The organism is Mesorhizobium sp. B2-3-14 (genome assembly GCF_006442175.1).
Taxonomy (GTDB): domain Bacteria; phylum Pseudomonadota; class Alphaproteobacteria; order Rhizobiales; family Rhizobiaceae; genus Mesorhizobium; species Mesorhizobium australicum.
On record NZ_VFVP01000006.1, the window covers coordinates 111,964 to 166,326 of the forward strand.

59 protein-coding genes and 1 pseudogene (2 of these 60 cut by a window edge) are annotated in these 54,363 nt (G+C 63.3%); 18 read left to right on the forward strand and 42 right to left on the reverse strand.

The window, feature by feature from the left end; translation table 11 throughout:
• On the reverse strand, positions 1-1,167 hold the 5' portion of the coding sequence (locus FJ950_RS17370) for a solute carrier family 23 protein (protein ID WP_140617691.1). It extends 168 nt beyond the left edge of the window; 1,167 of the gene's 1,335 nt are visible here — the first part of the coding sequence; its start codon is at positions 1,165-1,167; its stop codon lies off the left edge, out of view.
• A 136-nt stretch (positions 1,168-1,303) separates the two neighbouring features.
• Here FJ950_RS17370 and guaD point away from each other — a divergent pair, with 136 nt between their 5' ends.
• Entirely contained in the window at positions 1,304-2,671 is a 1,368-nt protein-coding gene (gene guaD / locus FJ950_RS17375) for a guanine deaminase (protein ID WP_140617692.1), read from the forward strand.
• 115 nt (positions 2,672-2,786) lie between these two features.
• Here guaD and FJ950_RS17380 read toward each other — a convergent pair whose 3' ends face one another.
• The 6 genes from FJ950_RS17380 to FJ950_RS17405 form a co-directional block, all read right to left on the reverse strand.
• Complete coding sequence (locus FJ950_RS17380) at positions 2,787-3,161, reverse strand: helix-turn-helix transcriptional regulator (protein WP_140617693.1); 375 nt, start codon at positions 3,159-3,161, stop codon at positions 2,787-2,789.
• 4 nt (positions 3,162-3,165) lie between these two features.
• Complete coding sequence (locus tag FJ950_RS17385) at positions 3,166-3,423, reverse strand: type II toxin-antitoxin system RelE/ParE family toxin (RefSeq protein WP_224529458.1); 258 nt, start codon at positions 3,421-3,423, stop codon at positions 3,166-3,168.
• Between the two features lie 198 nt (positions 3,424-3,621).
• Positions 3,622-4,725 (reverse strand): redox-regulated ATPase YchF, encoded by a 1,104-nt coding sequence (gene ychF, locus FJ950_RS17390; RefSeq protein WP_015316083.1) that lies wholly within the window; start codon positions 4,723-4,725, stop codon positions 3,622-3,624.
• Positions 4,726-4,821: 96 nt separating this feature from the next.
• Positions 4,822-5,562: an aminoacyl-tRNA hydrolase gene (gene pth, locus FJ950_RS17395; protein ID WP_140617694.1), complete on the reverse strand. Its 741-nt coding sequence runs from the start codon at positions 5,560-5,562 to the stop codon at positions 4,822-4,824.
• Between the two features lie 24 nt (positions 5,563-5,586).
• Complete coding sequence (locus FJ950_RS17400) at positions 5,587-6,228, reverse strand: 50S ribosomal protein L25/general stress protein Ctc (RefSeq protein WP_015316085.1); 642 nt, start codon at positions 6,226-6,228, stop codon at positions 5,587-5,589.
• A gap of 237 nt (positions 6,229-6,465) precedes the next feature.
• Positions 6,466-6,894 carry a MarR family transcriptional regulator gene (locus FJ950_RS17405; RefSeq protein WP_140617695.1) on the reverse strand — a complete coding sequence of 143 codons (429 nt, stop codon included), beginning with the start codon at positions 6,892-6,894 and terminating at the stop codon, positions 6,466-6,468.
• A 151-nt stretch (positions 6,895-7,045) separates the two neighbouring features.
• Here FJ950_RS17405 and FJ950_RS17410 point away from each other — a divergent pair, with 151 nt between their 5' ends.
• The gene (locus tag FJ950_RS17410) at positions 7,046-7,903 is read left to right on the forward strand and encodes an alpha/beta hydrolase (protein ID WP_140617696.1); all 858 of its coding nucleotides are present in this window, start codon (positions 7,046-7,048) and stop codon (positions 7,901-7,903) included.
• 67 nt (positions 7,904-7,970) lie between these two features.
• Here the strand turns inward: FJ950_RS17410 and FJ950_RS17415 are convergent, their stop codons facing one another.
• Positions 7,971-9,212, reverse strand: a complete 1,242-nt coding sequence (locus FJ950_RS17415) for an MFS transporter (protein WP_015316088.1) — start codon at positions 9,210-9,212, stop codon at positions 7,971-7,973.
• Positions 9,213-9,352: 140 nt separating this feature from the next.
• Between FJ950_RS17415 and FJ950_RS17420 the strand changes: the two genes are divergently transcribed.
• Positions 9,353-10,249, forward strand: a complete 897-nt coding sequence (locus FJ950_RS17420) for a helix-turn-helix transcriptional regulator (protein ID WP_140617697.1) — start codon at positions 9,353-9,355, stop codon at positions 10,247-10,249.
• 61 nt (positions 10,250-10,310) lie between these two features.
• On the opposite strand, the gene FJ950_RS17425 is transcribed toward FJ950_RS17420, so the two are convergent.
• The 7 genes from FJ950_RS17425 to FJ950_RS17455 all read right to left on the reverse strand — a co-directional run bounded on the left by FJ950_RS17425 (position 10,311) and on the right by FJ950_RS17455 (position 16,463).
• Positions 10,311-11,246, reverse strand: a complete 936-nt coding sequence (locus tag FJ950_RS17425; RefSeq protein ID WP_015316090.1) for a ribose-phosphate pyrophosphokinase — start codon at positions 11,244-11,246, stop codon at positions 10,311-10,313.
• 155 nt (positions 11,247-11,401) lie between these two features.
• Positions 11,402-12,037 carry a hypothetical protein gene (locus tag FJ950_RS17430; RefSeq protein WP_140617698.1) on the reverse strand — a complete coding sequence of 212 codons (636 nt, stop codon included), beginning with the start codon at positions 12,035-12,037 and terminating at the stop codon, positions 11,402-11,404.
• Positions 12,038-12,080: 43 nt separating this feature from the next.
• Positions 12,081-13,232 carry a Xaa-Pro peptidase family protein gene (locus FJ950_RS17435; protein ID WP_015316092.1) on the reverse strand — a complete coding sequence of 384 codons (1,152 nt, stop codon included), beginning with the start codon at positions 13,230-13,232 and terminating at the stop codon, positions 12,081-12,083.
• A complete protein-coding gene (pgeF, locus tag FJ950_RS17440; RefSeq protein ID WP_140617699.1) occupies positions 13,232-14,026 on the reverse strand; it encodes a peptidoglycan editing factor PgeF in 795 nt (264 codons plus the stop codon). Before pgeF ends, FJ950_RS17435 begins: the two co-directional genes overlap by 1 nt.
• A gap of 103 nt (positions 14,027-14,129) precedes the next feature.
• The gene (locus FJ950_RS17445) at positions 14,130-15,218 is read right to left on the reverse strand and encodes a class I SAM-dependent methyltransferase (RefSeq protein ID WP_140617700.1); all 1,089 of its coding nucleotides are present in this window, start codon (positions 15,216-15,218) and stop codon (positions 14,130-14,132) included.
• Positions 15,215-16,075, reverse strand: a complete 861-nt coding sequence (gene lgt, locus FJ950_RS17450) for a prolipoprotein diacylglyceryl transferase (RefSeq protein ID WP_140617701.1) — start codon at positions 16,073-16,075, stop codon at positions 15,215-15,217. Before lgt ends, FJ950_RS17445 begins: the two co-directional genes overlap by 4 nt.
• A gap of 145 nt (positions 16,076-16,220) precedes the next feature.
• On the reverse strand, positions 16,221-16,463 hold the full coding sequence (locus FJ950_RS17455) for a BrnA antitoxin family protein (protein WP_140617702.1): 243 nt from the start codon (positions 16,461-16,463) through the stop codon (positions 16,221-16,223).
• Between the two features lie 220 nt (positions 16,464-16,683).
• On the opposite strand from FJ950_RS17455, the gene FJ950_RS17460 reads away from it, so the two are divergent.
• The 3 genes from FJ950_RS17460 to FJ950_RS17470 all read left to right on the forward strand — a co-directional run bounded on the left by FJ950_RS17460 (position 16,684) and on the right by FJ950_RS17470 (position 18,181).
• Entirely contained in the window at positions 16,684-16,986 is a 303-nt protein-coding gene (locus FJ950_RS17460; RefSeq protein WP_015316097.1) for an accessory factor UbiK family protein, read from the forward strand.
• Positions 16,987-17,305: 319 nt separating this feature from the next.
• Positions 17,306-17,806 carry a YbjN domain-containing protein gene (locus tag FJ950_RS17465; protein ID WP_015316098.1) on the forward strand — a complete coding sequence of 167 codons (501 nt, stop codon included), beginning with the start codon at positions 17,306-17,308 and terminating at the stop codon, positions 17,804-17,806.
• 15 nt (positions 17,807-17,821) lie between these two features.
• The gene (locus FJ950_RS17470; protein ID WP_015316099.1) at positions 17,822-18,181 is read left to right on the forward strand and encodes a tRNA-binding protein; all 360 of its coding nucleotides are present in this window, start codon (positions 17,822-17,824) and stop codon (positions 18,179-18,181) included.
• A 60-nt stretch (positions 18,182-18,241) separates the two neighbouring features.
• Here FJ950_RS17470 and FJ950_RS17475 read toward each other — a convergent pair whose 3' ends face one another.
• The 4 genes from FJ950_RS17475 to FJ950_RS17490 all read right to left on the reverse strand — a co-directional run bounded on the left by FJ950_RS17475 (position 18,242) and on the right by FJ950_RS17490 (position 22,316).
• A complete protein-coding gene (locus tag FJ950_RS17475) occupies positions 18,242-19,264 on the reverse strand; it encodes a glycosyltransferase family 1 protein (protein ID WP_015316100.1) in 1,023 nt (340 codons plus the stop codon).
• A 250-nt stretch (positions 19,265-19,514) separates the two neighbouring features.
• Positions 19,515-20,930 carry an ATP-binding protein gene (locus tag FJ950_RS17480; RefSeq protein WP_140617703.1) on the reverse strand — a complete coding sequence of 472 codons (1,416 nt, stop codon included), beginning with the start codon at positions 20,928-20,930 and terminating at the stop codon, positions 19,515-19,517.
• A gap of 146 nt (positions 20,931-21,076) precedes the next feature.
• Complete coding sequence (locus FJ950_RS17485) at positions 21,077-21,796, reverse strand: response regulator transcription factor (RefSeq protein ID WP_023770265.1); 720 nt, start codon at positions 21,794-21,796, stop codon at positions 21,077-21,079.
• Positions 21,783-22,316 carry a MarR family transcriptional regulator gene (locus tag FJ950_RS17490; protein WP_015316103.1) on the reverse strand — a complete coding sequence of 178 codons (534 nt, stop codon included), beginning with the start codon at positions 22,314-22,316 and terminating at the stop codon, positions 21,783-21,785. The genes FJ950_RS17485 and FJ950_RS17490 overlap by 14 nt, the downstream gene beginning before the upstream one ends.
• A gap of 259 nt (positions 22,317-22,575) precedes the next feature.
• Between FJ950_RS17490 and FJ950_RS17495 the strand changes: the two genes are divergently transcribed.
• From FJ950_RS17495 to FJ950_RS17505, 3 genes are all read left to right on the forward strand, one after another.
• On the forward strand, positions 22,576-23,469 hold the full coding sequence (locus FJ950_RS17495; protein WP_140617704.1) for a branched-chain amino acid aminotransferase: 894 nt from the start codon (positions 22,576-22,578) through the stop codon (positions 23,467-23,469).
• Positions 23,470-23,614: 145 nt separating this feature from the next.
• Complete coding sequence (locus FJ950_RS17500) at positions 23,615-23,932, forward strand: hypothetical protein (RefSeq protein WP_015316105.1); 318 nt, start codon at positions 23,615-23,617, stop codon at positions 23,930-23,932.
• Between the two features lie 136 nt (positions 23,933-24,068).
• A complete protein-coding gene (locus FJ950_RS17505; RefSeq protein ID WP_015316106.1) occupies positions 24,069-24,707 on the forward strand; it encodes an MBL fold metallo-hydrolase in 639 nt (212 codons plus the stop codon).
• Between the two features lie 88 nt (positions 24,708-24,795).
• Here the strand turns inward: FJ950_RS17505 and FJ950_RS17510 are convergent, their stop codons facing one another.
• From FJ950_RS17510 to FJ950_RS17520, 3 genes are all read right to left on the reverse strand, one after another.
• On the reverse strand, positions 24,796-25,230 hold the full coding sequence (locus FJ950_RS17510; RefSeq protein WP_015316107.1) for a BA14K family protein: 435 nt from the start codon (positions 25,228-25,230) through the stop codon (positions 24,796-24,798).
• A gap of 186 nt (positions 25,231-25,416) precedes the next feature.
• Positions 25,417-25,629, reverse strand: a complete 213-nt coding sequence (locus tag FJ950_RS17515) for a cold-shock protein (RefSeq protein WP_008877668.1) — start codon at positions 25,627-25,629, stop codon at positions 25,417-25,419.
• Positions 25,630-25,947: 318 nt separating this feature from the next.
• A complete protein-coding gene (locus tag FJ950_RS17520) occupies positions 25,948-26,160 on the reverse strand; it encodes a cold-shock protein (RefSeq protein ID WP_006202520.1) in 213 nt (70 codons plus the stop codon).
• 581 nt (positions 26,161-26,741) lie between these two features.
• On the opposite strand from FJ950_RS17520, the gene FJ950_RS17525 reads away from it, so the two are divergent.
• Positions 26,742-27,143 carry a Kazal-type serine protease inhibitor domain-containing protein gene (locus FJ950_RS17525; RefSeq protein WP_140617705.1) on the forward strand — a complete coding sequence of 134 codons (402 nt, stop codon included), beginning with the start codon at positions 26,742-26,744 and terminating at the stop codon, positions 27,141-27,143.
• Between the two features lie 33 nt (positions 27,144-27,176).
• Here the strand turns inward: FJ950_RS17525 and FJ950_RS17530 are convergent, their stop codons facing one another.
• From FJ950_RS17530 to FJ950_RS17540, 3 genes are all read right to left on the reverse strand, one after another.
• Positions 27,177-27,794 (reverse strand): NAD(P)H-dependent oxidoreductase, encoded by a 618-nt coding sequence (locus FJ950_RS17530; RefSeq protein ID WP_140617706.1) that lies wholly within the window; start codon positions 27,792-27,794, stop codon positions 27,177-27,179.
• Between the two features lie 80 nt (positions 27,795-27,874).
• Positions 27,875-28,123 carry a hypothetical protein gene (locus FJ950_RS17535; protein ID WP_015316110.1) on the reverse strand — a complete coding sequence of 83 codons (249 nt, stop codon included), beginning with the start codon at positions 28,121-28,123 and terminating at the stop codon, positions 27,875-27,877.
• A complete protein-coding gene (locus FJ950_RS17540; RefSeq protein WP_140617707.1) occupies positions 28,120-28,389 on the reverse strand; it encodes a hypothetical protein in 270 nt (89 codons plus the stop codon). The genes FJ950_RS17535 and FJ950_RS17540 overlap by 4 nt, the downstream gene beginning before the upstream one ends.
• A gap of 179 nt (positions 28,390-28,568) precedes the next feature.
• Between FJ950_RS17540 and FJ950_RS17545 the strand changes: the two genes are divergently transcribed.
• Positions 28,569-28,877, forward strand: a complete 309-nt coding sequence (locus FJ950_RS17545) for a hypothetical protein (RefSeq protein WP_246681332.1) — start codon at positions 28,569-28,571, stop codon at positions 28,875-28,877.
• A 200-nt stretch (positions 28,878-29,077) separates the two neighbouring features.
• Positions 29,078-30,712 carry a sulfotransferase gene (locus tag FJ950_RS17550; protein WP_140617708.1) on the forward strand — a complete coding sequence of 545 codons (1,635 nt, stop codon included), beginning with the start codon at positions 29,078-29,080 and terminating at the stop codon, positions 30,710-30,712.
• Between the two features lie 46 nt (positions 30,713-30,758).
• Here the strand turns inward: FJ950_RS17550 and FJ950_RS17555 are convergent, their stop codons facing one another.
• Together FJ950_RS17555 and FJ950_RS17560 are read right to left on the reverse strand one after the other, a co-directional pair.
• The gene (locus FJ950_RS17555; protein WP_140617709.1) at positions 30,759-31,112 is read right to left on the reverse strand and encodes a DUF1428 domain-containing protein; all 354 of its coding nucleotides are present in this window, start codon (positions 31,110-31,112) and stop codon (positions 30,759-30,761) included.
• A 98-nt stretch (positions 31,113-31,210) separates the two neighbouring features.
• Positions 31,211-31,627 (reverse strand): glyoxalase/bleomycin resistance/extradiol dioxygenase family protein, encoded by a 417-nt coding sequence (locus FJ950_RS17560; protein ID WP_140617710.1) that lies wholly within the window; start codon positions 31,625-31,627, stop codon positions 31,211-31,213.
• 221 nt (positions 31,628-31,848) lie between these two features.
• Here FJ950_RS17560 and FJ950_RS17565 point away from each other — a divergent pair, with 221 nt between their 5' ends.
• Positions 31,849-32,463 carry a glutathione S-transferase gene (locus tag FJ950_RS17565; RefSeq protein WP_015316116.1) on the forward strand — a complete coding sequence of 205 codons (615 nt, stop codon included), beginning with the start codon at positions 31,849-31,851 and terminating at the stop codon, positions 32,461-32,463.
• Positions 32,464-32,491: 28 nt separating this feature from the next.
• On the opposite strand, the gene FJ950_RS29540 is transcribed toward FJ950_RS17565, so the two are convergent.
• From FJ950_RS29540 to FJ950_RS17605, 9 genes and pseudogenes are all read right to left on the reverse strand, one after another.
• The gene (locus FJ950_RS29540; protein WP_015316117.1) at positions 32,492-32,749 is read right to left on the reverse strand and encodes a hypothetical protein; all 258 of its coding nucleotides are present in this window, start codon (positions 32,747-32,749) and stop codon (positions 32,492-32,494) included.
• A gap of 32 nt (positions 32,750-32,781) precedes the next feature.
• The gene (locus tag FJ950_RS17575; protein WP_015316118.1) at positions 32,782-33,090 is read right to left on the reverse strand and encodes a HigA family addiction module antitoxin; all 309 of its coding nucleotides are present in this window, start codon (positions 33,088-33,090) and stop codon (positions 32,782-32,784) included.
• Positions 33,091-33,117: 27 nt separating this feature from the next.
• Entirely contained in the window at positions 33,118-33,396 is a 279-nt protein-coding gene (locus FJ950_RS17580; RefSeq protein WP_015316119.1) for a type II toxin-antitoxin system RelE/ParE family toxin, read from the reverse strand.
• Positions 33,397-33,474: 78 nt separating this feature from the next.
• Entirely contained in the window at positions 33,475-34,317 is an 843-nt protein-coding gene (locus FJ950_RS30180) for an ATP-binding cassette domain-containing protein (RefSeq protein ID WP_348641170.1), read from the reverse strand.
• Positions 34,318-34,503: 186 nt separating this feature from the next.
• Positions 34,504-35,036: pseudogene (locus FJ950_RS30185) on the reverse strand (ATP-binding cassette domain-containing protein); the annotation flags it as partial.
• A 211-nt stretch (positions 35,037-35,247) separates the two neighbouring features.
• Positions 35,248-36,153 (reverse strand): DMT family transporter, encoded by a 906-nt coding sequence (locus FJ950_RS17590; RefSeq protein WP_140617711.1) that lies wholly within the window; start codon positions 36,151-36,153, stop codon positions 35,248-35,250.
• A 131-nt stretch (positions 36,154-36,284) separates the two neighbouring features.
• A complete protein-coding gene (uvrB, locus tag FJ950_RS17595; protein ID WP_140617712.1) occupies positions 36,285-39,449 on the reverse strand; it encodes an excinuclease ABC subunit UvrB in 3,165 nt (1,054 codons plus the stop codon).
• A gap of 117 nt (positions 39,450-39,566) precedes the next feature.
• A complete protein-coding gene (locus tag FJ950_RS17600; RefSeq protein ID WP_140617713.1) occupies positions 39,567-41,165 on the reverse strand; it encodes a DUF2778 domain-containing protein in 1,599 nt (532 codons plus the stop codon).
• A gap of 548 nt (positions 41,166-41,713) precedes the next feature.
• Entirely contained in the window at positions 41,714-42,970 is a 1,257-nt protein-coding gene (locus tag FJ950_RS17605; protein ID WP_140617714.1) for a hypothetical protein, read from the reverse strand.
• Positions 42,971-43,113: 143 nt separating this feature from the next.
• Here FJ950_RS17605 and FJ950_RS17610 point away from each other — a divergent pair, with 143 nt between their 5' ends.
• On the forward strand, positions 43,114-44,187 hold the full coding sequence (locus tag FJ950_RS17610) for a CapA family protein (protein ID WP_181171291.1): 1,074 nt from the start codon (positions 43,114-43,116) through the stop codon (positions 44,185-44,187).
• A 95-nt stretch (positions 44,188-44,282) separates the two neighbouring features.
• The gene (locus FJ950_RS17615; RefSeq protein ID WP_140617715.1) at positions 44,283-45,242 is read left to right on the forward strand and encodes a DUF3137 domain-containing protein; all 960 of its coding nucleotides are present in this window, start codon (positions 44,283-44,285) and stop codon (positions 45,240-45,242) included.
• 17 nt (positions 45,243-45,259) lie between these two features.
• On the opposite strand, the gene FJ950_RS17620 is transcribed toward FJ950_RS17615, so the two are convergent.
• On the reverse strand, positions 45,260-45,757 hold the full coding sequence (locus FJ950_RS17620) for a DUF2314 domain-containing protein (protein ID WP_015316127.1): 498 nt from the start codon (positions 45,755-45,757) through the stop codon (positions 45,260-45,262).
• Between the two features lie 437 nt (positions 45,758-46,194).
• Between FJ950_RS17620 and FJ950_RS17630 the strand changes: the two genes are divergently transcribed.
• Together FJ950_RS17630 and FJ950_RS17635 are read left to right on the forward strand one after the other, a co-directional pair.
• Positions 46,195-46,437 carry a DUF1344 domain-containing protein gene (locus FJ950_RS17630; RefSeq protein WP_015316128.1) on the forward strand — a complete coding sequence of 81 codons (243 nt, stop codon included), beginning with the start codon at positions 46,195-46,197 and terminating at the stop codon, positions 46,435-46,437.
• Positions 46,438-46,616: 179 nt separating this feature from the next.
• Entirely contained in the window at positions 46,617-48,239 is a 1,623-nt protein-coding gene (locus tag FJ950_RS17635) for an FAD-binding oxidoreductase (protein WP_140617717.1), read from the forward strand.
• A 17-nt stretch (positions 48,240-48,256) separates the two neighbouring features.
• Here FJ950_RS17635 and FJ950_RS17640 read toward each other — a convergent pair whose 3' ends face one another.
• From FJ950_RS17640 to FJ950_RS17650, 3 genes are all read right to left on the reverse strand, one after another.
• Positions 48,257-48,778 (reverse strand): hypothetical protein, encoded by a 522-nt coding sequence (locus FJ950_RS17640; RefSeq protein ID WP_140617718.1) that lies wholly within the window; start codon positions 48,776-48,778, stop codon positions 48,257-48,259.
• A gap of 161 nt (positions 48,779-48,939) precedes the next feature.
• The gene (locus FJ950_RS17645) at positions 48,940-50,070 is read right to left on the reverse strand and encodes a hypothetical protein (protein WP_140617719.1); all 1,131 of its coding nucleotides are present in this window, start codon (positions 50,068-50,070) and stop codon (positions 48,940-48,942) included.
• A gap of 6 nt (positions 50,071-50,076) precedes the next feature.
• The gene (locus FJ950_RS17650; RefSeq protein ID WP_140617720.1) at positions 50,077-50,511 is read right to left on the reverse strand and encodes a hypothetical protein; all 435 of its coding nucleotides are present in this window, start codon (positions 50,509-50,511) and stop codon (positions 50,077-50,079) included.
• An 877-nt stretch (positions 50,512-51,388) separates the two neighbouring features.
• On the opposite strand from FJ950_RS17650, the gene FJ950_RS17655 reads away from it, so the two are divergent.
• On the forward strand, positions 51,389-52,327 hold the full coding sequence (locus tag FJ950_RS17655; RefSeq protein ID WP_015316133.1) for a diacylglycerol kinase family protein: 939 nt from the start codon (positions 51,389-51,391) through the stop codon (positions 52,325-52,327).
• A 343-nt stretch (positions 52,328-52,670) separates the two neighbouring features.
• On the opposite strand, the gene FJ950_RS17660 is transcribed toward FJ950_RS17655, so the two are convergent.
• On the reverse strand, positions 52,671-53,588 hold the full coding sequence (locus tag FJ950_RS17660) for an NAD(P)-dependent oxidoreductase (RefSeq protein ID WP_015316134.1): 918 nt from the start codon (positions 53,586-53,588) through the stop codon (positions 52,671-52,673).
• A protein-coding gene (locus tag FJ950_RS17665) for a mandelate racemase/muconate lactonizing enzyme family protein (RefSeq protein ID WP_140617721.1) crosses the window boundary here: on the reverse strand, positions 53,585-54,363 show its 3' portion. 436 nt of this gene lie beyond the right edge of the window; only the last 779 of its 1,215 coding nucleotides appear in the window; its start codon lies off the right edge, out of view; its stop codon occupies positions 53,585-53,587. The genes FJ950_RS17660 and FJ950_RS17665 overlap by 4 nt, the downstream gene beginning before the upstream one ends.

Genomic DNA, 54,363 nt, shown 5'->3' on the forward strand with positions numbered 1-54,363 from the left:
GTTGCGTTCGGTCAGCGGCGTCCCGCGCACCACCCGAAAACCGTTCATGGCGATGACGACGCACAGCACACCGAAGACGCCGCCGATGACCGGCCCCGGGATTGAGGCGATGACCGCCGAAAGCTTGCCGATCAGCCCGAACAGCACCAGGAAGATGCCGGCCGCCCCGAAGGCGGCACGGCTGGCGATGCCGGTGATGGCGATGATGCCGGCGTTGGACGAATAGCCGGTGACCGGCGTGCTGCACAGCAGCGCGCTGATCAGGCAGCCGAGACCTTCGCCGGTGGCGCCCCGGTCGAGCTGCTCGTCCGAGAGCGGCTTGTCGATGACGGCACCGACCGCGAACCAGGTGCCGGTGGTTTCGGCCAGGACGACGATGTAGACGATCAGCATGGTCAGCGTCGCCGACCAGGAGAAGGTCACGTCGAGATTGAGGAAGGCGATGCGCGGCATGGAAAACCAGGTCTCGGCGGAAACGCCCGTCATGTCGAGCTGGCCCATGAAGGCGGCGGCCACGCTGCCAGCCACAAGCGCGATGATCACGGACAGCAGGCGCAGCCATGCGCCTTTCGCGCCAAGCGCCATGCCGATCAGCATGCAGCCGACAAGCACCGCCGCGGCGACGAAGGCGAGGACGATGTTGCCGCCGACGGTGGCGGTGCCGTGGACAGCGAAGACGCTCTCCTTCAGTGCCACCGGCATCAGCGCGACGCCGACGACGATGATGATGGCGCCGCCGACGATGGACGGCACGAAGCGGTTGACGAGGCGGTGGAAGAGCTTTGTCGGCGATCCCAGAAGCATGACCAGTATGGCGCCCGGAATGAGTGCGCCGATCACGGCCGACAGGCCCGGCAGGCCGCCGCCGGCGCCAAAGGCAATCGCCAGCACCGCGCCGATCGGGACGAAGGACGGTCCCTGGACGACGGGCAGCCGCATCAGCAACTGCGACTGGATCAGGGTTGCGATGCCTGCCGCCACGAAGGCCGACTGGATGAAGGCGCCGGCGTCGCCGACGCTGAAGGCAAGCACCGACGCGATGATGAACGGCACGATATAGACGTCCATCGCCAGCACGTGCTGGAGGCCGAGCAGGGCGGCCTTGCCCAGGGGCAACGGACCGTCCGGCTGGGCGATCAAACTGATTTCTGGCGCAACGCGTTCCATGATGTCCCCTCTGGAAATCCCCGGCCGATCATGGGATCAGTCGGCGGCAAAGGACAGCGGCGGAAATGTTTGCCAACTGTTTTCTTCTAGGCCACGCATTGGCAGCCCCGCCCGCCAGCAGCACCGGAGCGACGATATGACGGCAGATCCTTTCATGCTGCTCGGCACCGCCTTCCATACGCCTGAGCGCGGCAGGCTGGAGGTGCTGGAGGAGCACCTGTTCTGCGTCGATGCACAGGGGCGTATCGCCGAGATCCTGGCGCCCGGCCACCCGGAATACACGGCCACGATAAGCGATGCCCGCCGGGCGGGCAGGCTGGTGAAACTTGGCGAGGGGCAGTTCCTGCTGCCGGGGCTCGTCGACCTGCACATCCATGCGCCGCAATGGCCGCAGATGGGCAAGGCGCTGGACGTGCCGCTCGAAGTCTGGCTGCGGAAATACACTTTCCCGCTCGAGGCCCGCTATGCGGATTTGGACTATGCTCGCGCGGTCTATGCTGATCTGGTCGACAATCTGCTCGCCAACGGCACCACCACCGCGCTCTATTTCGCCACCGTCCATGTCGAGGCGAGCGTGGCGCTCGCCGAGACATGTCTTGAGAAAGGCCAGCGTGCCCTGGTCGGCAAGGTGGTGATGGACGACCCCGAACAGTGTCCGCCCTTCTATCGCGATGCCGATGCGGCAAGCGCTGTTTCGGATACCAGGCGCTTCATCGAGGCCGTCATGTCATTGAATCCGGGCGAGAGGCCGCTTGTCCAGCCGGTGATCACGCCGCGCTTCATTCCAAGCTGCACCGACGCGGCCTTGCAGGGGCTGGGCGAACTCGCGGAAGAGTTCGGTTGCCACGTGCAGACCCATTGCTCCGAAAGCGATTGGGCAAAGCAGTTCGTGGAAGCGCGCTTCGGCCAAACGGATGCGGCAAGCCTCGATGGTTTCGGCCTGCTCACCCGTCATACGATCCTGGCGCATTCGAACTTCATCGATGGGCAGGACATGGACCTGATCAAGGAGAAGGGCGCCGGCGTCGCTCATTGCCCGCTGTCCAACGTCTACTTCGCCAACGCAGTGTTTCCGCTTCGCGAGGCGCTCGACCGGCACATGCATGTCGGGCTCGGCACCGATATTTCAGGCGGCTACAGCCCATCGCTGTTCGACGGTTGCCGGAACGCGCTGTCGGCCTCGAGATCATTGCAGAGCGGCGTGCATGCCGGCCTGCCGGCAAAGGAGCGCGGCGCGCCCGGCGAGCCGATCACGCATCAGGAAGCGTTCTGGCTGGCGACCGCGGGAGGCGCGGAAGCGCTCGACCTGCCGACAGGCAGTTTTCGCGTCGGACACGAATTCGACGCGCTGCTGATCGACACCGAAGCGAGCGCCTCGAACATCCATGTCAACGGCGCCGACGATACGCTCGACGACGTCTTTCAGAAGATCGTGCTCAATGCGGCACGGGCCAATATTGCCACTGTTTGGGTCGGAGGCCGGGCGGTGGTCGGCTGTAGCTAAGCTACGCTCACTTGTAGTGGCCTCGCCTGCGCGAATAAACATGGCCCTGTGCCGACGTCGGCAGCGCCTGCGAGCATGGAACACGACAGCCCGTTTTCGTCTTTCGCAACGGGCGCTATACGAGATCGTCAACCGAGAGATTGAGGGCGGCGGCGATGCGCTTGATCGTGTCGAAGCTACCGTCGCGGGTGCCTGTCTCGATCTGCGAGAGATAGCCTGCGCTGATCTCAGTCTTTTCAGCGAGGTCGCGAGCCGAAATCCCGCGATGCTCGCGCCAGACGCGGATCTTATTCTCGCCGTCCAGGATGCGGTTGACGACGGCGACCGGAATAAGCTCCTCCTCGCCGGCAGCGATCTTTTGCTTGATCTGATCGTAGGTTTGAATGTCGGCCACGTCCTCCGCCGCTTCAACAAGGCTCTCGTAATCAGCGAGTGGCAGAATAGCCATACGGTCGCCATTCGGCGTGGTAATGATGGTGGGCTTGTTCATGTCCTCAGTCCTCGTAGATGCTACCGCGCGGTCCGATCTCCAGAATGTCCATTACCGTGCCTTCCTGATCGAAGATAATACGGTAGTCCCCGACCCTAAGCCTGAAGCCTGGCCGGCCTTTCAGCCGTTTGACATTTTTCGCCAAGCTGGCCGGTTCGGCTGCATATTGGCCGATTTTAGCAGTGATCAGCCGAGCCGTGTTGGCGGGCATCCGCGCCAGGGATTTCAGAGCGGCCCTAGTATATCTGAGCGTCAGCGGCACGACTGCATGTTAACTACAAGCTAAAATAGTGCAAGCTAGAAATTTGCGAATAGCAAATAATGGGACATGGCTTTCATCGGTCTCCACCGGGTGCTGATCGGGTGTAAGGCGACTTATGGTCTTCAATACCCCCGCAAGAACTCTGCGGCAGGGATGGTGCTGTCCGACTGACGGTTGGGTCGCTCCGCCGCGACCTCCTCAGGTATTGAACTTGAACAGCATGATGTCGCCGTCCTGGACGACGTACTCCTTGCCTTCGTCGCGTGCCTTGCCGGCTTCCTTGGCCGCCACTTCGCCGCCCAGCGTGACGAAGTCGTTGTAGGCGATGGTCTGGGCGCGGATGAAGCCGCGCTCGAAATCGGTGTGGATGACGCCGGCCGCCTGCGGCGCCTTGGCGCCCTTGTGCACGGTCCAGGCGCGCGTCTCCTTCGGCCCAACGGTGAAATAGGTGATGAGCTGCAACAATTCGTAGCCGGCACGGATCACCTTGTTCAGGCCGGGCTCGTCGAGGCCGAGCGAGGACAGGAATTCCATCTCTTCCTCGTCGGAGAGCTGCGCAACCTCGGCTTCGATCGCGGCCGAAATGACGACAGTGCGGGCGCCCTGCGCTGCGGCCATCTGCTCCACGGCCCTGGTGTGCTCGTTGCCGGTGGCCGCGTCCGCCTCGGCGACGTTGCAGACGTAGAGCACGGGATGTGAGGTCAGAAGGTTCAAGCCCTGCAAAATGTGCAGATCTTCCGCCGAGATGCCGTCGAGCAGGATGCGGGTCGGCTTGCCTGCCTGCAGCAGCTCGAGCGCGGCCTCCATCATCGGCAGCACGGTCGTCGCTTCCTTGTCCTTGCTGCCGGCGCGCTTGCGGAACTGGACGATGCGGCGCTCGAGGCTGTCGAGGTCGGCGAGCATCAGCTCGGTCTCGACCGTCTCGGCGTCGGCGACGGGGTCGATGCGGCCCTCGACATGGGTGATGTCGTCATCCTCGAAGCAGCGCAGCACATGCACGATGGCGTCGACCTCGCGGATGTTGGCGAGGAACTGGTTGCCCAGGCCTTCGCCCTTGGAGGCGCCGCGCACCAGGCCGGCGATGTCGACAAAGGAGATGCGGGTCGGGATGATCTCCTTCGACTTGCCGATCGCCGCGATCTTCTGCAGGCGCGGATCGGGCACCGCCACCTCGCCGGTGTTCGGTTCGATGGTGCAGAACGGGTAGTTGGCGGCCTGCGCGGCGGCCGTTCTCGTCAGCGCGTTGAAGAGCGTCGACTTGCCGACATTGGGCAAGCCAACGATGCCGCATTTGAAACCCATTTTGTCCGGTCCTATCGGGAAAAGCGAAATTTGATGAGGCTATGGGCGATAGGGGTTGGGAACGTCAAGTCCCGTGACGCCGCATGCGCCTACGCTTCAGTCCTTGTTGCCGAACAGTTTCTTCAGCATGGCGGCCATGGGGCCGCTTTCCGGCAGCTTGGCGACCGGCTGCTGAGGGCGGGCCTGGCGGACATGACTTTGCTGTTTCGGGCTCGACTGCTTCCGCGCCGGGTTTTCCGGTTCGGCGCCGGTCTTGCCCTGGACGGCGAGGGCGACCTTGTTCATGAAACCGGATTCGTCGCCCTTGGCGATCATCGCCGCATTGTCGGCGATCGCGTCGAGCAGCGGGTCGAGCCAGTCGCGGTCGGCCTTGGCGAAATCACCGAGCACATGATGCTGGACCATTTCCTTGACGCCGGGATGGCCGACGCCGATGCGCACACGGCGGTACGCATTGCCGACATGGCCGTCGATCGAGCGGATGCCGTTGTGGCCGCCGGCGCCGCCGCCGGTCTTGATGCGCAGCTTGCCTTCGGCAAGGTCGATCTCGTCATAGAAGACGGTGAGGGCGGAAAGGTCGAGCTTGTAGAAGCGCAGCGCTTCGCCGACCGACTGGCCGGACAGGTTCATGAAGGTCTGCGGCTTGATCAGGATGATCTTTTCGCCGCCGAGCGTGCCCTCGGAAATCAGGCCCTGGAACTTCTTCGACCAGGGTGAAAAGGAATGGCGGCGGGCGATAGCGTCCGCCGCCATGAAGCCGACATTGTGCCGGTTTTCAGCGTATTTCGCGCCCGGATTGCCGAGGCCGGCAAAGACAAGCGCTGTCTTTTCTGGCATCGTCGCCTCCGGGCGTGAAAAGAGTTACTTCTCTTCGGCGGCGGGAGCCGCTTCGGGAGCCGCGGCCTCAGCTGTCTCTTCGGTCTCCGGCTTCATCGCCGACGAACCGGCAACGGTCGCGATGGTGAAGTCGCGGTCGGAGATGACGGGCTTGACGCCGGCCGGCAGCTTGACCGACGAGATGTGGATCGAATCGCCAATGTCGGCGCCGGTGAGATCGACGGTGATGAATTCCGGGATCGCATTGGCCGGGCAGTGGAACTCGACTTCGTGACGCACGATGTTGAGCACGCCGCCCCGCTTGATGCCGGGTGACTTGTCTTCATTGATGAAGTGCACGGGAACATCGACGTTGACTTCGGTGTCCTTGCCGATGCGCAGGAAGTCGACATGGACAGGGAAATCCTTGACCGGGTCGAGCTGGAAGTCCTTCGGCAGGACCTGGATCTTCTTGCCGTCGACATCGATCGTGGCGATCGTGGTCAGGAACCCGCCGCCGTGGATCTTGTAGTAGATGTCCTTGTAGGTGAGCGCGATCGCCAGGGGAGGCTGTCTGTCACCATAAATTACTGCAGGCACTTTACCGTTGCGGCGAACTGCACGGGCGGACCCCTTACCGACCTGTTCGCGCGCTTCGGCCTTGAGCTCGTAAGTATCGTGGCTCATGGCTTTTCCTTTCGCGTGTTATGGAGCGCCTACGGTTGGCAATGTACCAGGCCGTAAACGTCGAAAGCCGCCAGACCTCGATGTCCGAATGCCGGAAACCGCAGCGAGCGGATCTTTGTTCGGGATCACAAGGGGAAGGCAGCCTTCCGCCGCGTTGCCTCCAAGGGTGTCTACGCGGGTGGCGGCTCTATAGCGGAAGGCGGGCAGGCGTGCAAGCGGCGGGTGGGAAGGCCGTTGCTACCGGTCGCCGCTCAACGCGTCGCGCAACGCCTGGACCTGCCGGTTCAGCGTGTCGAGTTCGGCCAGCGTCATGCCCGAGCGTTCGACCAGGGTCGCGTTCAGGCAGTTGCACTGGACGAGCAGCTTGCGGCCGGCCGGTGTCAGGTCGACCTGTACCTGGCGCTCGTCGGTCTGGCTGCGCTGGCGGGTAACCAGGCCGGCCTGCTCCATCCGCTTCACCAGCGGCGTGACCGTGCTCGATTCCAGGGCGAGCCTGTGCGCGATCGTGCCGACAGACATGCCGTCGGCCTCGCCCAGCGCGTTGAGCACGAGATATTGCGGATAGGTGATCCCCATCTCGTCCAACATCGGCTTGTAGGTGCGATTGATCGCCATGCTGGTGGCGTAGAGCGTGAAGCAGAGCTGATTGTCCAGCGGGAGAGGCACGGTGAATTCCTTTGCCGATTAAGCGCACGCATTATGTACCACGGAAAAAGATATCGCGATACATATTTCCATGGACAAGAACCTCGAGCTGGGTTAGCGATATTGGTATCGTGATATTGTTTATCGCGACAGCAATCAAACGGAGATTGAGATGACCTCGCAGACCAAACCAGGCTCAGGCAGCGGCACGATCACCACCAAGGACGGCACGCAGATCTATTACAAGGACTGGGGAACCGGTCAGCCCATCGTGTTCCATCACGGCTGGCCGCTGAGCAGCGACGACTGGGATGCACAGATGCTGTTCTTCCTTGGCCAAGGCTACCGGGTCATCGCCCACGACCGCCGCGGCCACGGCCGTTCGACGCAGACGGATATCGGCAACGAGATGGACACCTATGCCGCCGATGTGGCTGAACTTGTCGCGCATCTCGACCTCAAGGACGCGATCCATGTCGGCCATTCGACGGGTGGCGGCGAGGTGGCGCGCTATGTCGCCCAGTATGGAGCGGGCGGCCGTGTCGCGAAGGCAGCGTTGCTCGGCGCGGTGCCGCCGATCATGCTCAAGACCCCGGCCAATCCCGGCGGCCTGCCGATCGAGGTCTTCGACGGCTTCCGCTCGGGCGTCGCCGCCAACCGCGCGCAGCTATATCTGGATGTTCCCGCTGGCCCGTTCTACGGGTTCAACCGTCCGGGCGCCGTGGTCTCGCAGGGCATTATCGACAACTGGTACCGCCAGGGCATGATGGGCGGCACCAAGGCGCATTACGACTGCATCAAAGCCTTCTCGGAGACCGACTTCACCGAAGACCTCGAGAAGATCGACGTGCCGGTGCTGGTCATGCATGGCGACGACGACCAGATCGTTCCCATCGCAGATTCGGCGCTGCTGAGCATCAAGCTGCTCAAGAAGGGCGAGCTCAAGGTCTACAAGGGCTTTCCGCACGGCATGGCCACCACCCACGCCGATGTCATCAACGCCGACCTGCTGGCTTTCTTCAAGGCCTGAAGCCCTCTGCCTGAACAGAAAAAGGCATCCGCCATATGGCGGGTGCCTTTTGCCTGGAACAGATGATTCAAGCGGCCGCTTGCGCCTTCCGGGCTTCCTTCATGTTGGGCAGGAACACCGTCAGCAGCCCCAGGAACGGCAGGTAGGAGCAGATCTGGAAGACGAAGTCGATGCCCTTCATGTCGGCGACGACGCCAAGCACCGCGGCCGCGATGCCGCCGACGCCGAAGGCGAAGCCGAAGAAGATGCCGGCGATCGTGCCGACGCGGCCCGGCACCAACTCCTGCGCGAAGACGACGATGTTGGAGAAGGCCGACGACAGGATGAGGCCGATCAGCACGGTCAGCACCATCGTCCATTCCATGTTGGCGTAGGGCAGCGCCAGGGTGAAGGGCAGGACACCGACGATCGAGAACCAGATCATCGCCTTTTGTCCATAGCGATCGCCGAAGGGACCGCCGAGCAGGATGCCCAGCGCCGAAGAGCCGAGGAAGAGGAACAGCATGACCTGCGACATCTGCACCGAAACGCCGAACTTATGGATGGAATAGAAGGTGTAGTAGCTGGCCAGGCTGGCGATGTAGGCGTTCTTGGTCAGCACCAGCAAGGTCAGCACCGCCAGGGCCCACATTACCTTGCGGCGCGGGAAGGGCGACACGAAGCTTGCCGCCTTGCGATTGCCTTGCGCGGCGCGCAGGCGGCTGTACCAGCCGCCGACCTGCCACAGGATGACGATGCCGATCAGCGAACCGACGGCGAACCAGGCGATGCTGGTCTGGCCGAAGGGCACGACGATGAAGGCGGCCAGCAAGGGACCCATGGACTGGCCGAAATTGCCGCCGACCTGGAACAGCGACTGCGCCAGGCCAAACCGGCCGCCGGATGCGAAGCGGGCAATGCGCGAGGATTCCGGATGGAAGATCGCCGAACCGATGCCGATCAGCGAGGCCCCGATCAGCAGCAGGTAATAGTGCCCGGCATAGGCCAGCACGACCAGGCCGATCAGCGAGGATGCCATGCCCCAGGGCAGCGAGTAAGGCATCGGCCGCTTGTCGGTGACCGCGCCGATGATCGGCTGCAGCAGGGATGCCGTTACCTGGAAGGTGAAGGTCAACAGCCCGATCTGCCAGAAGTCGAGGCCGTAATTGTCCTTCAGAAGCGGATAGATGGCCGATAGCAGCGACTGCATGATGTCGTTGATGGAGTGGCAGAGGCTCACCGCCAGGATAACGGTGAAGGCCGTAGCCTGGGCTGACGCGTGACTGGCGGTCGCAGGCGGCGCGACGCTGGTGGCGGTCGTATCGGTCAAGATAGGCTCCGTAGTCTTTTTGGCGGGGCTGTTCCCGCAGGCGACGTGGCGGGCGCTTCCCGCAGGCAGCCTTATAGTCCGGTTGCCAGGCGACTTCTTTCGTGGTTTGGTCCAATAGTTTCGCAAGTGGGCCATATCGAATGGCAAAAACCAGGGAAATTTTCGGCGCCGGCCACACCGACCTCGAGCAATTGCACGGGCTGCGCTGGCAGTGGCTCGAGCAGGCGGTCGGGCCGGCGGTGGTGCTGCCGACCGAATATCCGGATGGCTACCACGTGCCGCACCACCACCACAGCCGCAGCCAGTTGCTGCATGCGCTGGTCGGCGTCGTGCTGGTGACGACGCGGCATGGGCGCTGGATGGTGCCGCCGGACCATGCGATGTGGATTCCAGCCGGCATCGAACATTCCGTCGAGATGCTCGGCGACGTCTCGATGCGCTCGGTCTATGTCATGCCGCAGGCGATCCCAGGCCTGCCGGAGGGCATGCGCGTGGTCGGCGTCACCGACCTGATGCACAGTCTTATCGTGGAATCCGAGAAGCTGCCGCAAGGCGGCGAACTGGAAGGGCGCGGTGGCCTGATCATGAGCCTGCTCCTGCATGAGATCCCGCAATTGCCGGAGCGGCCGCTCGGCCTGCCGTTCCCGTCGGATCCCAAACTGGCGGCGCTCTGCCGGCGTTTCGTCGCAGCACCCTCACCGCACGCGACGATCGACGAATGGGCCGATACCGTCGGCATGAGCCGGCGCTCCTTCACGCGCGCCTTCCAGCGCCAGACCGGCCTGTCGCTGTCGACGTGGCGCCAGCAGGCCTGCCTCTTCGCTGCGCTGCCGAGGCTCGCCGATGGCGAGCCGATCACGCGGGTGGCGCTCGATCTCGGCTATGACAGCGTGCCGGCCTTCATCACCATGTTCAAGCGCATGCTCGGCTCCTCGCCGCGCGGCTATATGCGCGGTGCACGTGACGCCGGCGAAGGCATGCGGCGAGTCCCGGCCCGGTTGGAGGCGCCGACGCCATCGGCCTTGCCGCAGGAATAACTTGGGCCGCAGGAATAACTTGGGCCGCAGGGGTAACTTGGGCCGCGGGGATAACTGGTTTTCAGTCGAACAGGCTCGAAACCGATTCCTCGGTCGCTGTGCGCGAAATGGCTTCGCCCATCAGGTCGGCGATCGATATGACGCGGATGTTGGGCGCGTCGAGCACGCCTTGCGTCGGCTGGATGGAATCGGTGATCACCAGTTCCTGCAGCTTCGAGCCGCTGATGCGAGCGACCGCGCCGCCCGACAGCACGCCGTGGGTGATATAGGCGGTAACGCTGGTGGCGCCGTTGGCTAGCAGTGCGTCGGCGGCATTGCACAGCGTGCCGCCGGAATCGACGATGTCGTCGATCAAAAGGCAATCCTTGCCGGCGACCGCGCCGATGATGTTCATGACTTCCGATTCGCCGGGACGCTCACGGCGCTTATCGACGATGGCAAGTTGCGCGTCGAAACGCTTGGCAAGCGCACGCGCACGCACCACGCCGCCAATATCGGGCGACACGACGACGACATTGCCGAGTTGCTTGTACTTCGCCTTGACGTCGCGGGCCATCACCGGCACCGAGAACAGATTGTCGGTGGGGATGTCGAAAAAGCCCTGGATCTGGCCGGCATGGAGATCCAGCGTCAAAACCCGGTCGACACCTGCACGGGTGATCATGTTGGCGACCAGCTTGGCAGAGATCGGCGTGCGCCCGGAAGCGCGGCGATCCTGCCTGGCATAGCCGAAATAGGGAATAACCGCCGTGATGCGCTTGGCCGACGAGCGCATGAAGGCGTCGATCATGATGAGCAGTTCCATCAGGTGATCGTTGGTCGGGAACGAGGTCGACTGCAGGATGAAGACATCCTCGCCACGCACGTTTTCCTGGATCTCGACGAAGATTTCCTGGTCGGCGAAGCGCCTGACACTGGCCTTGCCCAGCGGGACGTTGAGATAGCGGGCGACCGCTTCGGCCAGCACCCTGTTGGAATTGCCCGCGAAGAGTTTCATGCACCGTTCCTGGTGGAGGACGGAGAGGCCTGACGGACTCTCCTGCACCTTTTAACCGGGCTTTTAGCGGCCCGCGCGGCTATTGCAAGCGCCGAGATCGTGAATCCGCCGGCTAAGCCTAAGAAAGCTGTTCGGCATCACCGGCTGGCAACACCTCAGCTCGCCTTGCCGCTGAGAAAGGCCGCAAACTGGTCGATGGTCTGGTCGGCGATCGCCTGCATGGTGGCTGGCGAGACCGACTTCCAGCTGTCGGCGCCCGCGCTGTCGCCGGAACCGGTGGAAGGCGCCTTCATCTGGCCGTTGATACGGTGCAGCCGGTTGCCGGATGGGTCGTAGACATCCCAGACATAGATGACCGTGGTGTCCTTGCCCTCCGTCATCGCCGAGAAGTAGCCCTTGAGCACATGGGTCGCGGTCTGGTCCTGGCTGCCGGCCAGCGTAATGCCGCGCTGCCTGGCGCGTGTCTGCAGTTCCGCCGTCAGCGGCGTTGCGGCTTCCACCGAAGCGCCGACGATCGGCGCGATCTGCAGCCGGGTCTTCGCCAGGATGGCGGCGGCCTGGGCCGAAGTGATGGGTGCGGGCGCGCCCGCCGTCGTGGTGGCCGTCGCGGCCGTGGATGGCGCCGGGGCGGGAACGGTGGCGGCAGCGCTGCCTTGCGTGGCCGGTGCGGGCTGCGCCGAGGCCGCCGGCGGGGTGATGGCGGAAGGTTCGAGGACGTCCTTTGCGTTGGTGCAGGCGGTCAAAGCCAATGCCACAAGCAATGACACGGTCGTCACATGCGATCGTCTCATTTGCCTTCTAACTCCTTGGCGAAGAACGCCTCCCATTATGGATTCACTGCACGATCAAGTCGAGATCATGGCGGGACAGCGGCTTCGGCTGGGATTCGGTGGTCAGGTAGGTGCGGCCAAGCGTCATCGCCGTCTCGGTCTCGGAGTCCATGATGATCATGTGGGCAAACAGCGTCATGTTCGGCGCGATCGGCTCGGGATTGCCCTGGTAGAACATCGGCATGTCCATCCAGGACGGCGTGAAGCGGGCGCCGACCGAATAGCCGCAGGCGTTCAGCCGGTGCTTGGTCAGCCCGTGCGCTTCCATGGTGCGGGCATGGGCGTCGAACACATCGCCGAAGCTGTTGCCCGGCGTCATCGCCTTTTCGACGGCCAGAAGTGCCGCGCGTGCGGCGTCGAACAGCTCCTGATGGCGCTTGGAGACCTTGCCGGTCAGCACCGTGCGCATCATCGGCGCATGGTAGTGATGGAAGACGCCGGCCCATTCGAGCGTCAGCTGGTCGTTCTTGGTGAGCTTGCGGCGTCCGGCCTTGTAGCGGCACAGCAGCGCATCGACGCCGGAGCCGATGATGAACTCGTTGGCCGGATAGTCGCCGCCGCCGGCGAAGATCGCGCCCTGCATGGCGGCCAGGATCAGCGCCTCGTCGCCGCCCTGCTTGATCAGCGGCAGGGCCGCGTCCAGCGCGTCGTCGGAGAGATTGGCTGCCTTTTCCGCTTTGGCGACCTCGGCCGGGCTCTTGAACAGGCGCAGCCGCCCGACGATGCCGGAGGCGTCGGCGATCTGGCCGAAGGTCTGCAACTGCTCGTCCAGGCGGCGGCCATTATAGGCGGTCAGGCCGTGAGTGTCGTATTCGACGCCGATGCGGGCGCCGAGCAGGTCGAGTTCGTTAAGCAGGTTGCGCAGGTCGACCGCGGGATTGGCGCCGTCGCGGTCGGTCCACAGCACGATGTTGTCGATGATCGAGGTTTGGCGGGCCTGGCGCAGATCGGCCGAGCGGGTCAGCAGCACCATCGAGCCGTCGGCCTTGACCACCAGGCACTGGAAGAAGCAGAAGCCGAACGTGTCGTAGCCGGTGAGCCAGTACATGCTTTCCTGGGCGAACAGCAGGATGGCGTCGAGCTTTTTCTCGGCCATCTCTATCATCAGCCGGTCGCGCCGCGCGTCGAATTCGGATCGTTCAAAATGCAGCGCCATTATACCTTCTCCAAAACGATTGCCGAAACCTGCCGGCCATAATCGGGCTCCCTGCGGTGCGTGGTGCGCCGGTAGGAGTAAAACAGATCTTCCTCGGCATAGGTGCAGCGGCCAAGGCCATCGGCCGTCACGCCAGCCTTGGCCAGCCGGTCGATCGTGTAGCGGTTGAGGTCGAACATGGCGTGGCCGGCATGGGCCGAAGGCGCGAAATACCGGGCATTTTCGCTGTCGGCCTCGACGAAGCGGGCGACGAATTCGGGCCCGACCTCGTAATTTGCGGGGCCGATGGAAGGGCCAAGCACGGCGACGATGTTTTCGCGCCGGGCGCCGAGGCTCTCCATGGCGGCAATGGTGTTTTCGAGCACGCCTGACAAAGCGCCTTTCCAGCCGGCATGCGCGGCGCCGATGATGCGCGCGCCGGCATCCGCGAACAGAACCGGGCCGCAATCGGCGGTCGAGGCCCCGATGGCGATGCCCTGCCGGTCGGTGACGATGGCGTCGGCCTTTGGCCGCTCGCCAGCAAAGGGTTCCCTGGCGACGATGACGTCGGGCGAATGGACCTGCCAGGCGGTCAGCAGATGATTTGCGGGCACGCCCATCCAGGCGGCGACACGGGCGCGGTTCTCGGTCACCAGCGCCTGGTCGTCATCCGACCCGGTGCCGATGTTGAGGCCCCGGTAGATGCCCGTGGAGACGCCGCCGATGCGGGTGAAATAGCCGTGGCGGATGCCTTGTGCCTGTGCCTTGTCCAGCAGCGGCGACCGAATGGGATCCGGTTTGGTCTGATTGAGCATGCGGGCGTTGTTGTCCGTGTGGGCGGTTTCGTCAAGGAAAAGCGGCCGGCGGTCCGGCGGCTCTTTTACCGGACGGGAGATTGGGAGGGGTAGCGACGAAAAGTCAATCCGCCGTTGCGAAGGGCCTGACGGAGACGTCGCGTGGAACGACGGCCAGGACCTTGAAGAGTTCGCCCATCGCTTGCGGCCCGGCGAGCCGTTCGACGGCATCCGATATGTTGTCGCGTGCCGCCTGGCCGGCATCGGCGCCCAGCTGGCCGGCGCGCTCCAGAATGCCCATGCCGAGCAGGAAATTGCCCTGCGTCGACAGATGGGCATCGAGACCATGCGCGCGCACGATCGCTGCAAGAGCGGCGAAATCGACATGGGACGTAAGGTCTGCCTCACCGGGATTGGCCAGCACATCTTCGTGATTGTGCCGGCGCAAGGCCTGCAGCGTGTCGCCGACACCGGGCCGCAGATGGCCGTAGTCGAGGAATAGCCCGGCGCCGCCATGAGCCGCCATGCGCTCAGCGATCGCCGCCATCAAGGCGGTGCGGGCGGGCGCGATTTCGACGATCGCGCCTTGCGGCGCGTCGGCCGCATCCCTGGGCAGCAGCATCGGGTCGACCGAGCCGGCGCCGGCGAAGAAGCAAAGATTGTCGGCGTCGTCCAGGCCGACCATGCGCTCGCGCCACTCGGCGCCGGCACGGACGAACTGGCGGATAGGCACCGCATCGAACAATTCGTTGCCGACGATCAACAGCGGTTGATGGGGCAGGGTCTCGATCGCTTCATGCCAGTCTATCGCGAAGGGTGTCGCTCCAAGCGTCTGCTTCTGGATCTCGGCCAAGCGCGGACTGGTCTCGATCATGGCGAAGGCGGCGCCGTTGGCCAAGGCCGGATCGAGCCGCGACAAGGTGCGCAGCATGTCTTTCATCAGCGTGCCACGGCCGGGGCCGATCTCTGCGACGGTGACCGGCATCGGCCGGCCGATCGCTGCCCAAGCCTGGTAAAGCCAAACGGCGACGAGTTCGCCGAACATCTGGCTGATCTCCGGCGCGGTGATGAAGTCGCCGGCCGCGCCGAACGGCTCGCGTGTGGTGTAATAACCATCGCGCGGATCGAACAGGCACAGCGCCATGTATTCGTTGATGGGCATCGGACCGACCGCCTCGATCAGGTCGACGATACGAGCCTTCAGCCGCGTCATGTTGCCTGCGGCTGCGTTTGCGTCACCGGCTTGGCCGTCGCCATGGCCCAGATGCCGGCCAGCACCATCGGCGTCGACAGGATCATGCCCATGGTCAGCCAGTTGGTGCCGAGGAGATAGCCGAGCTGCTGGTCGGGCTCGCGAAAGAACTCCACGAAAATTCGTGACAGGCCGTAGCCGCAGATGAAGGCGCCGCCGACAAAGCGCGGTGTCTTCAGCTTGAGGCGCGAATGGGTAAGGACGCGCAGCACGACAAACAGCACCAGCCCTTCGAGCAAGGCCTCGTAGAGCTGGCTCGGATGGCGGGTGAACGGACCGCCGTTGGGGAATTCGATCGCCCAGGGCACATCGGTGGGCCGCCCCCAGAGCTCGGAATTAATGAAGTTGGCGACGCGCACGAGACCGAGACCGACCGGCACGCCAGCTGCCACGACATCGAACAGCGACCAGGTGCGGATGCCGCGCTTCATGGAAAACAGCGTCATGGCGAGGATGACGCCGAGCAGGCCGCCATGGAAGGACATGCCGCCTTGCCAGACAGCGAAGATGTCGAGCGGATGGGCGATGTAGCGCGCCAGGTCGTAGAACAGGACATAGCCGGTGCGGCCGCCCAGAACCACGCCAATGGCCGCCCAGACGATGAAATCGTCGAGGTCCTCAGGCTTCATCGGCAAGACGCCGTCGGGCCAGAGTTTAGGATTGGCGGCGAGCCGCTTGGCATACCACCAGGCAAACAGGATGCCGACGATGTAACCGATGCCGTACCAGTGCACCGCCAGCGGCCCGATCTGGACGAGGATCGGATTGATATTGGGAAAAGGCAGCGAAGCCAGCGGCAGCAGGAAACATTCGTTCAACGGGGAGCTCTCGGTTGCGATCGGCGCGGACCATGCGGCAGGGTTTTGGCAGGGTCAAGGCAAGGTCACGGGGGTCAATGGGTCCGGGAACAGATTCGGGTCCAGGAACAGATTCGCTTCCAGTTCCGTCGCCGTGGTGGCGTGCTTACCCCCTGGGCTTGGCGGCCACCACTTCGCGCAAGGCGTCGTTGATCCTGTCCTGCCAGCCGGGACCATCTTCCTGGAAATGATCGAGCACGGCCCGGTCGATCCTGATCGAGACCAGCTCGCGGACATTCGGTGCGGTGGAGGGTTCGCGAGGCGGGGCCGCTGCCGGTTTCTTGACCGGCTTGAAAACAGCTTCGGCGGCTTCCATCGGATTTGTCGGTCTGCGCGGGGGCGTTGCCATTGGTTATCCTGATTGAAACGTGCGTGAGGGAGACGAGGGCCTTAAAATAGGCGAGTTGCCGCTACCAAGTACAGCTTCGGAGCCGTTCGAGAGGCTCCTGCAGGACCCGCCCATCATACGGGCCGTGCGCCATAGCAGCGCGGAGGTCGCATAGGACCCCAACGTTCTTGCATTCCTCGCGCCGCGTCACTAATTCAAATCAAGCAAGCGAGGATTTGCCATGTCGACCGGACCGAACCGCATTCTCGATGAATTCGCCAAGCTGATGACCGATGCGGCCGGTGCCGCTCAAGGTGTGCGGCGTGAGGTGGAGACGGCCTTCAAGGGCCAGGCGGAGCGCATCCTCAACTCCATGGATGTCGTGCAGCGCGAGGAGTTCGAGGCCGCGCGCGAGATGGCCGCCAAGGCGAGGGAAGAAAACGGCAGGCTCGCCTCGCGCATCGAGACGCTCGAGGCCAGGATCGCCGAGCTGACCGGTCAGGCCACACCTGCGGCGCCGGCGAAGCCCAAGCCGAAAAAATAATTCGTTAAACTTTTCCACAAAGCACCAGCCTAAAAATCGCTTTGCCGTGAATCGCTTACCGGCATTGCGTGACTCTTTGTGACAGGCACCTTTCCACATGCGAATGACGCAGTGCGAAAAATTGGGCTGTTCACGCGACTCCCGATCAATAGACTGAATTTGTTGCATGATTCGGAGCAGGGTCATGCAACCGGGCGGTGGGGTTCGGTCTGGGGTCTTTGCGTTGATAAGTCCCGGCCGTCCGAGTTCTAGACAAGATTGTTCGTCGTGTGTGCCCCGCGGAGCGTGTGGCGCTCCCCCTGAACACAGGAAGCATTCCATGGAACTTCTCGAACTCGAATTTTCCCGCGAAATCCATCCGGTGGATGTGATCGAGCAGGTGGCCCACAACAATGACTGGTCCTTCGAACGGGCCGGCGATGACGAAATCTCGATCTCGGTTGCCGGCAGCTGGACCGACTACCACGTCTCCTTCTCATGGATGGAGGATTTCGAGGCGCTGCACCTTGCCTGCGCCTTCGACATCAAGGTGCCGGAAGCCCGCACGCTGGAAGTGATGCGGCTGTTGTCGCTGATCAACGAACAGATGCTGTTCGGCCATTTCGACCTCTGGGAGCAGGAAGGCGCGATCATGTTCCGCCAGTCGCTGCTGCTCGCTGGCGGGGTCGAACCCTCGAGCCAGCAGGTCGAGGTGCTTTTGTCCTCGGCGCTGGAAGCCTGCGAATGCTATTTCCAGGCTTTCCAGTTCGTCGTCTGGTCGGGAACCTCGGCCAAGGACGCGCTGGCCGGCGTGCTGTTCGAGACCTTCGGCAACGCCTGAGCAGAAGCGTTCGACATGAGTTCAAACAACGAGCGCAAGCCTGAAATCAGCTTTGCCGATTTCGATCGTGTCGACATCCGTGCCGGCACGATCGTCGAGGCCGAACCGTTTCCGGAGGCGCGCAAGCCGGCCTTCAGGCTGAAGATCGATTTCGGGCCTGGGATCGGAGTGAAGAAGTCCTCGGCGCAGATCACCAAATACTATTCGCCCGAGACCTTGATCGGCCGACAGGTGTTCGCGGTGGTCAATTTCCCGCCGCGCCAGATCGGCCCGTTCATGTCGGAAGTGCTGACGCTCGGCTTTCCCGATGAAGAGGGCGCCGTGGTGTTGGGCGCCATCGAACGCAGGGTGCCGGATGGCGGCAGGCTGTTCTAGGCTTTCCGAGGTCAAACAGAATACCGCCTCGTTCCTTGGCGTCCCCGCCGGCCTGTCGGATCAGGCCGCCAGCTTGCGCGTCGTTCCCAGTGCTTCCCCGACCGCGTCGAGAAACATTTCCGCGCAGGCCTTCCAACTGTAGCGCATGGCGCGCTCGCGGGCCTGGTCGCGGCTGACGTCGAGCGCGGCCAGCGCGGCCTCGCGCAAATCGGTGGAAACAGCACCGCCGACACCATCACCAACGATGTCGATCGGCCCGGTCACCGGGTAGGCGGCGACCGGCGTGCCGCTGGCCAGCGCCTCGATGATGACGTTACCGAAAGTGTCGGTGCGGCTGGGAAAGACGAAGACGTCGGCGGAGGCGTAGATTTCGGCCAGTTCGTCATTGGGGCGATGGCCGAGGAAATGCGCCTTCGGATATTTCGCCTTCAGCTTGGCAAGCTCGGGCCCTTCACCGACGATCACCTTGCTGCCGGGCAGGTCTAGGTCGAGGAAGGCCGACAGGTTCTTTTCGATGGCGACGCGGCCGACACAGAGGAAGACCGGGCTGGGGAAGCCGAGGTCCTTGCGCTTGTCGGGCCGGAAATGCTCGGTGTCGACGCCACGCGTCCAGGGCCTCAGCTTGTTGAAGCCGCGCGCCGTGAGATCGTCGGCGAGCGACTGGGTGGCGACCAGCGTGCCTTGGCCCGAATTGTGGAAATCGCGCAGCCAGCGATAGGCCCAGCTCTCCGGCACCGGCAGGCGGGCGCTGAGATATTCGGGAAAGCGGGTGTGGTAGCTGGTGGTGAACGGCCGGCCGGCATTGCGGCAATGGCGCCGCGCCATGATGCCAAGCGGTCCTTCGGTGACGATGTGGATGTGATCGGCCTTGTAGCCGTCGATCAGGCGCGCGACATGGCCGGGCGTGGTCAGCGCCAGGCGGATGTCGGGGTAGGTCGGCAGGGGCAGGGTGCGAAAGATGTTCGGGGTCAGGAACTCGACCGCGACGTCGAAGGATTTCAGGGTCTCGGTGAGCCGCTCGAGCGTGTGGACGACGCCGTTGACCTGCGGGCGCCAGGCGTCGGTGACCATCACTATGCGCATGGCGGCCCTTTGCTCCGGAGGTCGGCGGTTGCCTTGAAACGATGCCGGAACGGCGACCATGCGGCCGCCCTCGCTTCGCTCCAGCGCACCCTGACGGGTACGGGATCGAAGTGAGGCGGCAAGGACGAATCAAGTGCGGTCGCGCGCTTCATGCGCGCTCTTGACCATGGTTTCATGACGGGCGGATGAAGCAGACCGTGATGCCGAAAGGTCGAAAGCGGCTTTCAGGCAAGATCACGCCAAATAAAGATCAGGCCGGAACCTTGATCACCGCGCGCAGGCCACCCATCGGGCTGTCGTCGAGCGTGATGTCGCCGCCGTGGCTGCGGGCGATGTCGCGGGCGATCGACAGGCCGAGCCCGGTGCCGCTGGCGTCGAGATTACGGGCTTCGTCGAGCCGCACGAAGGGCTTGAACACGTCTTCGCGCCTGTCGGCCGGAATGCCTGGCCCATTATCGTCGACGGTGACCAGAAGCGAGCCGCGGCCGTGGTCGGCGGTGACCTCAACGGTGCGGGCATAGCGGAAGGCATTGCCGATGACGTTGGACAGCAGCCGCGCGAAGGCGTTCGGCCTGACATGCACGGTCGGATCGCCGGAAAGCGTCGTCGACAGTCTGCATTTGCGCAAGTTCGCTTCTTCGCCAAGCTTCTGGAAATAGGCTTCGAGATCGAAACGTCCCGGGTCCTCCGAGGCCTCGCCCTTGGCAAAGGCGAGATAGCCTTCCAGCATCGACTGCATGTCCTCGATGTCCTGGTCGAGCGCCGCCTTGGTCTCGGCCTTGCCGCCGGCCAGCGCCAGCTGCAGCTTGAAGCGAGTAAGGATGGTCCTGAGATCATGGCTGACACCGGTCAGCATGGCCGTGCGCTGCTCGATCTGGCGCTCGATGCGCTCCCGCATCTGGATGAAGGCAAAGCCGGCGCGGCGCACCTCTTCGGCCCCGCGCGGGCGGAAATCGCGCGGCATCGGCCGGCCCTTGCCGAAGCTTTCGGCGGCCTCGGCAAGCGCCAGGATCGGCCGGATCTGGTTGCGCAGGAAGGGGATGGCGATCATCAGGAGCACCAGCGAGGTGCCGACCATCCAGATCAGGAAAATGTGGGTGTTGGAGGCATAGGCCTGGCTGCGGCGCACGAAGACGCGCAGCACCTTGTTCTCGAGCTGGACGCGCACTTCGATGATGTTGGAATTGCCGACAGTGTCGATCCAGAAGGGGCGGTTGATCTGCCGAGTGATCTCGGCGGAGAGAACATCGTCGAGGATAGAGAAGAACGGTTTTGGACCGGGCGGCGGCAGCGGATCGGGCGGCAGCAGATCGACCTTCAGCTGCATGCGATCCTGCGCGATGCGGATGATGTTGGCGTAGTCGGCGTCGTGCGGATAAGTCTCGATCATGTCGATGATGGCGGCGATGTCGCGCACGGTGGCCTGCGACAGGCGTTGCGTCACGGTTGCCCAGTGGCGCTCCATGAAATCGAAGGCGACAACCGACTGCAAAAGGATCATCGGCGCGATGACGATGATCAGCGAGCGCGCATAGAGGCGCTTGGGCATGTAAAGCGAAACCAGGCGCCAGAACCGGTTCCAGATGCGCGGCACCGCCTTGAGCGACCGTGTGGCGCGTGCACTCAAACCGTCATTGTCCGGCTGTTCCAGTTCCGTGGTCGCCATTGGCTCTTTTCATCCGTCGGCGGTATTGGGTCGGGATGACGTTTGGCTGAATCGTCATCCTGATCCAACTCTTTGTTGGAGCATGATCTTTTCCGAAAACCGGTTCCCACTTTTCGGGACCATGCACTTGGGCCGCCGCCGGCATTCTATTCCACGCTGAGCCGATACCCAATACCGCGCACGGTCTGCAGCCAGACCGGATTGGACGGATCGCGCTCGATCTTGCGGCGCAGCCGGTTGATCTGGACGTCGATGGTGCGCTCGCCGACTTCCGAATCGTCGCCGACGAGTTCGTGGCGGGGGATGGTTTCGCCGGCGCGCGCGGCGAAGATCGCCAGGATCTCCTGTTCGCGGTCGGTCAGCTTCAGCGCCTCGCCGCCGCGCTTCAGTTCGCGCCTGGCGATCTGGAAGGTGTAGGGGCCGAACACCAGCTGCTCGACCTTGGGCGTCGCCGCCGGGCCGCCACGGCGCAGGATGTTGTTGATGCGCAGGATCAGCTCGCGCGGGTCGAAGGGTTTTGGCAGGTAGTCGTCGGCGCCGGCTTCGAGCCCCGAGATGCGGCTGTCGGTCTCCGACAAGGCCGTCAGCATCAGGATCGGCACGTTCTTCTCGGCGCGCAGCGCCTTGGTGAGATCAACGCCGCTTTCTCCCGGCATCATCACGTCGAGCACGAGCAGGTCGAAATCGAGGCCGGCGAGCTTGCGGCGGGCCTCGCCGGCATTGCCGGCGACGGTGACGCGAAAGCCGTTTTCGGTCAGATACTGCTTGAGAAGATTGCGAATGCGGGTGTCGTCGTCGACCACGAGCAGATGCGGTGCGTCGTCATCCGGTGCGGCCGCGGTGTCGACCCTCTCAGTGCTCTCCATGGCTTTTCCCTGACATTTTTGCGGACCCAACGTCGATCTGAGCTCTCAGTTCCGGATTGACCATCGCTTCGAGGAAGCGTTCCACCAAGGTCCGTTCGGTGGCGCCGGAATCTTCCAATGCAGCACGGATGCGGCGTGACTGTGGCCGCGCCAGCGCCAGCGCCAGCGCACGGCCCTTGGCCGTCGGATAGAGTTCGCGCTGGCGACGGTCTCGCGGGCCCTGCAACTGCACGACGTGATCGGTGTCGATCAATTGCTTCAGCACACGCGCCAGGCTCTGCTTGGTTATCTTCAGCACGTCGAGCAGTTCGGCGACGGTCAGGCCCGGCCGGCGGTTGACGAAATGCAGCACGCGGTGGTGGGCGCGGCCGAAGCCGTAGTCGGCCAGGATCTGATCGGGATCGGAAGTGAAGTCGCGATAGGCGAAGAAGAAGAGTTCGATGATGGCGAAGTCGATGCCGTCCTCGCTGGTGATCGCGGTCCTGATCGGTTTTCCGGCAGCTGGGCTTTTGTCCGTCATCATTTCTCCATGGGAAGAGGAGATTATGTCAGTACTATTGACGTAATTTCCCTGCAATGGTAATTTTTGACAAGCTTTTTGGCGGATTGCGAACGAAAAGGCGAGGCAAGCCGGTTTTTCCGGAACTTCCTGAGTTTGCCAGGGCGCGATTATCCGCTTACGCTTCCAGACACCGGCCGGCGTCTCCAACCACATGGCGCTGCCAAAAGAACACGCAACGACACTAGGATATGCGGGTCGCGACCCGCGGGAGGTTACCATGGCATCCGTTCCCTTCGATCAACTGGACGGCTTCATCTGGATGAATGGCGCGTTCGTCCCGTGGGGGGACGCCAAGATTCATGTGCTGACCCACGGCCTGCATTACGCCAGCGCGGTCTTCGAGGGTGAGCGCGCCTATGGCGGCGAGATCTTCAAGCTCAACGAGCATACGGAACGCCTGCATGAATCGGCACGCCTGCTCGGCTTCAAGATTCCCTATTCGGTGGCCGAGCTCAACGACGCGTCGACCACGCTCCTGAAGAAGCAGGGCTTCCAGGACGCCTATGTCAGGCCGATCGCCTGGCGCGGCAGCGAGCAGATGGGTGTTTCGGCGCAAAACAACCGCATCAACGTCGCCATCGCCATTTGGCAATGGCCGAGCTATTTCGACCCGGCGCAGAAGCTGAAGGGCATCCGTCTCGATGTGGCGGAATGGCGCCGGCCCGATCCGCGCACGGCGCCGTCGCGGTCGAAGGCCGCCGGCCTCTACATGATCTGCACCATGTCCAAGCATGCCGCCGAGGCCAAGGGCTATGCCGACGCCATGATGCTCGACTGGCGGGGCCAGGTCGCCGAAGCGACGGGCGCCAACATCTTCTTCGTCAAGGACGGCAAGATCCACACGCCCAAGCCCGATTGCTTCCTCGACGGCATTACCCGCCGCACGGTCATTGGTCTCGCCAGGGATCGCGGCCTGGAGATCATCGAACGCGCCATCCTGCCGGAAGAACTGGAAGGGTTCGAGCAGTGCTTCCTGACCGGAACGGCAGCGGAAGTAACCCCGGTTTCGGAGATCGGCCCTTACCGATTCGAAGTCGGCGAGATCGCCAAGAATCTCATGAACGACTATTCTATCGCCGTTCAACCCAAGCATGCTATCGCCGCAGAATAACGATAGTCACAGCTTTTCGCGCAAGCAGGGGCGGTTTTCGGGCCGCCCCTTTTATTTCAGCGTTTCTGCATTTGACTTTCCTCCAATTCGGCGTCTCATGATGGTGTCGGCCCGGGAGGCTGGCAGCTATGGAGGGACTAATCATATGGACATGAACACGCTTCTTCCGATCATCATTCAGATCATCACAGGCATCATTGGTGGTCAGGCGGTCGGCGCGGCGATCAAGACGGCGGCAATGGGTCAGCTTCCCAAAATCCTGGGCGGAGCCATCGGCGGTGTCGGCGGCGCGGCGATCCTCGGCAGCCTGCTTGGCGGCGGTGCGATCAGTCCTGACGCGGCCGCGGCGGCGACCAGCGGCCTGGGCAGCGCGCTCAACCTGCAGAACATCGTCGGTGGCGCCGGCGGTGGCGCGATCCTGACCGGCATTCTCGGCGCGGTCATGGGCGCCATGAAGAAATAAGCCTGCCGATCTCGGGCTTCGCAGAATGGGCGGCTTCGGCCGCCCATTCCTTTGGAGACGCACTGTTTGGCCTTCCGGCTGTGGACGGTTTTGAGCGATGCCTCTACATGATCGCTGACACAGCGAAAGGACGATCATGGGTCAGCTCAATGCCGGCATCGTGCCGGTCACACCGTTCCAGCAGAACTGCACCATCCTGTTCGACATGGAGGACAAGCATGGCGTCGTCGTGGATCCGGGCGGCGACATCGACAAGGTGCTGGCAACGTTGAAGGACAACGCGATCGCGGCCGAGGCGATCTGGATCACGCACGGTCATATCGATCATGCCGGCGGCGCCATGGAACTGAAGGAAGCACTCGGCGTCGAGATCATCGGCCCGCATGAAGCCGACAAGATGCTGCTCGACAATCTGGAAAACCAGGGCAGGCGCTACGGCATCGGCGGTGTGCGAAACTGCGTGCCCGATCGGTTCCTCGCCGAAGGCGAGACGGTGTCGTTCGGCGGCCATGTGTTCGAGGTGCTGCATTGCCCCGGCCACGCACCGGGCCATGTCGTCTATTATAACCGCGCCGCCAAATTCGCCCATGTCGGCGATGTTCTGTTTCGTGGTTCGGTCGGCCGCACCGACCTGCCCGGCGGCGACCATGCGGCCCTCATCGCCTCGATCAAAAACAAGCTGTTGCCGCTCGGCGACGACATCGGCTTCATCTGCGGCCATGGCCCCGGCGGGCGTTTTGGCGAGGAACGGCGAACCAACCCGTTTTTGACCTGAATGAGATCGCTGCCGGAAGCCCAACAAACCGACAACAAAAAAGCGCTGGCCTTGCGGTCAGCGCTTTTTTGTTTGGGGCAGGGAAGCCTCAGTTGGCGGTGCAGAAATGCTGTTCACCGTCGCTGCCGGTGAAGGTGCCGGTACGGGAATTGAAGGTGCGGTAGCGGTCCGAGCAGTACTCGTACCAGCCGCGCGTCCACGGTTCGGCGTAACGGTCGGCATAGACCACCTGCGGTTCCGCGTAGTAGCGGCGGACCGGGGCAGGGCGCACCCGCACGTCACGATCGTAGTAACCGTCATCGTAATAACGGTCGGAATCGGGTGGTGGCCGGTCATTGGCCAATGCGCCACCGATCAATGCGCCGGCGGCAAGGCCGAGAACGCCGGCTGCCACGGCATCGCCATGGCCATGGCCGTGATGGTGCCAACGGCGCCAGTCATCGGCATTCGCCGCCGAGAAGGTCCCCAGCGTGGTGGCGACCACGGCTGCGGACAGCACGGCTGTCTTGAAAATGCGGTTCATCTTGGTCTCCTTCGTACCGGACCGTGCAGTTTCTTGCAGGGGATGCAGTCCGGCTTTACGAATGACTAATATGGGACCGTGGCTGAACGGGGGCTGAACGAAAATTTGGCCGCACGCATTCTTTCACCGCCTCAAAACCGCACCTTTCGGCGCGGACCTGACTGTCGGAGCCGGTCCGAAGCCGGCTCAGCCGACCGACAGGTTGACGGCCTTGGGTCCCTTGCCGCGCTTGTCCGGCTCGGTGTCGAATGTCACTTTCTGCCCATCTTCGAGACCGGGGAGACCCGACGCCTGCACGGCCGAAATATGGACGAAGACATCCTTCGCGCCATCATCCGGTGTGATGAAGCCGAAGCCCTTGGCATGGTTGAAGAATTTGACGGTGCCGGTCTGCGGCATGGGAAGCTCCTTTGATCCCATAAACTCCAGTCTCGGGCCGGCAAATGCCCGAATGCAAATTTGTCCTTTATTTTAGCGCTATCGGCAAGAGAAAGTTTTGCTGGCACTTAAAGCACGTCGCTTTAAGTGCTTGTTTTGATGCGCGTCATTGGCCCGGACCCGGGATGAACTTACGGATGAGACGAGTCTGCGCTGCGCGGCGGACATGAAAAAGGCGCGGCGAAAACCGCCGCGCCTTTCAAAAATCCGTCTGCCTGCCCAGGTGCTGGTCAAGCTCCTCGTTCGCCCATCCGCCTGGGATGCGCGCGCGCCGATCGCTCAGGCTGCGCGCAGGTTGACCGCCTTCGGGCCCTTGCCCATGCGGTCCGGCTCGACGTCGAAAGTGACCTTCTGGCCATCGACGAGCGTGCGCAGGCCCGAGGCCTCGATCGCTGAAATATGGACGAACACGTCCTTGGCGCCGCCGTCGGGCGTGATGAAACCGAAGCCTTTGGTCGCATTGAAGAATTTAACGGTGCCGGTCTGGGCCATTGGGGAAACTCCTTCACCCGTTCAGTCTTGGTGGTCCTGCCCGCCACCTGGCGTCGAGGGCAGTTCCTGGTGGTTGCTTTCGGCAGTCATGCATTGGCGCATGGTCAAACCCCCCGCCGAAAAACGGGGCCGTCAGAGATTCACAGTATCGGGGAAAGGTCGTCCAAAACGTTCCGCTCTCCGGGTCGCAAATGCCCGAACACAGAATTTATCGCACGGAAACGTGAAGGTTGCAAGATAGCGCCGCGGGCCGCCGCCATGGGCGCATCCCGACGCAAAAATCGACCGATCAAAGCGTCGACCGGCCGCAAATAGGCTTCGTTGGCGGGAGGGTCATCGGCCCACAGCACCGGTCATGGATGGGCCAGGAGCGACGATTGCTGGCGACGCGGCTGGGGCCCCGGTTCGGGTGTCGTTCTCCTACAGAAGCGCAAACAAGGGTTGCAATTGGCGGTGGAATGACGACGATCACGCCATTGGGCGACTGATCCAAATCTTGTTTTGATCGATATCATCATCAACGAACCGCCACGCAGTCTTGGGCGGTACGGACCGGGACGGGGATCGAGGGAGAGACGATCATGAGGTTTCTTGCGGCGATCTTTTCACGGCAGGTTTTTGCCGTCCTTTTCCTGTCGGCAATTCTTGCCGCCTGCACGGTCGTCGTCGATGACGGACCTGGGCCGCGACCGCGTCCGCCGCGCCCTGAACCGCAATTCTGCACCAAGCAATACGAGCCGGTCTGCGCCCGGCGCGGCGGAGATCGCCAGACCTTCGCCAATGCCTGTCTGGCCGATCGGGCGGGTTACCGCATCGTGCGTGACGGCGCCTGTCACGGCGGTGATGGCGGTGGCGAGCAGACGTTCTGCACCCGCGAATATGCTCCGGTGTGCGCCCGCCGGCATGGAGAGATGCGCACCTTCCCCAACGCCTGCGAGGCGCGGGCCTCGGACTACCGCATCGTCGGCGTGGGGCCGTGCTGAGATTCTGCCGTCTCCCGCATGAGGGGAAGGCCATTATTTGTCCACGCCAACATAAGCTTTGCTCTTGAGCAGGCCGGCCAGATGAGCAGCGTTTGAGGCCGCCATTTCGATGGCTTCGGTAACCTTGGCGGGGGTTTTCGGCAGGTCGACGTAATTGACGTCATGCATGGCTTCACCGACCCAGTAGACGCCGCCATTGGCGGGAATGGTGAAGCCGACATCGTTCAGCGCCTGGAAGCACTCCGCATGACAATGATGCGCGCCGTCCTCGTTGCCGACGATCGCCACCAGGGCCACCTTGCCGGCGGCCGGCATGCGGCCCTTGTCGTCGGTCTCCTCGAGAAAGGCGTCCATCCGCTCCATGACGCGCTTGGCGACGCTCGATGGCTGGCCCAACCAGATCGGCAAGCCGAGAATGAAGATATCGGCGGCCAGGATCTTTTCGCGCAGGCCAGGCCAGTCGTCGCCCCTGCCCATGTCGGAGAGCACGCCAGGCTTGATGTCATGATCAAGCGTGCGCACGACCTCGCCTTCCACGCCATGCGGTTTGAGCGCCGCGAGCAGATCGGCGATGATCTTGTCGGTGGACGATTTTTCCTTGTCGCTGGATGCTTTCAGCGAACAGTTGAGGGCAAAGGTGGTGAGGGACATCGCAAAACTCCTGCATCTGGGTGTGCAGGCTCAACGCCGCGAGGCGTTTGCGGTTGCGCGGTGTGTCGGCTGGCCTCCGCTCAGCTGGCCGGATTGTCGGCCAGTTCGAGATTGTCTTCCGTGGTGACCCGTTCGTGGGTCTCCTGGTCGCTGCGGATGCGGTATTGCGGGGAACCGTCCTTGACCGGCAGCCTGCTCTTGATCTCGAACAGTTCCGCGGCCTTGTTGACCAAGCCGGTCCGGCTTTTCATCCGCACGGTCTGGCCGATGGCGAAGAGATGCGAGGGGGTGTCGGTGCGCGGTCGCGCATTCTGTTGAAAACGGATCATGCTGCATTCTCCCGGTCGCGCACCAGCGCGGTTTCGAGGTCCAGGTGGTCGATGGCGACGAGCTGGCTGGTGAGCGGGTTGCTCACCGCCTTTGCCGGCAGATGGATGAAGGTGGCGACGCGGCGCCAGGCAAGCCGCGACATGCCCTCGATCAACTCCTCGTCGTGATCGATGTCGTAGTCGCCGGCCGGCAGTTGTCCTTCCAGGCCACCGAGCATGAATGGCGCGGTGAAATGGGCGATGGAACGGGTGGTGCGGTCGGGCATTGTCCTGGCCTTTTGGGATGAGATTGGCGGGTCGAGAACCTCTGACGCCGCGAGATGCCAATTCTGGCCCAAACCATAGTGATATATAGCCCAAATCGGCGCTCTATTCAAGAATAATAACGGAATTCCTTGCTTCGATTTGAAAAATAGACGGATATTAATTTTGGAATAAATCTGCTATGGCTGCGGATATCTTCGAAAATTTCTTCGGGATGTGCCGAGTTTTCCTCGGCGCTTATGTTTTTATTTTTTTCAAAAGGGATAAAGCCATGGATTCAATCAGAACTTCGAAAGGGAAGAGCATGGCGATCAATCCGATCGTCAGGCCAATCGCCACGTACCCCATTGGCGCTGCCGGAAAGCCGATGGCCGTCCAGTCGGCGCGGCTGACCATCAGAAGCGACGAGGCGGCAAGGCGAACGATCTCCGATACCGATGGAACTGTGAGGCGGGCCAGGCAGGTTGCAGAGACCAATCGCCTGATTTGATCGCTTTCGCCGCGACGTGAGGCGCAGAATCAAGCAAAGCCTTGAACCTGTAACGCCGATGGCCTAGATCGCGGCAGGCGCACGAACACGGTAGGTGTCCCATCAACAGAGATCAGAGAAGAGCGGCGGGTGCGGGAACCAGGCCTGGCGCGGCCAAGTCTGGAGGGGGAGGACAGCCGCCGCTAGGTCTCGACCAGTATGTGCAGCAGGCACTGCAACTGCACCAGGCCGGGCGCCGGCAGGAAGCCGAGGCGATCTACCGCCAGGTGCTGACGCGTCAGCCCAAACACGCGGCCGCTGCGCATTTCCTGGGTTTGCTGCTGCACCAGACGGGGCGCAGCGAAGAAGGCATGGATTTCCTCGAACAGTCGGTTCAGCTGCAGCCGACCAATCCCGACTTCCTCAACAATCTCGGCACGGTGATGCGCGATCTGGGGCGTGTCGCGGCGGCGATCGATTTCTTCCGCGGCGCGGTGGACCTGCGGCCGGAGCAGCTCGCGGCGCGCGACAATCTCGGCTCGTCGCTGAAGCAGATCGGCCGGTTCGACGAGGCCGAGGACATCTATCGCGGCACGGTGCAGCGCAATCCATTCCACGTGCGCGCCCGTATCGGGCTTGCCGAAACCCTGCAGGAAGCCGGACGCCTCGACGAGGCGCTGGCTGTCTTCCAGGAGGCACTGACCATCCGGCCTAGGGATGCCGACCTGCTGCACGGACTGGGTGTCGGGCTGATGGAAAAGGGCAAGCTCGACGAGGCGACCGGCCTGTTCCGGCAGGCGTTGGCGATCCAGCCCGGCATGGCCCGCGCGTGGCTGATGCTGATGCAGGTCAAGTGCCAGAAGGAGCGCGATGCCGAAATGGCTGGCATGGAGGCGCAGCACGCCAAGGCGCCTCAGGACAGCCTGGCACGCATGCAGCTGTCGTTTGGCCTCGGCAAGGCCAATGACGATCTCAAGGATTATGGCAGGGCCTTCGACTATTTCGCCGAGGGCAATGCCATCCGCCGCAAGGGCATCGACTACGACCCGGTGAAGACGCGTGCCGAATTCGAGGCAATGAAGACGGTGTTCGATGCCGGCTTCTTCGAAAAGCACAGACCGAGCCCGATTGCCGACGACGCGCCGATCTTCGTCGTCGGCATGCCGCGTTCGGGTACGACGCTGGTCGAACAGATCATCGCCAGTCACCCCCAGGTCTATGGCGCGGGCGAGCTCAGCATCCTGAAGACGGCGGTCGGCAAGCAGTTCCCGTCGAACATGCCAGGCGGCTTCCCCTGGGGCGTGGCCGACACGGACGATAGGGATTTCGCCGAGGCGGGGCAGGCCTATCTGGACATGCTGCATGCCCGATATCCGCATATGCGCCACGTCACCGACAAGATGCCGGGCAACTTCCTGCTTGTCGGCTTCATCCACATGATGCTGCCGAAGGCCAGGATCATCCATTGCGCCCGCGATGCGGCGGCGACATGCCTGTCGATCTACAAGGTGCATTTCCGCGGCGACAGCCACCGCTATGGCTATGACCTCGGTGAGCTCGCCGATTTCCACAATCTCTACACCGACATCATGGCGCATTGGCACAAGGTGCTGCCCGGCGTCGTGCACGATGTGCGCTACGAGGATTTCGTCGCCGACCAGGATGGGCAGAGCCGGGCGCTGATCGACTATCTCGGCCTGCCATGGGACGATGCCGTGCTGTCGTTCCACGAGACCGACAGGCCGGTGCGCACGGCGTCGGCCGCGCAGGTGCGCCAGCCCATGTACCAGGGCTCGGTCGATCTGTGGAAGCGCTATGGCGACAGGCTGAAACCACTGCTGGATAAGCTCGGATAGGCCGATAGCGCGGTAAGGCCGGCCTGCGAACGGCGGTCGAGCTGTCTCAAAGTTCCATGAAGGGCTGGAAGCCGCCGAAGATCATGCGCTTGCCGTCGAACGGCATCGTGGCCATATCGCGCTGCAGACGAGGGTCGGCCATCACCTTGGCCATCACCGCATCGCGATCCTGCCTGGATTTGTATACGGCCCAGGAGAAAACGACGATCTCATCATCCTTGGCCTGAACGGCACGCGGAAACGAGGTGATTTCGCCATAGGGCACGTCGTCGCCGATGCATTCGACATAGGCGAGCGCGCCATGTTCCATCCATATGGGGCCTGCGAGGTTGGCGAGCTTTTTATAGTCATCGAGATTTGCCTTCGGCACGGCAAGCACGAAGCCATCGACATAGGACATGGTGGTCTCCTCTTTGCTGAATTCGAACGCCGGGTCGGCGGGGATACACCCGGCGCGATTGGGCGCATCCCCTCGGCGAGGGGCGCGCTCGCTAAAGCCTATTCCGTCGGTGCGTTCATTGCCCAGGCGACGCCGAAGGGGTCCTTCACCTGGCCCCAGCGGTCGCCCCAGAACATCACCTGCAGCGGCGTGACGGCCTCGCAGCCGGCGTCGACGGCGCGCTTCCACCAAGCGTCGATATCATCCTTGCCGAGATGGAGCTGCAGCGTATAGCCCTGCGCCACCTGGTGCGGATGGCCGTGTTCCGGATAGGCGTCGCCCAGCATCAGTGTCGAGCCGTTGATATAGAGATGGATATGCATGGTGCGGCCTTTTTCGTCCGCCGGGTAGGCAAAGACTTCCTCGGCCCCGAAAGCCTTCTTGTAGAACTCGGCCGCCTTGATGGCACCGTCGATCTGAAGATAGGGGGTCAATCCGCCAAGCACTTTTGGCCGGGGTGGGGTCTGGTCGGTCATTGCATGTTCCTCTTCACGTTTGTTTGGCCTTGCGGACCACAGGACGGATGAGATGACGGCAATCCTACAGGACGCCGAAAATTTTTGGCCGGGCGACAACCGATGGGTTGGGAAGGCGTGCAACGAACTTGCGTCGGCGGCTTCCAATCAGAGCGCAATTCTCTCGGCTCCCAAGCTAAAAGAGTTGGATTGCGCGCCGCCTACTCAGCCCGGAGACGACAATGATCCTCTATTATCAGACCCACTCACCTTTCGCGCGCAAGGCGCTGGTCTTCGCGCATGAGGCAGGCGTCGCCGATCAGCTCCAGGTCATTCATCACGAAACCAGCCCGACCTTGCACAACGCCAGTGTCCACGCCGAAAACCCGCTAGGCCAAGTGCCGGTGCTGCTGCGTCCGGGTGCGCCGGCGATCTTCGATTCCGACGTCATCTGCGCCTATCTCGATACGCTGCATGATGACCGGAAGTTGCTGCCGCAGGTCGGCGAGGCACGCTGGCAGGCGTTGCGGCTGCAATCGGCCGCCCAAGGCCTTGCGCAGACGGGCATCGCCTTGCGCTGGGAGACGGAAAGGAGACCCGAACAGCTGCGCTATGATGCTCTTGCCGAAGGATATCGGCAGAAGATCGAGGCGACCTACGACTGGGCCGAGGGCGCCCTTGACGACGAGGCGCCGCTCCATGTTGGACATATTGCGCTAGCCACCACGCTGTCCTGGATGGCGTTCCGTCATCTTCCGTCGTTTGGTTCGCGGGCGCGGCTGACGCGCTGGTTCGAGGCTTTCGAAAGGCGTGCGTCGATGCGTGCGACGCCGCTTTCGGGCGATACACATGATTGATTCGCGCTCGCCTGAGAGGCGGCGAGCGTCAACGGTTGTTCCGCGTGTCGAGGATTTCCGGAAAGCCGATATCCTTGCGCAGCGCGGCAGGCAGCGACAGCAGGATGCGTTCGCTGCGGTGACGGGCGCGCGCCGCGGCATACCGGGTTGCGATGCGGCCGATGGATGACAGGACGGACATGACGAATTCTCCCTGGTTTGGCGCCGGCATCATCGTGTCGGCATCCCAAGGACGGGGCCGCAACGGGCGATCCGACAGATTGCCCGGAAAATTTTTTGTCAGCATTTACATCTCGTTCAGGCGTCGCCGAGGAGAGCCTATGCGACCTTGAGCGTGGGAATAGCCGAAACATCGACCTCACGCTCGGCGTGCCAGGCATCGAAAGCCGCCTGCATCCGAAGCCAGATCGCGGCGCCGTCGCCGAACAGCTTCCCAAGGCGAGCGGCCACCGCCGGCGAAACCGGCTTCCTTTCGCGGATAATGTCATAGAGCTGCTGCCGGGATATCCCGAGCAGATTTGCAATCTCCACCTTGGTCTTTCCAGTTGCCGGGATAATGTCCTCAAGCAGCGCTCCCGGGTGGGAGGGGCAACGCTCGATCGGACGCGTCGGCTCGTGCACAGTCATACGTCGAACTTCTCCAATCTGGCCGCCTCAGTGATATTGCTCGAAATCGACGCGGGCGGCGTCGTTACCGTCGAATTCAAATGTAATGCACCACGGACCATTGACGTGGACCGTGTAGCGGATGGGATCGAGGCCTTTCAGCGAATGGAAGTCGAAGCCGGGAAGGTTCATCTCCTCCGGCTTTTCCGATGCTTCCAGGCGGTCAAGCCGAACAAGGATGCGCTTGTGCATCTTGGCATCGATCTTGCCGGTTTTTCCGGTTTGAAAAAGGTCGGACAGCGCCTTGTTCTTGAACGATTTGATCATGACATATGTAAACAGATCGCTTACACAAATCAAGAGCCTGTAAGCAGATAATTTACAGGCATGCCGATCTCCCGCCGCTCAGCCGGTTCCCTCAGCCACCTCGCGGAAGAAGCTTTCCGGATCCTCGACTTCGGTCAGCTTCCGCTTCTCGATCAGCCAGAAGCGGTTGCCGATGGCGCGGATGAAGGAGCGGTCGTGCGAGGCGAGCAGACAGCTTGCCTGGTGCTTCAGCAACTCTTCCTCCAGCGCTTCCTGGCCGTCTATGTCGAGATGGTTGGTGGGCTCGTCGAGCAGATAGAAATTGGGATTGGCGAGCCTGAGCGCCAGCATCATCAGCCGTGCCTTCTGGCCGCCCGACAGAACACCGATCTTTTTCTCCTGCATCTCGATGACCACGCCGGCGCCGGCAAGCAGCGAGCGGGCGCGCTGTTCGCCGACATCGTAACGGCGCGAGACCATCGCCAGCGGCGTGTCGTCGCCGCTGATGCCCGACAGCGCCTGGTCGCTGTAGCCGAGCACGGTGGACGGCGTCACCTTCACATTCCGCACCGTGTCCGGCTCGAGGATGGCGTTGCGGATCATGGTGACGAAGCGCGACTTGCCGACGCCGTTGCGGCCGAGCAGCACGATCCGGTCGCCCTGGCAGATGTGGCGCTTGCCGGTCCTGAACAGCAGCGTGCCGTCGGGCGTTTCGACCGCCGCGTCGTCAAGCGTGATCAGCACCTTGGCGTGGGTACCGCGATTGGCGAGTTCAATCGCGCCCGCCGATTTCTCGCGATGCGCCGGATTGGCGGCCTCTTCCAATTTTTCCGCGCGCTGGTTGAGTTGCTTGGTCTTGACCGTCAGCAGGTCGCTGCCGGAATTGATGCCGATATTGTTGAGCTTGGCCGCCTGCCGGCGCAATTGCTGCGCCACCTTCATGTCGCGCTGGAACTTTCGTTCGGTCGACGCGTCAACCTCGTCCAGCGCCTCCCTGGCGCGGGAATAGGGGAGGGAGAACACCGGCGACTGTTCCGGGCGCAGGAACAGCGTCCGGTTGGTGGTGGCGTCTAGGAAGGCGCGGTCATGGCTGGCGATGATGACGGGCACCTCGCGCGGCAGCGCGTTGAGCCAGGTTTCCAATTGGCTGATGCGGGCAAGGTCGAGATGGTTGGTCGGCTCGTCGAGCAAAAGCATGTCGGGATCGGTGACCCAGACGCGGGCGATCAGCGCCAGCCGCTGCCAGCCGCCGCTCAGTGCCTGCATTTCTCGCCCGCGCATCGGCTCGGGCACGTCAAGTGAATCGAGAACCACATCGACGCGCCACATCTCGCTGTCGGCCTGTTCGGGCGGTAACGCCTCAGCCACAACCTCGTAAAAAGTGCGGCCAAGCAGGGCAGGGGCAACGGACTGCTCGACATGGCCGACACGCAGACCGCGCGTGCGGTGATGTCGCCTGTCGTCGGTTCCAGTTCGCCGGTCAGGCATTTGAGCAAGGTCGACTTGCCGCGGCCGTTGGCGGCGACGATGCCGAGCCGGTCGCCGTTGCCGATGCTGAGGTCGAGATTGGAAAAGAGCGGCGCACTCATGGTGACGCCGAGGGATTTGAGGCTGATCAGGGCCATTTTGATTTCTCTGGTCTTGCCGGAATGCCGGCTCATGCACTTTGACGGTGCGCGTGCCGGCCATCAGGCCAGGCGTTGCGTACCACGAAGGGCAGACCAAAAAATCGAAGCGGGAGAAAACCCGGACCGTCCCTGGTCAGCCCTGCAAGCTGGCTCGCAGGGCGCAAATCGGGCCACGCTGACGATGGTGACGATAGAACGTAAACACGTGAGCCCTCCTTTCGAGACGTTCGAGTGTGACGACTGGCTACACCAAAGGCGAGGCTGATGGCAAGGCCGCCGCTTTCAAGCGGCGCGGGAAGGGGTCCAGCACCAGTATGCAGCCGCCGATGATTGCCACCGCGCCGAAGCCCTGGATCAGGGTCAGCGACTCGCCGAGCACAATCGTTCCGGCCAGCACCGCGATCGTGGTGACGGCGAATTCGACGCTGATGGTCCTGGTCGCTCCGATGCTGGCCACCAGCCGGAAATACACGACATAGGTCAATGCGCTCATCACGCAGGCCAGTATGGCCAGGTAGAGGAAATCGACAGGTCGCGGCATGGCTGGCACCGGCACGGCGAGCAGCAGCGGCAGCGTCATCAGGCCGCCGAACAGGAAGGCGGCGCTGGTGAGTTCCAGCGAGCCGGCCGAGCGCAAATGGCGATTGGCGTAGTTGCTGCCGAATGCCGCCGAGAAGGAACTGAACAGCGAGGCGGCACAGCCGATCGCAAAGGATGCGGTGACCGGAACGGCGGGGAAACCGACCAGGACGATGATGCCGGCAGCGCCGAGCAGCAGTCCGGCCAGGCCGCGAACAGCGATGCGCTCAAGCCCCCAGAGCTGGCCGATGATCATCGAGAACAGCGGGATGGCGGCAACCACGATGGCCGCCATCGCCGTGCCGATGCGCGGCGTGGCATAGGACAGGCCGATCAGCTGCGCCGCCACCGTCGTCGCGCCGACCATGGCGAAATGCCGCCAGCCGGCGCTGAAATCCAGCCGTCGCCGCGTCGCGGCGGCAAGCAGAAAGAGCGTGATGCCGGCGATCAGCGCCCGCAAGGTGACCGCGCCGACCCAGCCAAAGGCATGCACCACCTTGAGCAGCACCAGGAACGACAGTCCCCAGGTGACAGCCAGGAAGACGTAGGCGGCGATGTCTCTGGGTTTCATGGGGGAGTTGGCTGATGGTTTTCGGAGCGGAAGAGCAGAATTGAAAGGCCCGTATAGGTTCGTCCCACCACTGGCAAGGTGGCAGGAAAAGCTGATCTATATTGGAGGGACAGCGGGGGCGCGAAGAATTGCTACCGTCCGGGCCTGCCTGTCTTGCCCGGCCGGCGCTTTTCGCGGCGGGCGTCGCCTTGGTCTTCGTAGGAGCCGATGCCGGAGCGTTGACGGACGATAGGCTTGTCGGCATCGCCGCGATCCTTCGCGCCCCTCTCTGTCCTGCCGCACATCTCCTCCACGGGGGAGATTGGCTGTGGCTTCGCCGGGACTTTTCCCTCTACCGGTTTTTCGGTGCGACGCACCGTCATCTCGTCGAGCGAGTTCTTTTTGAACAGCGGCTTGGTCGCATCGCCGGGGATGCCGAAGTCGGAGCCATGCGCTTCTTCCGCCGACTGCTTCTTGAACAGCGACCGCGACACCGCGCCTGACGGCGTCGGCATGTCGGTACCAGGTCCCATATCGTCCAGTGACGGCTTGGCGAACAGTGGCTTCTTCACCGGCACGGCGCCGTCGGCGCCCATCTCGTCGAGATCGGGCTTGCGGAAGAGGTTGGGCCTGGCGGCCTTGGCTGCCTCTTCGGCGGCGCGTGCCTGATCGAGCTTGCGGAACCGTTCCTGTTCCTCCAATGTCCGATGCTTGGCCACGCCCTTGTTGTGCTTGCCCTTTTCGCGGCCAGAGGCCGGACTTTGGCCTTCCACCTCGCGCGCCAGCGGATCGTCGGAGATCGACAATTCCATCTCGTGCAGCCGCTTGATCTCGTCGCGGATGCGGGCCGCCTTTTCGAAGTCGAGATTGGCGGCGGCGTCGCGCATCTGCTTGTCCAGCGCGTCGAGATGGGCCTTGAAATTGTTGCCCATCATGGCGCCGGCGCTGTCGGTGAACTGCGAGATGTCGGCGCGAACATGGTCCTTCTCGTAGACCGAGTCCAGAATATCGGAGATGCGCGACTTGACCGATTCCGGCGTGATGCCGTTGGCGGCGTTCCACTCCATCTGCTTCTCGCGGCGCCGGTTGGTCTCGGCCATCGCCCGCTCCATCGAACCGGTGACCTGGTCCGCGTAGAGGATGACCTTGCCGTCGACATTGCGGGCGGCACGGCCGATGGTCTGGATCAGCGAGGTTTCCGAACGCAGGAAACCTTCCTTGTCAGCGTCGAGAATGGCGACGAAGCCGCATTCGGGAATATCGAGGCCTTCGCGCAAAAGGTTGATGCCGACCAGCACGTCGAAGGCGCCGAGGCGCAGGTCGCGCAGGATCTCGATGCGCTCCAGCGTGTCGATGTCGGAGTGCATGTAACGCACGCGCACGCCCTGCTCGTGCAGGTATTCGGTCAGGTCCTCCGCCATGCGCTTGGTCAGCACCGTCACCAGTGTGCGATATCCCGCCTTGGTGGTGTCGCGGATCTCACCGACGACGTCGTCGACCTGGCTCTTGGCCGGGCGCACCTCGACCGGCGGATCGATCAGGCCGGTCGGGCGGATAACCTGTTCGGCGAAGACGCCGCCGGCCTGTTCCATCTCCCAGCCGCCCGGTGTCGCCGAAACGGCAACCGAGAGCGGCCGCATTGCGTCCCATTCCTCGAAGCGCAGCGGTCGGTTGTCCATGCAGGAGGGCAGGCGGAAGCCATATTCGGCCAGCGTCGCCTTGCGCCTGAAGTCGCCGCGATACATGCCGCCGATCTGCGGCACGGTGACGTGGCTCTCGTCGATGAAGACCAGCGCATTGTCTGGAATGTACTCGAACAGCGTCGGCGGCGGATCGCCCGGCTGGCGGCCGGTGAGGTAGCGCGAATAGTTCTCGATGCCGGCGCAGGAGCCGGTGGCTTCCAGCATTTCGAGGTCGAAGCGGCAGCGCTGCTCCAGCCGCTGCGCCTCGAGCAGGCGGCCGGCGCGCTCGAGTTCCACCAGCCGGTGCTTGAGCTCTTCCTTGATCGACTTGATCGCCTGGTTGAGCGTCGGGCGCGGCGTCACATAGTGCGAGTTGGCGTAGATCTTGACGCTCTTCAACTCGCCGGTCTTCTGGCCGGTCAGCGGGTCGAACTCGGTGATCGCCTCGATCTCGTCACCGAACATCGAGATGCGCCAGGCGCGGTCCTCAAGGTGGGCCGGGAAGATCTCGATCGTGTCGCCGCGCACGCGGAACGAGCCGCGCACGAAATTGATGTCCTGGCGCTTGTACTGCTGGGCAACGAGGTCGGCGAGCAGAGCGCGCTGGTCGAGCCGGTCGCCGATCTGCATCTGGAAGGTCATCGCCGTGTAGGTCTCGACCGAACCGATACCGTAGATGCAGGATACGGAGGCGACGATGATGACGTCGTCGCGCTCGAGCAGCGAACGCGTCGCCGAATGGCGCATGCGGTCGATCTGCTCGTTGATCGAGGATTCCTTCTCGATGAAGGTGTCGGTGCGCGGAACGTAGGCTTCCGGCTGGTAATAATCGTAATAGGAGACGAAATACTCCACCGCGTTGTCGGGGAAGAATTTCTTGAACTCGGAATAGAGCTGCGCGGCCAGAGTCTTGTTGGGCGCCAGGATCAGAGCGGGGCGCTGTGTCTCCTCGATCACCTTGGCCATGGTGAAGGTTTTCCCGGAACCGGTGACGCCGAGCAGCACCTGGGTGCGGTCGTTGTTGTCAACGCCCTCGACCAGATCCTTGATGGCGGTCGGTTGGTCGCCGGCGGGCTCGAAGTCCGACACCATCTTGATGGCGATGCCGCCTTCGGATTTTTCCGGCCGGGCAGGGCGGTGCGGCGTCCACAGCACGCCGTCCTTGTGCAGCGGATTGCCGGATTCGATCAGCGCCGAGAGCGCGGCCACCGTGGCGGTGACGCCACTGGACGACATCGTCTCGGCTTCTTCCAGCGAGATGTCGAGCCCGGCGACCGGATTGAGGCCGGCCGCCGTGCGTTCGCGGGCCGACGCGGCGCCGCCCATCGAGGTGCCGCGCGCGGTGCGGCCCGGCGCGGCGGAGCGCTCGGGTATTTTCTTCGGCGACTTGGCGCCGCCGCCTTTGCCGGCGGCGCGTCCTTCCCGTTCAGCCTCCTGCTCGATCTGCTCGGCCCAATCGGCGATCGAGCCGGTCAGCGGCGTGCCCGACAATTCGGCCTGCGGCATCTCGGCGAAGCCGCCTTTGTGCAGCGGTTCCGAGGCGTCGAGGAAATCGGTCAGCGGGCTGCGCCGCCTAGGCGCGGCGCGGTCCTCATTCGCCGTCGGCGGCGTTCTTCTATCGGGGGATTTGGCCATGTCCCGAATATGGGATTTCTCGGCCAAAATGGAAAGAGCGCGATGAGGACGGGCCGGCGGTCGCGTCAGGCTCCTGACAGAAGGCTGTCAGGAGGTGGCGGACGGTTTCGCCTTATCTCAAGCGCCGCTTCCGTTCGACGCGACCCGGGTCGCCGATCCGTTCAGGCGATCCACCACGACGAGGCGGGTGACCTTGCCCTTCTTGAAGGCGGCGAGGAAGCGGGAATAGTCCCTGAAGACGACGCAGCCATTGGATTCGGCGCGACCGCCCCGCAGCATGTAGGTATGCGCGAGCAGGCCGTTGCGGTTGTATTTGTTGCCGCCGCTCGTCGGGGTCAGGCGGATCGCCTCGACGCCGTGGAAGCGGGATTCGCGCAGCGACAGATTGTAGGTGTTGGGCGGCGTCGGGCCACGATCCTTGACGTGGACATAGCGCGGCTGGTCGACCATTGCGCCGAGGCCGGAATGCGCCTCGAGCCGCTGGCCGTCGGGCATGTAGACGGTCTTGGCGCTGATGTCATAGACGGCGACGCCATGGCCGGCGCCGCTTCCGGCGCTCGGGCCGTTGAACAGGTTCCTGAACGCCTGGCCGAGGCCGCCCGAAGGCGTGTCCGGCTTGGCATAGGCCAGCACGTCGCCACCATCACGGGTCCGGCCTTGCCGGGCCGGCTGCCTGGCTTGCTGGACGGGCTTCGGCTGGGGCGCCGGCTTCTGCTCCAAGGTTCTGGGCTGTGCGGCCGGCTTGTCCTCTTCCACGATCCGGGGTTGCCGCGGCGCGTCATATTGCGGGCGGCGGGTCGGCAGCGGCACGTCGTCGGTGAGCGCATCCGGCAGCGAAGCGGCGTCGCCCGGCTGTTCCTGCTGGGTCTCGACAGGCGCCACCGCGACATCGGCGGAGGATTCGGTCATCGGCAGCGGCGAGGCGAAAGCTTCGTCCTCGACCGGCATCGACTCGACGAGGGCAAGCGCCAGCTGCGCGTTGTCGGGCGTTTCCGACTGGGCAAAGCCCATCGGCGCCGGCGCGGTCTGCACGACGGAACCCGTTTCAGCGCGGGCGAAGCGTTCCGCCGCCGGAGCCGGCATGTCGTTGGACAGGCTGGCCATAACCTGGACGGACGGCACCAGGGACGCCTCGGTGATCCGTGGAGCGGCGCTGGAAATCACTGGATGGGTGCTGGCCGCGGTCGCAGGCTTTCCCGCGCCGGCGAAGGCAGCGGCAAGCTTTGTCGGCGACAGCGACGCTTCCATCAGTTCGAAGCGCTGCTGCGATTTCGACTTCGCCGGCGTTGGCTTGGCCTGCGCCACCAGGCGCCCGGATTTCTCCGCCTTGGAGGTTATCGCGGCCAGCTTGAAGCAACTGGCACCGCACTGTACGGCATGGTCGTGCAGCGCCTGCGCGCCGCCATGCGCATTGGCTGTCATGAAGGGCGCCGAAGAGCTGAGGAAATGCTGCTTCAGCGGATCGGCGAGAGCGAGCGTGCCCGGCATGGACAGCGTCTGCGGCAGGCCGACCGACGTGACCGAAAGCGAGGCACCGACAGAGCTAAGGCCGGCCATGGTGCCGATCAGCCATAGGCCGACGGCGGCGCTGACGCCCGGCACCGCAATCCAGCGGACAACCCGTTCAGGGGTGAAGGATGAGGCACGTGGCGCTTCGAAGGCGGTCTCGCCGCTGCAACGCCTGTCCCCGACAATTTTACGACTCAACAACGCCATGCAACCAATCTTGCTCCAATCGGCTCCCACGTCCGCGGCTGTGATAGCCGCGACGACCATTCTGTGAGTGATCCCAGGTGGTCCCCGACGCGTTTGCCGCGCCTGTCGTTAGTTGCCGATTGCTTCAAAATATGGACAAAGTTGGTTAACCAATCCCTCTCAAAACCAATCGAGAGACGTGGACTTTGTGCCAAAAAAGGCTCGTCCACGACCATGCACGCGGTATTGCAGCCCTTCCAAGGCTTTTTTGCTGCCTGTTTTTGCCGGGCGAGTCAAGCGAAACAGCCTTCGCTAATCCTCGCAAAAGGCGATTCGGCGCTTCCGGGACAGTGAGGCACGCCAAATGCCTGTCGGCCGGGCGCCCGCAAACATCACGGGTGCCAACAGATTTTGTTGCCGTGCTGCCACAAGTCTTCGGCCCAAAAGGGTCGGCTCTCGGGGCTCATAGCAGCGGTCGTGGTGGGCTCCTACGGCTCCAACGCCGCTGTCCAAGGGTTCCCTACTTTCGGATACGTCGGAGTTCGGCCGACGCGCAGCGTCCGCGCCGCTCAGTTGAACCACAGTGCGAACGTCAAAAACCCGCCACCTCCAAACTCGCGCTGGATCTGGTCGAAATCCTCGCTGGTCAGGATCTTGCCGCTCTCCAGATAAGGCGCGATGCCGGGACCGGTGATCGAGAGTACGAGGTCGAAGGGTTTAGGCTCGTCGAAGAAGCGCTTCATGTTGATGCCTTTGCCGGTGATGCGGAAGTGCGGCAGCAGCGCGCGGCCTTCGAGCAGGTCCTCGGTCATCGTCAGGGTCGCGAGCCAGGCCTGCACCTGCTCCTCGCCGACTTCGAGGCCGGTGAGCGGGTTCTCGCCCTTTTGCTGCGGGCCGGGCAGCCATTCGCGGTCATTGTCGGTCTCGGCGCGGATCGCCTTCCAGTCCTCGCGCGACAGCCGGATCATTTCGAGCAGCTCCTGGCGCGCCGCCTTGCGGCGTTCCGGTTCGACAACCGGCCAGTTGACGAGATGCACCATCGAGATGAAGTCGGCGATGCGCCATTCCGAGGAGAAGATGCTCGAGCCCATCTCGCTTGGCGGCGGCACGAGGATGTCCTGCAACGGCAGCTTGGCGCGCGGAAACAGCATGTGGAACGAGCCGTCGAACGTGCCCTTGAAATCATGCGCCAGCCAGAAATCGGCCTGCGCCATCAGGAATTCGGCATAGCCTTGCAGCCAATAGCCGTCGGCGCGGTCGAAGCGGAAGGTGAGCGCGGGGGCTGTATCGCCCTGGGAGATGCCGCCGCGCGACAGCGCCGCCATGATCGCCGCCATGCTTTCATCCGGTGCGATGGTGCCGTCCTCGTGGAGGTCGATGCCGACATGGGTGAGGTCGATGACCATGCCGATATCGGCATCGGCCGGCACCGAACCAAGCGTGGTGGCGGACTTTGCCAGCCGGTCACGGAAGGCCACCAGTATGGCGCGGAACTCTTCGTAGGTCAGCGGCTCGGGATTGGGGTTCGCCGGTACCGGCAGCCGCATCAGCGGCAGCATGAAGGATTGGGGGCTCTCAAACCCATGGCGATGCAGGCCGCTGGCCAGCAGTTCCAGCGCGGTGAAGAACTCGCCGGCGCCGGCGGCATAGGCTGACGCTGGATCTTTCGGCGCGGCCGCTTCCAGGGTCGACAGCGCGCCGTCGCGCGCGGCCACGGTCCTTGCCTCGAACAAAGCGGTTGCTGCTTCGGGCATGGCCGCCGATGCGGACGACAGCGGCACGAGCACAATGAAGGCCGATGCCAGCAGGCTTGCTATTCGTGTCATCTTTTCCCTCCCATTTGTCGCGGCGACCATACACAGATTTACCACGCCGCGCCTGTCGATGCCGGCACGCTGTCCACATCGTTGCATGAATGTCGCCGGGCACGCTTCAACCGGTCCGGCGGACGGTCTACAGAAGGCCAACGATGAGGCGTGCCGTGTCGAACTATCCGCTATCCTACAAACTGTCCTGGCTGCCGCGTTTCCTAAAACCGTCGCTCGGCGGTGGCGCCACTGGATTTGCGCCGGCATCGGGGACGCTGATGGACCCGCTACCGAGACAGACGGTGCGGCTGGCCTTCATCGGCGACATCTCGGCGGTAGCCAACCGGAGCGCGCCGGACTGCGATCCGGCGATCAAGGCGCTGCTGGGCACGGCCGACCTGGTGATCGGCAATTGCGAAAGCCCTGTCGTCGACAGGCCGAGCGCCGTGCTGGGGACAAAGCTCGGTACGCATCATGCGATGAGCGAACGCTTTCTGGCCGAGGCACTCGCGGCGGTTGGCATCAGGCGCGAAAAACTGGTCCTGTCGCTGGCCAACAATCATGTGTTCGACCAGGGCGTCGCCGGTTTCGACGCGACGGTCGCGGCGTTGAAGCGGCTCGGTGTCGGCATCATCGGCCTCGTCGCCAAGGGTCCGGTCGAACGCTTCGCTGCCGGGCCGCTCGCTCTCGGCTTCGCCGCTTTCACGCTCTGGCGCAACGCCGACGAGAGCCTGTTTGCCGACCGCGTCTCGATGGAAGGCGATCCGGCGCGCTGGCCGCGCGAGGCGAGTGCTGGGGTCGATCTCCTCTGTGCCGTGCCGCATTGGGATTGGGAGTTCCGGCATTTTCCGCGCGCCGCAACCCGGGCACTGGCGCGGAGGCTGTCCGGACAGGGCGTCGGTCTGATCGCCGGCCATCACGCCCATGTCATGCAGCCGGTGGAGCGGATCGGCGGGACGGTGATTGCCTATGGGCTCGGCGATTTCCTCGGCACGGCTTTTGCCCGGCAGCCATGGCCGGGGCGGATTGGCGGGATTTTCATCGTGGACGTCAGCGCCGATGCGGAGACGCGCGGCGCTGTCGCGTCCTACTGGTTTCATCCCTTTGTGCGCTTGCGTGCGGGAGACCACGAACGGCTGCTGCCGGTCGAGGCATTGGACGAGCCCATGCGGCAAAAAATCGAGGGCCGGCTGGACGCGATCTTTCCTGCTTCCCTTGTGGACGCGTCGCCCTGACCGCGTGACAGGTCCACGACAGGGCAGGGGTAAGCGCTGGCGACTTTCCCGCGAAAATGGCTATCATGCGGCAACACTGGCGGCGGGGATTGGCGATGGAGACGGCGGATTTCATGCCGGGCGCGGCTGCTATCGCAGCCATCAAGAAAGACATCGAGATCTACGAAGCGAAAAGGGCCTCGGTGGCACGCGCGGCCAAGTGGCGCGCACCGTTGTCCGTTGGCCTGGTGGTCGTCTTCGTGGCGCTCATTGCGTGGCTGTTCAACACGGTCGCCGATCCCAACGAGCAATGGTTCTCAACGCCGCACGTATTTCTGTACGTGGTCGGCTTCGTGGTGGCGGTCGTGCTTTATTTCCGGGCGATCAGGCCGGCGGCGAGGCTGCAGCAATCGTTTCGCCAGACGCTGATGCCGATCATCTTCGGCTTCATTGGGGATATGCGCTACCAGCATGACGTGACGCCGCATTCCTTTGACCGATTGCCGCGCGAGACCGTCGGCGGTTTCACCATGAGCCGCTTCGACGATATCATCTCCGGACGATATGACGGATTTGCGTTCGAACTATACGAAGCCGACCTGTGGGACGGGGGCGCCACCAAGAACAAGGCGACCACATTCAAGGGCGTCGTCGTCGCCTTCGAAACCATCGAGCCGTTTCCAGGAATACTGGTCGCGGCGCGACGTGCCAGTGGTGTGATCGGCTTTTTCCGCGGCATGTTCGCGCCCAGGATGCAGGAACTGCCGTCCGGCGTGCCGGAGCTCGACGCCGCCTACGAGTTCCGCACCAACAATGTCGAGGCGGCGCGGCCGCTGGTGACCGGCCGGCTGGCGCAAGCGCTGAAATGGCTCGGCGAAACCTGGCCGGACGAGCCCGCGCGTGTCGCGCTCAACGGCAGCGACGGTTTTCTGCTCCTGCCGCAGCCGAAGAATTTTTTCGAGCTACCTGATATTTCGGTGCCGCTCGACTACGCCAGCCATGTCGCACCGATGATTTCGGACCTGGGTGCCATGCTGGCGACCGCGGCACTGGTGCGCAAGATCGGCGCAAGCTAGTCCGGTTGGGCAAACGATCAACAATCGTAACCGGATTTGTCGCGCAGGTAGTCCGCTTCTTCCTTCGACATCCTCTTGAACATCACACACACGGTGAAGCTCCCTACTTGCCGCCCGTCGTGTCTGTATCCCCAGTCCGAAATATCGTCCCTGGTGAATTCTATCTCCTGGCCGAGGACGACATTGCGCACAGCTGCCGGTTCGTTTGCCAATATGCCGACGAACCCCGTTTCGGTGCGCTGGAACGGGATGACCCAGAAGTGCTCGCTGATATCCCCATCGCGCACCTCGACCTTCAATTTGAACCTGTCCGTCCCAGAGGGCGGCGTTCCGGCCAGGGCCAGGAACTCATCCAGGCTGGCAAGAGCCTTTGCAGTCGCCGTCGCCATCTCGGGGTCGTCCGTAGCAAACATAAGCGCTTTGTCATCGTTCGGAATCGCGGCTTGCGCGCCGGCCGATCCCGGAGCACACGCCAACATCATCAAGGACATCATGGACCGGACTGCAAGCTTCATGGAAAGGCCCCCTCATGGTAACGGCGCACCATCCGGCATCCGTTCCAGATTTGCAACCGGAGCGCGAGTTTTCTCCATTTCAATTGGCGATCTGAACTGATCCATGACATAAAATGTGTATCGATAACGGCTCGGCGGTCTGTTTCGTGATGCTGCTCGAGACGGATTGCGGCGGCCTCGCCGTGATCGCAACTGCTCGCCACAATCCCTCTAAACGACTCTTTTCGCGAACGGAAATGCGCTCGCCGGGGGAACCGAAGCGGCCCGGAATGATGTCGGCCGCAGACAATATGTCGGAATTAAGCTTATGATATCCTTTGCGAAAATTCACCCAACGTGATTTGCCGATGATAGCTGTTTCGTTCCAGTTTCGGGCCGTTCGGTGCTGCCCTCTCCCAAGCGGTACCGGAAAACCGAAACAGCACGGAGTGATATCCATGAAGAAGACCCTCGCAACCACCGCCGCTTTGCTCGCCTTCCTCGGCACGGCCTATGCCGCGACCGTTCAGGGCACCATCCAGGCGGTCGATCCGACAACCAAGTCGGTCACCCTCGACGACGGCAAGATCTACCAGCTGTCGCCCGATGCGTCGGTCGGGAAACTGAAGGTCGGCGCCAAGGTGGCGGTGACCGTCGACGACAAGACCGGCATGGTGACGTCGATCAAGAAGGCCTCATAGAGACTGCCGACCGGACTTTGAGACCCTGCTCCAATCTGGCCGGTTCCTTGGGGAACCGGCCATTTTCATTGGGTTGGACACTCACCGCCAGGCGACGACGGCGGCGGAACGCCGTTGCGGCAGCGACGCTATGGTTTTTGCCAAAAGGCCGCGCTATTCCTTGGCTGCGGGGGGATCCGATGGCCGAGGAACAAAAGGGATTGCGCCTGTCGCGGCGGCTGCTGCTGGGGGCGGCTGTTTTTGGCGGCGCCGTGCTGTGGGGCGGCACCACCGTGGCGCGGCTGGCGCGAGGCCCGTCAGGGCCGAAGAACAGCGGACGCATCGCCGATGTAGACGGCATCGCACTGCCGCTGAAGCCGATCGGGAGCCCGCCCGCCTTCGATCCGTCGCTGCCCTGGCTGGCCAAGGGCGGCGACATCAACGATGCCAGCGGTCTGTCGAGGACGCCGATCTATGGCGTCGTCGAGGTCAGCGAGGAAGAGCATATCGCCAAGGCGCTCGCCTTCGCGCGCGCCAACGGGCTGAAAGTGTCGCTGGCGGCCATCCGCCATTCGATGGGCGGGCATGCTTTCGACGACAATGCGCTGGTCCTGGATATGAGAAAGTTCAACAAGGTTACGGTGGACGCCGCGGCCAAGACCATGACCTTGCAGCCGGGCGCGTGCTGGCACGACATCCAGACCATGCTGCATCCGCGCTTCGCGGTGAAGGCGATGCAGTCGACCGATATCTTTTCAGTCGGCGGCTCGCTGTCGGTGAACGCGCATGGCATGGACCATCAGGCGGGCTCGGTAGCCGGCTCCATCCGCTCGATGCGGGTGATGCTGGCGGACGGGTCGGTGACCATCTGCTCGCCAACCGAAAACATCGAGCTGTTCCGACATGTCGTCGGCGGCTACGGTCTGTTCGGCGTGGTGCTGGAGGCGACGCTCGATATCGTCGACAATGCCGTCTACAGCACCTCGCGCGAGATCATCAAATCCGACGATTTCCCGAAATTCTTCGCCGAGGTGCTGGAGCCGAACAAGGACATTGGCCTGTTCTACGGGCACCTGTCGACGGCGCCGGGCAATTTCCTCGAGGACATGATCGTCTACCGCTACGATAGAGTGGCGGAGCAGCCGCCGGCCGACCAGCCGGCGCTTGGCGAACCCGATGGCGTCGGCCTGAAGCGGGTGATCATGAACATGGCCAAATGGGGCAGCGCGTTCCAGGAACTGAAATGGTTCACCGAAAAGACGCTGGAGCCGAAATTCGAGAGTTGTACGGTGCCGCGTAGCTCGGCGCTTGCCCAGGGCGAGGCCTGTCTCGTCACCCGCAACAACCCGATGCACGATTCGGTGCCGTATCTGTTCAACGACCTCGTGAATGAGACCGACATACTGCACGAATATTTTATTCCACGCGCGAGCTATAATCCATTCATCGCGGAAGCGCGCGAGATCCTGCGCAACCAGGATCTGCCGGTGCTCAACGCCTCGGTGCGCATCGTCCACAAGGAGGACGTGGCGCTGACCTACGCGCCGGAGCCGGCCTATTCGCTGGTGCTCTACATCAACCAGCCGGCCGATGCCGATGGCAATGCCAGGTTGCGGGCGCTGACGCGGGCGCTGATCGACGTGACGATCAAGCATGGCGGGCGCTTCTTCCTGCCCTACCAGCTGCACTATACGGCCAAGGAATTGCTGGCGTCCTATCCCGAATTGCCGGCCTTCCTGAAGGTAAAGCGGCACTATGACCCGGCGGAATTGTTTTCCTCGACCTTCTACCGTGCCATCAAGGCGCTGAGCGGGACGGTGTAGACGGCACGCAGGCCGTCCTACAGGCCCGTCGGCATCAGCCCAGCCAGCCAGTTCACGGAGCGCTTTGCCGCGTCGGCGGTTGCCGAGGCGGCGCGGCCGAGATCGGTCTTGACCACGGCGTAGCCGTTCTTCGTGCGGTAGAGCACGCCGGTTCCACCGTCGACCACCTGTTCATAGGCGACGGGTCGGGCAGCGGCCGCGTCCAGGGCCGTCGTGGGCGAACCGACCGGGACGCTCGGCCGATGGCTGAGTTCCGGCGGCAGCGGGCTTTCCGTCCTGACGGTCCGGCTGGCGGGCTTCAGTTCCGGGCCCGACGCGATCGCGGCCAGGTGCGAGGAGGACGCCGAGCCCTTCGCGCGGCAGATGCCGGACACGAGCGGATAATTGAAATTGCGCTCGTGCAGGATCTGGCTCTTCATCGCCGCTTCGCAATCGGCGATGGTCGACCACTTGGCCGGCGTCTCGCCGATATATTCGCACAGCTTGGCGTCGCAGTCGCAGCCGACAATGGTCATGGCGACAAGGGCGGTCTTGATCACGGTCTCGTCCCTTCGAGATGCCCCCCGGCAGCCCAGTCAGGCATGTCGCGCCTTCAGGCGACATGCGATCTTCCATTGCGCGCGAACAAGGCGGGATTTTGCCGCGATTGTGGAATGAGCATGACGGCTCGCCAATCCTGGCCAGGCGTGGCTGAAAAGCCTCAGTAGTCGTAGACGTGTTCGAGCCTGGCGCCGGCCTTGATCAGCGACGGCAGCACCAGATGCAGCTTGCGCACGGCCACGACCATGCCGGTGCGGCGCGTCGAGGGGTCCGCCGGCAGCGGATAGCTGAAAAGGATGCGCATGCCTTCGGGAATGGCGATCGAATCGGTCGACAGCACCGTTACCATGATCTCGTCATTGCCGCCGATCTCGACAAAGGAGACTCCCTTGTCGATCAGCCGCGGGATCATGTCGGTGAACACCTGGTAGCGCCTGGTGACGAAGACGGTGCCGTCCGCGCCGTAATCGCGTTCCAGCAAGGTGTCGGGCTCGTTGCGGGTGGCTTCGCCGACCGGCCCCCTGGCCCAGACATGGACATCGAGGAAGGCCGGGTCGGAGGTCGCGGCAAGCGCCTTGGTGATCAGGTCGGCATAGCCTTGCTTGATGGTGTCGGCGAGACCGAAGGCAAGCTTGCGTTCGCTGGTGCGGACGGAACTGTCACCAGGCGCCGGCTGCACCGCGAACAGCCCGGCGCGCTTCTCGGCATAAGGGAACTGGTACCACGGCACCTGATCGAGGAAAGAGGCATACTCCGCGGCCACCTTGGCCTGGTAGATGTCGGCCGCCGTGCGCTTGGCTGACGTCGCCTCGGTGATGCGACCGACCGTGTTCTCATAGGCCCATTGCAGGATATGCTCGATCGAATGGCTGGTGCCGATGATGACCAGCATCTGGTGGTTGGCGTAGTTGAACTTGTAGGGAGAACTGGCGCGGATCACCGTGGCATAGTCTTGCCAGAAGCGGCCGACGTAGGACCAATAGGGAAAGCCGCTCGGCTGGTCCTTGGCGACGAAACCGGCATATTCGCGCGCGGCGTAGACGATCGCCCATTCCGGGTAGGTGAGGAAGGTCGACTCCTCCGGCCGCTGGTAGCCGGGGATTTCGGCGCGCACCTTGTCGGCCAGTGCCTTGGGCGGCGCGCCGTCGGCAATGCCTGGCAGCGGCGTCCTGTCGAGCGCCGGTGTCGTCAGGAAGCCATAGGCCAGCCCGGCGATCGGGATCAGGATGACGATGACGATCAGCCAGAGGATCGCCTTGACGATGCGCTTTATCAAGCGGAACAGGAACATGGCCCGTCAGGCCGTGGCGAAGTGGTCGTAGATGCGCTTCGACAGCCAGAAGCCGATATAGACGGCGATGCCGCCAATGACGATGTGCGGCAGGTTGGCGAAGAAGCGGGCAGGGAATTCGATGTCGTTGAGGGAGCGGAAGCCGTTGATGAAGATACCGGCATCGAGGCAGCCTGAGCCGGTGATCAGCCCGAGCACGCCGTCGAACAGGTAGACCGAGCCGAACAGCTTGAAATAGAACACCGCCTGGCGATGCGAGATGAAGGCGGCGGCCAACGCCCAGACGCCGGAGAAGGCGTGCAGCAGGTCGTCGTACCATTGCAATGAGAACAGGCCGAACAGATTGCCGTCTGCATCGTTGAAGGCCGGAATGTAGCCGATGGCCACGACGCCGAAGAACAAGAACGCGTAGGCGACTGCAAGCTTCTGGATCAGCGTCATGAAGTATCCCCCTTCTACGAGCCCATTTGTAAACGCTACTCTGCCAGCCGCCTGACGCGGTTTTCTGCGCTTCCGCGTTCTACTGCACCGCAGCAGAACTGTGCTCACGGACCCAAAGGTCCGCTGTGCTTCGGTTCTCGAAAACCACGCCATCCGACTCGGCAGAGCGCGTTTTCAAACGGGCTCTGACGACGTCGAACGTTAGCTGATTTTGCCGCCGGTTGCAGCCCCAACCGGAAACACCGTAAAAATTGCGTGGGAGAGCCAAAAGACAGTCGGCGCCGGGATTTCTCCCAGCGCCTCCCTGTCAGATCAGGACACGGTCGCGGCAGCAACTTCCGTAAAGTCGTCGCGCCATGCCGGCCTTGATTTTGACGGTCCTGCCAGAAGCCACCCGAGAGCAGCATCCGTTCCAGACCACGCCGGTCTAGGCCCTTGCGGGCTTTTGCCCTGCGTGCCATCGAAGGTTTTTGCCGTCCTTCATGGCAGCATCGGTCCGCCGTCGGCGTTGGCACGCTTTCCGCGGCCCCGTAGGTCTCGGCTTCCGTCCCTTGAACAAGCAAGCCTGCTCTCGTTCCGGGCCGTACGGGCCTCAGGAAATCCGCCTTTCACTTCGCCTTTCGGCTTGATGATCGGTAGCCGCCTGAGATGGGTTCAATTTACGCCGGGTAAGGGGTTTGGGGAATGGCCGCGCCCCTGTGGATAGCGGGATTATCGGGGACCAATGCCAGAAACCAGGGAAGTTCAAGCGCGAACGCCTTAGACAGCCTGCCCCCGCGCTTTTTGGGCCGAAAGCGCCCTTGCTCCGCCGGCCGGTACGAGTTTGAATGCCGGCAAAGGATCGGGCATCCAGGTCCGGCGCCGGGGAGGGCGAAACTTGAAGGTCGGGGTGGTGCTCAATCCGATTGCCGGTGGCGGCCGGCTGAAACGGCATTGGCCTGACGTCGCCGCCGCGCTGAAAAAGCACTTCGGCGATTTCGAACTGCGCGAGACGCAGGCCGAAGGCGACGCTGAGCGGCTGGCGCTTGATCTCGCGGCAAACGGCTTCGACCTGGTGATCGCGGCCGGCGGCGACGGCACGGCGAGCGAGGTGGCCGACGGCTTGCTGCAGGCCCGTGAGGAGGGCGGCAGGACGACCGAGCTCGGCCTGCTGCCGTGCGGCACCGGCATCGATTTCGCGCGTGGCCTCGGCCTGCCGAAGGAGATCGGCGCGACGCTGGAACGGATTGCCGGGGCGAAGGCCAGGGCGGTCGATGCCGGCCGCATCTGCTATATCGACGACCATGGCGCGCTGGCCAGCCGCCACTTCATCAACATCGCCAGCCTTGGCCTGTCGGGCGCCACTGATCGCGCCGTCAATGCCGACAAGCGCAAGGGCAGGATGTCGGCCAAGGCGCTGTTCCTGTGGCGCACCGTGGTCGAGTTCATCCGCTACCGCTTCCAGGACGTGCGGATCACAGTCGACGACGGCACGCCGGTCGAGGCGCGCATGGCGCTGGTGGCGGTGGCCAATGGCAAATTCTTCGGCGGCGGCATGATGATCGCGCCCGATGCCGAACTGACCGATGGACGGTTCGACATCGTCATCCTGCGCGCGGCGGGCAAGCTGAAGCTGATCTGGGACATCCGCCTGCTCTATGGTGGGCGGCACCGCAACCATCCAGCGATCACCATCCTGCGCGGCAGGAAAGTGGTTGTCGAACCGCTCGGCGACGTCGAGAAGAATGGCGCGCTGGTCGACATAGACGGCGAGTCACCGGGGCGCATACCCGCCACCTTCGAGATCCTGCCTGGTGCGTTGCTGGTGAGATATTGAATCAAGGCACAGCCCGGCGGTGGAGCGTCTCAACGTCGTCATCCCAGGGCGAAGCAGGAGCGAAGCTCCGTCGCGGAGACACTGGGATCCATGCCGTGATATTGGCCGAAGAGTGCGGCGGAGCCGAAATCAGCACCGTTGCAGCGCCTTGATGTTACGGGATGGATCCTCGGGTCAAGCCCGAGGATGACGAAAGGAAGGGGTGTCTCCCGCCAATCGCCGAGCCATGCAGTCCGATCGAAACTCTCGCCCGAGAAACCGGTCGAGATGTTGCAGCTCTGATTCAAGTTGTTGCCGCTATGATTCTAGATGCTCGCCCAACATCTTGATTTTATTTGCTAGCTCATATTTCCAGCCTGGCCGGAAAGCCCGGCGCGCGCAGGTCGGTGCCGACGGTATCTTCAAGCAATTTGACGATCTGGGTCGACCAGGCATCGCCGCCATAAGCCGCCTTGCCTTGCTCGAAGATCGCGTTGACGCGCGACGCCAGATCGAGCGGCACGCCGGATTGTTCGGCCATGGTCAGCGCAAAGCCAAGGTCCTTCAGCGCAAGGTCCATGGTGAAGCCGATATCGTAGGAGCCGTTCAGCACCAACTGGCTTTCGGTCTCGTGGACGAAGCTGTTGCCTGAAGACGCGACGATGGCGTGGTAGGATTGCGCGAGGTCGAGCCCGCCTTGCTTGGCCAGCATCAGCGCCTCGCCGGCGGCGACCAGATGGATGAAGGCCAGCATGTTGGTGATAACCTTGATCACCGCCGCCGAGCCGATCGGGCCCATCAGGAACGACTTGGCGCACATCGCTTCGATGGCCGGGCGGTGACGCTCGTAGAGGGGGACGTCGCCGCCGACCAGCGCGGTGATCTTGCCGGCCGCCGCCAGATGCACACCGCCGGTGACCGGGCATTCCAGCGTCTCGATCCCCTTGGCCGAGGCGAGGGCGGCCAGCCGCAAAATCTCGTCGCGGCCGTTGGTCGACATCTCGATCCAGGTGCCGCCCCTGGGCAGCCCTTCCAGCAATCCGCCCGGGCCGCCCAGCACCGCCTCGCTGACTTTTGGTGAAGGCAGGCACGTGATGGCATTGCCGGCCCGCGCCGCGGCTTCGGCCGGGCTATTGGCGGCCGTCGCGCCGAGCGCGACAAGGCGCTCGACGGCGGCGGGGTCGCGGTCGACGACGGTGACGTCAAAGCCGTTGCGGATCAGGCTGGCGGCAAGGTTGCCGCCGAGATGGCCAAGGCCGATGAAGGCGTAGCTTTCGCTCACGGCATCAGCGGCGTCTGCATCATCTGCAGATGCAGGTCCTTGCCGGTGTAGGGATGGGCGTCGCAGACCGCCTCGTTCAGCTCGACGCCGAGGCCCGGCTCCTTCGACGGGATGACGTTGCCGTCCTGCCATTCGATCTTCTTCTTCAACAGCGTGGCGTGGAAACCGTCCCACTGCTTCAGCGATTCCAGGATCAGGAAGTTGGGCAGCGTCACCGCGAGCTGGATGTTGGCGGCACCGACGATCGGCCCGCAATAGCAGTGCGGCGCGACCTGGATGTGATAGGCCTCGGCCATGGCCGCGATCTTCTTGGTTTCCAGAATGCCGCCGGAGCGGCCGAGGTCCGGCTGCAGGATGGTGGCGGCGCGGTTCTCGATGACACGGGCGAATTCGGATTTGGTCGTCAGCCGCTCGCCGGTGGCGATCGGGATCGAAGTCGCGCGGGCGACCTGCGCCATCACTTCGGGCATGTCGGGCGGCACCGGCTCCTCGAACCACAGCGGATCATAAGGCTCGATGGCGCGCGCCATGCGCAGCGCGCCCGATGCCGTGAACTGGCCGTGCGTGCCGAACAGGATATCGGCGCGGGTGCCGACCGCCTCGCGGATCGCCTTGATCATGCGGGTCGAGACATCGATGTCCACGAGGCGCGGTTGGTGGCCGTCGAAGGCGGTGTAGGGGCCGGCCGGGTCGAGCTTGACGGCATTGAACCCCTGCTCGACATATTCGAGCGCGCAGGCCGCCGCCATCTCCGGGTCGTTGTAGACATTCCTGC

Excerpts from the sequence above, each read along its gene's own strand:
- pth (WP_140617694.1), bottom strand. The coding sequence starts at position 5,562 with ATGCCAGAAAAGACAGCGCTTGTCTTTGCCGGCCTCGGCAATCCGGGC.
- FJ950_RS17425 (WP_015316090.1), bottom strand. The coding sequence starts at position 11,246 with ATGAAACTCTTCGCGGGCAATTCCAACAGGGTGCTGGCCGAAGCGGTC.
- FJ950_RS17575 (WP_015316118.1), bottom strand. The coding sequence starts at position 33,090 with ATGACTGTGCACGAGCCGACGCGTCCGATCGAGCGTTGCCCCTCCCAC.
- FJ950_RS17485 (WP_023770265.1), bottom strand. The coding sequence starts at position 21,796 with ATGGAGAGCACTGAGAGGGTCGACACCGCGGCCGCACCGGATGACGAC.
- FJ950_RS17495 (WP_140617704.1), top strand. The coding sequence starts at position 22,576 with ATGGCATCCGTTCCCTTCGATCAACTGGACGGCTTCATCTGGATGAAT.
- FJ950_RS30180 (WP_348641170.1), bottom strand. The coding sequence starts at position 34,317 with ATGAAGGTGGCGCAGCAATTGCGCCGGCAGGCGGCCAAGCTCAACAAT.
- FJ950_RS17465 (WP_015316098.1), top strand. The coding sequence starts at position 17,306 with ATGGAACTTCTCGAACTCGAATTTTCCCGCGAAATCCATCCGGTGGAT.
- FJ950_RS17490 (WP_015316103.1), bottom strand. The coding sequence starts at position 22,316 with ATGACGGACAAAAGCCCAGCTGCCGGAAAACCGATCAGGACCGCGATC.
- FJ950_RS17505 (WP_015316106.1), top strand. The coding sequence starts at position 24,069 with ATGGGTCAGCTCAATGCCGGCATCGTGCCGGTCACACCGTTCCAGCAG.
- uvrB (WP_140617712.1), bottom strand. The coding sequence starts at position 39,449 with ATGGCCAAATCCCCCGATAGAAGAACGCCGCCGACGGCGAATGAGGAC.
- FJ950_RS17580 (WP_015316119.1), bottom strand. The coding sequence starts at position 33,396 with ATGATCAAATCGTTCAAGAACAAGGCGCTGTCCGACCTTTTTCAAACC.
- FJ950_RS17650 (WP_140617720.1), bottom strand. The coding sequence starts at position 50,511 with ATGACGCTGATCCAGAAGCTTGCAGTCGCCTACGCGTTCTTGTTCTTC.
- FJ950_RS29540 (WP_015316117.1), bottom strand. The coding sequence starts at position 32,749 with ATGCTGACAAAAAATTTTCCGGGCAATCTGTCGGATCGCCCGTTGCGG.
- FJ950_RS17560 (WP_140617710.1), bottom strand. The coding sequence starts at position 31,627 with ATGACCGACCAGACCCCACCCCGGCCAAAAGTGCTTGGCGGATTGACC.
- FJ950_RS17600 (WP_140617713.1), bottom strand. The coding sequence starts at position 41,165 with ATGGCGTTGTTGAGTCGTAAAATTGTCGGGGACAGGCGTTGCAGCGGC.
- FJ950_RS17525 (WP_140617705.1), top strand. The coding sequence starts at position 26,742 with ATGAGGTTTCTTGCGGCGATCTTTTCACGGCAGGTTTTTGCCGTCCTT.
- FJ950_RS17630 (WP_015316128.1), top strand. The coding sequence starts at position 46,195 with ATGAAGAAGACCCTCGCAACCACCGCCGCTTTGCTCGCCTTCCTCGGC.
- pgeF (WP_140617699.1), bottom strand. The coding sequence starts at position 14,026 with ATGCTCAATCAGACCAAACCGGATCCCATTCGGTCGCCGCTGCTGGAC.
- FJ950_RS17445 (WP_140617700.1), bottom strand. The coding sequence starts at position 15,218 with ATGACGCGGCTGAAGGCTCGTATCGTCGACCTGATCGAGGCGGTCGGT.
- FJ950_RS17400 (WP_015316085.1), bottom strand. The coding sequence starts at position 6,228 with ATGAGCCACGATACTTACGAGCTCAAGGCCGAAGCGCGCGAACAGGTC.
- FJ950_RS17430 (WP_140617698.1), bottom strand. The coding sequence starts at position 12,037 with ATGAGACGATCGCATGTGACGACCGTGTCATTGCTTGTGGCATTGGCT.
- FJ950_RS17410 (WP_140617696.1), top strand. The coding sequence starts at position 7,046 with ATGACCTCGCAGACCAAACCAGGCTCAGGCAGCGGCACGATCACCACC.
- FJ950_RS17620 (WP_015316127.1), bottom strand. The coding sequence starts at position 45,757 with ATGAAGCTTGCAGTCCGGTCCATGATGTCCTTGATGATGTTGGCGTGT.
- FJ950_RS17540 (WP_140617707.1), bottom strand. The coding sequence starts at position 28,389 with ATGCCCGACCGCACCACCCGTTCCATCGCCCATTTCACCGCGCCATTC.
- FJ950_RS17615 (WP_140617715.1), top strand. The coding sequence starts at position 44,283 with ATGGAGACGGCGGATTTCATGCCGGGCGCGGCTGCTATCGCAGCCATC.
- FJ950_RS17645 (WP_140617719.1), bottom strand. The coding sequence starts at position 50,070 with ATGTTCCTGTTCCGCTTGATAAAGCGCATCGTCAAGGCGATCCTCTGG.
- FJ950_RS17590 (WP_140617711.1), bottom strand. The coding sequence starts at position 36,153 with ATGAAACCCAGAGACATCGCCGCCTACGTCTTCCTGGCTGTCACCTGG.
- FJ950_RS17545 (WP_246681332.1), top strand. The coding sequence starts at position 28,569 with ATGGCTGCGGATATCTTCGAAAATTTCTTCGGGATGTGCCGAGTTTTC.
- ychF (WP_015316083.1), bottom strand. The coding sequence starts at position 4,725 with ATGGGTTTCAAATGCGGCATCGTTGGCTTGCCCAATGTCGGCAAGTCG.
- FJ950_RS17480 (WP_140617703.1), bottom strand. The coding sequence starts at position 20,930 with ATGGCGACCACGGAACTGGAACAGCCGGACAATGACGGTTTGAGTGCA.
- FJ950_RS17470 (WP_015316099.1), top strand. The coding sequence starts at position 17,822 with ATGAGTTCAAACAACGAGCGCAAGCCTGAAATCAGCTTTGCCGATTTC.
- guaD (WP_140617692.1), top strand. The coding sequence starts at position 1,304 with ATGACGGCAGATCCTTTCATGCTGCTCGGCACCGCCTTCCATACGCCT.
- FJ950_RS17500 (WP_015316105.1), top strand. The coding sequence starts at position 23,615 with ATGGACATGAACACGCTTCTTCCGATCATCATTCAGATCATCACAGGC.
- FJ950_RS17535 (WP_015316110.1), bottom strand. The coding sequence starts at position 28,123 with ATGATCCGTTTTCAACAGAATGCGCGACCGCGCACCGACACCCCCTCG.
- FJ950_RS17510 (WP_015316107.1), bottom strand. The coding sequence starts at position 25,230 with ATGAACCGCATTTTCAAGACAGCCGTGCTGTCCGCAGCCGTGGTCGCC.
- FJ950_RS17605 (WP_140617714.1), bottom strand. The coding sequence starts at position 42,970 with ATGACACGAATAGCAAGCCTGCTGGCATCGGCCTTCATTGTGCTCGTG.
- FJ950_RS17635 (WP_140617717.1), top strand. The coding sequence starts at position 46,617 with ATGGCCGAGGAACAAAAGGGATTGCGCCTGTCGCGGCGGCTGCTGCTG.
- FJ950_RS17475 (WP_015316100.1), bottom strand. The coding sequence starts at position 19,264 with ATGCGCATAGTGATGGTCACCGACGCCTGGCGCCCGCAGGTCAACGGC.
- FJ950_RS17610 (WP_181171291.1), top strand. The coding sequence starts at position 43,114 with ATGAGGCGTGCCGTGTCGAACTATCCGCTATCCTACAAACTGTCCTGG.
- FJ950_RS17435 (WP_015316092.1), bottom strand. The coding sequence starts at position 13,232 with ATGGCGCTGCATTTTGAACGATCCGAATTCGACGCGCGGCGCGACCGG.
- FJ950_RS17420 (WP_140617697.1), top strand. The coding sequence starts at position 9,353 with ATGGCAAAAACCAGGGAAATTTTCGGCGCCGGCCACACCGACCTCGAG.
- FJ950_RS17380 (WP_140617693.1), bottom strand. The coding sequence starts at position 3,161 with ATGAACAAGCCCACCATCATTACCACGCCGAATGGCGACCGTATGGCT.
- FJ950_RS17520 (WP_006202520.1), bottom strand. The coding sequence starts at position 26,160 with ATGGCCCAGACCGGCACCGTTAAATTCTTCAATGCGACCAAAGGCTTC.
- FJ950_RS17460 (WP_015316097.1), top strand. The coding sequence starts at position 16,684 with ATGTCGACCGGACCGAACCGCATTCTCGATGAATTCGCCAAGCTGATG.
- FJ950_RS17565 (WP_015316116.1), top strand. The coding sequence starts at position 31,849 with ATGATCCTCTATTATCAGACCCACTCACCTTTCGCGCGCAAGGCGCTG.
- FJ950_RS17515 (WP_008877668.1), bottom strand. The coding sequence starts at position 25,629 with ATGCCGCAGACCGGCACCGTCAAATTCTTCAACCATGCCAAGGGCTTC.
- FJ950_RS17455 (WP_140617702.1), bottom strand. The coding sequence starts at position 16,463 with ATGGCAACGCCCCCGCGCAGACCGACAAATCCGATGGAAGCCGCCGAA.
- FJ950_RS17530 (WP_140617706.1), bottom strand. The coding sequence starts at position 27,794 with ATGTCCCTCACCACCTTTGCCCTCAACTGTTCGCTGAAAGCATCCAGC.
- FJ950_RS17555 (WP_140617709.1), bottom strand. The coding sequence starts at position 31,112 with ATGTCCTATGTCGATGGCTTCGTGCTTGCCGTGCCGAAGGCAAATCTC.